Annotated in this window: 52 protein-coding genes, 3 tRNA genes and 1 pseudogene (1 of these 56 only partly in view); 26 read left to right on the top strand and 30 right to left on the bottom strand. The window is 56.7% G+C overall.

What is annotated here, in order from left to right; genetic code table 11:
• Positions 1-82 (bottom strand): annotated as a pseudogene (locus ACR0J8_RS05040) (IS5/IS1182 family transposase); the annotation flags it as partial.
• Between the two features lie 504 nt (positions 83-586).
• Between ACR0J8_RS05040 and ACR0J8_RS05035 the strand changes: the two are divergent.
• From ACR0J8_RS05035 to ACR0J8_RS05015, 5 genes are all read left to right on the top strand, one after another.
• A complete protein-coding gene (locus ACR0J8_RS05035) occupies positions 587-2,644 on the top strand; it encodes a hypothetical protein (RefSeq protein ID WP_480522312.1) in 2,058 nt (685 codons plus the stop codon).
• Positions 2,645-2,713: 69 nt separating this feature from the next.
• Positions 2,714-3,037: a hypothetical protein gene (locus tag ACR0J8_RS05030; protein ID WP_480522313.1), complete on the top strand. Its 324-nt coding sequence runs from the start codon at positions 2,714-2,716 to the stop codon at positions 3,035-3,037.
• Positions 3,000-4,124 carry a hypothetical protein gene (locus ACR0J8_RS05025; protein ID WP_480522314.1) on the top strand — a complete coding sequence of 375 codons (1,125 nt, stop codon included), beginning with the start codon at positions 3,000-3,002 and terminating at the stop codon, positions 4,122-4,124. Before ACR0J8_RS05030 ends, ACR0J8_RS05025 begins: the two co-directional genes overlap by 38 nt.
• Positions 4,121-6,172, top strand: coding sequence for a glycosyltransferase (locus ACR0J8_RS05020; protein ID WP_480522315.1), 2,052 nt, complete (start codon positions 4,121-4,123; stop codon positions 6,170-6,172). Before ACR0J8_RS05025 ends, ACR0J8_RS05020 begins: the two co-directional genes overlap by 4 nt.
• Positions 6,173-6,176: 4 nt before the next feature.
• Positions 6,177-6,611, top strand: coding sequence for a hypothetical protein (locus ACR0J8_RS05015; RefSeq protein ID WP_480522316.1), 435 nt, complete (start codon positions 6,177-6,179; stop codon positions 6,609-6,611).
• 345 nt (positions 6,612-6,956) lie between these two features.
• Here the strand turns inward: ACR0J8_RS05015 and ACR0J8_RS05010 are convergent.
• The 6 genes from ACR0J8_RS05010 to ACR0J8_RS04985 all read right to left on the bottom strand — a co-directional run bounded on the left by ACR0J8_RS05010 (position 6,957) and on the right by ACR0J8_RS04985 (position 12,491).
• Positions 6,957-7,030: transfer RNA gene (locus ACR0J8_RS05010), tRNA-Gly, on the bottom strand.
• Positions 7,031-7,079: 49 nt separating this feature from the next.
• Positions 7,080-7,907: a polyphosphate kinase 2 family protein gene (locus ACR0J8_RS05005; RefSeq protein ID WP_480522317.1), complete on the bottom strand. Its 828-nt coding sequence runs from the start codon at positions 7,905-7,907 to the stop codon at positions 7,080-7,082.
• A gap of 125 nt (positions 7,908-8,032) precedes the next feature.
• The gene (locus tag ACR0J8_RS05000; RefSeq protein ID WP_170614975.1) at positions 8,033-9,094 is read right to left on the bottom strand and encodes a methyltetrahydrofolate cobalamin methyltransferase; all 1,062 of its coding nucleotides are present in this window, start codon (positions 9,092-9,094) and stop codon (positions 8,033-8,035) included.
• 9 nt (positions 9,095-9,103) lie between these two features.
• Positions 9,104-10,030, bottom strand: a complete 927-nt coding sequence (locus tag ACR0J8_RS04995) for a methylenetetrahydrofolate reductase (RefSeq protein ID WP_480522318.1) — start codon at positions 10,028-10,030, stop codon at positions 9,104-9,106.
• 27 nt (positions 10,031-10,057) lie between these two features.
• Positions 10,058-10,354, bottom strand: a complete 297-nt coding sequence (locus ACR0J8_RS04990) for a virulence factor (RefSeq protein ID WP_321252861.1) — start codon at positions 10,352-10,354, stop codon at positions 10,058-10,060.
• Between the two features lie 250 nt (positions 10,355-10,604).
• Positions 10,605-12,491: a PhoX family protein gene (locus ACR0J8_RS04985; RefSeq protein WP_480522319.1), complete on the bottom strand. Its 1,887-nt coding sequence runs from the start codon at positions 12,489-12,491 to the stop codon at positions 10,605-10,607.
• A gap of 180 nt (positions 12,492-12,671) precedes the next feature.
• On the opposite strand from ACR0J8_RS04985, the gene ACR0J8_RS04980 reads away from it, so the two are divergent.
• Positions 12,672-13,784 carry a Ppx/GppA phosphatase family protein gene (locus tag ACR0J8_RS04980; RefSeq protein ID WP_170614971.1) on the top strand — a complete coding sequence of 371 codons (1,113 nt, stop codon included), beginning with the start codon at positions 12,672-12,674 and terminating at the stop codon, positions 13,782-13,784.
• The gene (locus ACR0J8_RS04975) at positions 13,784-14,500 is read left to right on the top strand and encodes an RlmE family RNA methyltransferase (RefSeq protein WP_480888982.1); all 717 of its coding nucleotides are present in this window, start codon (positions 13,784-13,786) and stop codon (positions 14,498-14,500) included. The genes ACR0J8_RS04980 and ACR0J8_RS04975 overlap by 1 nt, the downstream gene beginning before the upstream one ends.
• 2 nt (positions 14,501-14,502) lie before the next feature.
• On the opposite strand, the gene ACR0J8_RS04970 is transcribed toward ACR0J8_RS04975, so the two are convergent.
• Entirely contained in the window at positions 14,503-14,691 is a 189-nt protein-coding gene (locus tag ACR0J8_RS04970; RefSeq protein ID WP_170614969.1) for a hypothetical protein, read from the bottom strand.
• A gap of 171 nt (positions 14,692-14,862) precedes the next feature.
• Positions 14,863-15,726 (bottom strand): YihY/virulence factor BrkB family protein, encoded by an 864-nt coding sequence (locus tag ACR0J8_RS04965; RefSeq protein ID WP_480888980.1) that lies wholly within the window; start codon positions 15,724-15,726, stop codon positions 14,863-14,865.
• A 195-nt stretch (positions 15,727-15,921) separates the two neighbouring features.
• On the opposite strand from ACR0J8_RS04965, the gene ACR0J8_RS04960 reads away from it, so the two are divergent.
• From ACR0J8_RS04960 to cls, 4 genes are all read left to right on the top strand, one after another.
• The gene (locus ACR0J8_RS04960) at positions 15,922-16,965 is read left to right on the top strand and encodes an AI-2E family transporter (RefSeq protein WP_480888978.1); all 1,044 of its coding nucleotides are present in this window, start codon (positions 15,922-15,924) and stop codon (positions 16,963-16,965) included.
• Positions 16,966-17,201: 236 nt separating this feature from the next.
• On the top strand, positions 17,202-18,803 hold the full coding sequence (locus ACR0J8_RS04955) for an arylsulfatase (RefSeq protein ID WP_321252850.1): 1,602 nt from the start codon (positions 17,202-17,204) through the stop codon (positions 18,801-18,803).
• Between the two features lie 65 nt (positions 18,804-18,868).
• On the top strand, positions 18,869-19,843 hold the full coding sequence (locus ACR0J8_RS04950) for an HAD family hydrolase (protein ID WP_480888976.1): 975 nt from the start codon (positions 18,869-18,871) through the stop codon (positions 19,841-19,843).
• 23 nt (positions 19,844-19,866) lie between these two features.
• A complete protein-coding gene (gene cls / locus ACR0J8_RS04945; protein WP_480522324.1) occupies positions 19,867-21,279 on the top strand; it encodes a cardiolipin synthase in 1,413 nt (470 codons plus the stop codon).
• On the opposite strand, the gene ACR0J8_RS04940 is transcribed toward cls, so the two are convergent.
• Positions 21,259-21,708 carry an ion channel gene (locus ACR0J8_RS04940; protein WP_170614964.1) on the bottom strand — a complete coding sequence of 150 codons (450 nt, stop codon included), beginning with the start codon at positions 21,706-21,708 and terminating at the stop codon, positions 21,259-21,261. The genes cls and ACR0J8_RS04940 overlap by 21 nt on opposite strands.
• Before the next feature lie 181 nt (positions 21,709-21,889).
• On the opposite strand from ACR0J8_RS04940, the gene ACR0J8_RS04935 reads away from it, so the two are divergent.
• Genes ACR0J8_RS04935 through ACR0J8_RS04925 form a run of 3 tightly spaced genes read left to right on the top strand, consistent with a single transcriptional unit; the run spans position 21,890 to position 25,978 of the window.
• Complete coding sequence (locus tag ACR0J8_RS04935) at positions 21,890-22,537, top strand: ABC transporter ATP-binding protein (RefSeq protein ID WP_480522623.1); 648 nt, start codon at positions 21,890-21,892, stop codon at positions 22,535-22,537.
• Complete coding sequence (locus tag ACR0J8_RS04930) at positions 22,534-24,948, top strand: FtsX-like permease family protein (RefSeq protein ID WP_480522325.1); 2,415 nt, start codon at positions 22,534-22,536, stop codon at positions 24,946-24,948. Before ACR0J8_RS04935 ends, ACR0J8_RS04930 begins: the two co-directional genes overlap by 4 nt.
• A complete protein-coding gene (locus ACR0J8_RS04925) occupies positions 24,938-25,978 on the top strand; it encodes a lipocalin-like domain-containing protein (RefSeq protein WP_480522326.1) in 1,041 nt (346 codons plus the stop codon). The genes ACR0J8_RS04930 and ACR0J8_RS04925 overlap by 11 nt, the downstream gene beginning before the upstream one ends.
• 12 nt (positions 25,979-25,990) lie before the next feature.
• On the opposite strand, the gene ACR0J8_RS04920 is transcribed toward ACR0J8_RS04925, so the two are convergent.
• The 5 genes from ACR0J8_RS04920 to ACR0J8_RS04900 form a co-directional block, all read right to left on the bottom strand.
• A complete protein-coding gene (locus tag ACR0J8_RS04920) occupies positions 25,991-26,422 on the bottom strand; it encodes a universal stress protein (protein ID WP_170677240.1) in 432 nt (143 codons plus the stop codon).
• Entirely contained in the window at positions 26,419-29,028 is a 2,610-nt protein-coding gene (locus ACR0J8_RS04915; RefSeq protein WP_480888973.1) for a TRAP transporter permease, read from the bottom strand. Before ACR0J8_RS04915 ends, ACR0J8_RS04920 begins: the two co-directional genes overlap by 4 nt.
• A gap of 111 nt (positions 29,029-29,139) precedes the next feature.
• Positions 29,140-30,108 carry a TAXI family TRAP transporter solute-binding subunit gene (locus ACR0J8_RS04910; RefSeq protein ID WP_480522328.1) on the bottom strand — a complete coding sequence of 323 codons (969 nt, stop codon included), beginning with the start codon at positions 30,106-30,108 and terminating at the stop codon, positions 29,140-29,142.
• Between the two features lie 255 nt (positions 30,109-30,363).
• Positions 30,364-30,789 (bottom strand): VOC family protein, encoded by a 426-nt coding sequence (locus ACR0J8_RS04905; RefSeq protein WP_480522329.1) that lies wholly within the window; start codon positions 30,787-30,789, stop codon positions 30,364-30,366.
• Positions 30,790-30,820: 31 nt separating this feature from the next.
• Positions 30,821-31,426 carry a pseudouridine synthase gene (locus tag ACR0J8_RS04900; protein WP_480522330.1) on the bottom strand — a complete coding sequence of 202 codons (606 nt, stop codon included), beginning with the start codon at positions 31,424-31,426 and terminating at the stop codon, positions 30,821-30,823.
• 215 nt (positions 31,427-31,641) lie between these two features.
• Here ACR0J8_RS04900 and ACR0J8_RS04895 point away from each other — a divergent pair, with 215 nt between their 5' ends.
• On the top strand, positions 31,642-32,229 hold the full coding sequence (locus ACR0J8_RS04895) for an HNH endonuclease (protein WP_170614955.1): 588 nt from the start codon (positions 31,642-31,644) through the stop codon (positions 32,227-32,229).
• A gap of 3 nt (positions 32,230-32,232) precedes the next feature.
• Here ACR0J8_RS04895 and ACR0J8_RS04890 read toward each other — a convergent pair whose 3' ends face one another.
• Together ACR0J8_RS04890 and ACR0J8_RS04885 are read right to left on the bottom strand one after the other, a co-directional pair.
• Positions 32,233-32,697 carry a disulfide bond formation protein B gene (locus ACR0J8_RS04890; RefSeq protein WP_480522331.1) on the bottom strand — a complete coding sequence of 155 codons (465 nt, stop codon included), beginning with the start codon at positions 32,695-32,697 and terminating at the stop codon, positions 32,233-32,235.
• Positions 32,694-33,272 carry a YqaA family protein gene (locus ACR0J8_RS04885; RefSeq protein WP_170614953.1) on the bottom strand — a complete coding sequence of 193 codons (579 nt, stop codon included), beginning with the start codon at positions 33,270-33,272 and terminating at the stop codon, positions 32,694-32,696. The genes ACR0J8_RS04890 and ACR0J8_RS04885 overlap by 4 nt, the downstream gene beginning before the upstream one ends.
• Before the next feature lie 145 nt (positions 33,273-33,417).
• On the opposite strand from ACR0J8_RS04885, the gene ACR0J8_RS04880 reads away from it, so the two are divergent.
• Positions 33,418-33,503 (top strand) — tRNA-Leu (locus tag ACR0J8_RS04880).
• 361 nt (positions 33,504-33,864) lie between these two features.
• Here ACR0J8_RS04880 and ACR0J8_RS04875 read toward each other — a convergent pair.
• From ACR0J8_RS04875 to ACR0J8_RS04865, 3 genes are all read right to left on the bottom strand, one after another.
• The gene (locus tag ACR0J8_RS04875; protein WP_480522333.1) at positions 33,865-34,080 is read right to left on the bottom strand and encodes a hypothetical protein; all 216 of its coding nucleotides are present in this window, start codon (positions 34,078-34,080) and stop codon (positions 33,865-33,867) included.
• A 251-nt stretch (positions 34,081-34,331) separates the two neighbouring features.
• On the bottom strand, positions 34,332-34,997 hold the full coding sequence (locus tag ACR0J8_RS04870) for an alpha/beta hydrolase (protein WP_480522334.1): 666 nt from the start codon (positions 34,995-34,997) through the stop codon (positions 34,332-34,334).
• Positions 34,994-35,626 (bottom strand): DNA-3-methyladenine glycosylase family protein, encoded by a 633-nt coding sequence (locus ACR0J8_RS04865; RefSeq protein ID WP_480522335.1) that lies wholly within the window; start codon positions 35,624-35,626, stop codon positions 34,994-34,996. Before ACR0J8_RS04865 ends, ACR0J8_RS04870 begins: the two co-directional genes overlap by 4 nt.
• Positions 35,627-35,722: 96 nt before the next feature.
• Here ACR0J8_RS04865 and ACR0J8_RS04860 point away from each other — a divergent pair, with 96 nt between their 5' ends.
• Entirely contained in the window at positions 35,723-36,949 is a 1,227-nt protein-coding gene (locus ACR0J8_RS04860) for an MFS transporter (protein ID WP_480522336.1), read from the top strand.
• A gap of 8 nt (positions 36,950-36,957) precedes the next feature.
• On the opposite strand, the gene ACR0J8_RS04855 is transcribed toward ACR0J8_RS04860, so the two are convergent.
• The 3 genes from ACR0J8_RS04855 to cysS are packed head-to-tail and all read right to left on the bottom strand — an operon-like array spanning position 36,958 to position 40,768.
• Entirely contained in the window at positions 36,958-37,734 is a 777-nt protein-coding gene (locus tag ACR0J8_RS04855; protein WP_480522625.1) for a squalene/phytoene synthase family protein, read from the bottom strand.
• A gap of 2 nt (positions 37,735-37,736) precedes the next feature.
• On the bottom strand, positions 37,737-39,371 hold the full coding sequence (gene cimA, locus ACR0J8_RS04850) for a citramalate synthase (RefSeq protein WP_480522337.1): 1,635 nt from the start codon (positions 39,369-39,371) through the stop codon (positions 37,737-37,739).
• Entirely contained in the window at positions 39,371-40,768 is a 1,398-nt protein-coding gene (gene cysS / locus ACR0J8_RS04845) for a cysteine--tRNA ligase (RefSeq protein ID WP_480888968.1), read from the bottom strand. Before cysS ends, cimA begins: the two co-directional genes overlap by 1 nt.
• 66 nt (positions 40,769-40,834) lie before the next feature.
• Between cysS and ACR0J8_RS04840 the strand changes: the two genes are divergently transcribed.
• Positions 40,835-40,990, top strand: a complete 156-nt coding sequence (locus ACR0J8_RS04840; RefSeq protein ID WP_480888965.1) for a hypothetical protein — start codon at positions 40,835-40,837, stop codon at positions 40,988-40,990.
• Complete coding sequence (locus tag ACR0J8_RS04835; RefSeq protein ID WP_480522339.1) at positions 40,987-41,331, top strand: MmcQ/YjbR family DNA-binding protein; 345 nt, start codon at positions 40,987-40,989, stop codon at positions 41,329-41,331. The genes ACR0J8_RS04840 and ACR0J8_RS04835 overlap by 4 nt, the downstream gene beginning before the upstream one ends.
• 777 nt (positions 41,332-42,108) lie before the next feature.
• Here ACR0J8_RS04835 and ACR0J8_RS04830 read toward each other — a convergent pair.
• Positions 42,109-42,627, bottom strand: coding sequence for a porin family protein (locus ACR0J8_RS04830; RefSeq protein WP_170677256.1), 519 nt, complete (start codon positions 42,625-42,627; stop codon positions 42,109-42,111).
• Between the two features lie 426 nt (positions 42,628-43,053).
• Here ACR0J8_RS04830 and ACR0J8_RS04825 point away from each other — a divergent pair, with 426 nt between their 5' ends.
• Entirely contained in the window at positions 43,054-44,598 is a 1,545-nt protein-coding gene (locus ACR0J8_RS04825) for a trimethylamine methyltransferase family protein (RefSeq protein ID WP_480522341.1), read from the top strand.
• A gap of 50 nt (positions 44,599-44,648) precedes the next feature.
• On the opposite strand, the gene ACR0J8_RS04820 is transcribed toward ACR0J8_RS04825, so the two are convergent.
• Both ACR0J8_RS04820 and ACR0J8_RS04815 read right to left on the bottom strand, forming a co-directional pair.
• The gene (locus ACR0J8_RS04820) at positions 44,649-44,894 is read right to left on the bottom strand and encodes an EF-hand domain-containing protein (protein WP_480522342.1); all 246 of its coding nucleotides are present in this window, start codon (positions 44,892-44,894) and stop codon (positions 44,649-44,651) included.
• A gap of 527 nt (positions 44,895-45,421) precedes the next feature.
• Positions 45,422-49,042, bottom strand: coding sequence for a vitamin B12-dependent ribonucleotide reductase (locus ACR0J8_RS04815; protein ID WP_480888963.1), 3,621 nt, complete (start codon positions 49,040-49,042; stop codon positions 45,422-45,424).
• 544 nt (positions 49,043-49,586) lie between these two features.
• Here ACR0J8_RS04815 and ACR0J8_RS04810 point away from each other — a divergent pair.
• Positions 49,587-50,021, top strand: coding sequence for a hypothetical protein (locus ACR0J8_RS04810; protein ID WP_480522344.1), 435 nt, complete (start codon positions 49,587-49,589; stop codon positions 50,019-50,021).
• Between the two features lie 9 nt (positions 50,022-50,030).
• Here the strand turns inward: ACR0J8_RS04810 and ACR0J8_RS04805 are convergent.
• The 4 genes from ACR0J8_RS04805 to pdxH form a co-directional block, all read right to left on the bottom strand.
• Positions 50,031-50,107: transfer RNA gene (locus tag ACR0J8_RS04805), tRNA-Pro, on the bottom strand.
• Between the two features lie 43 nt (positions 50,108-50,150).
• The gene (locus tag ACR0J8_RS04800; RefSeq protein WP_170614938.1) at positions 50,151-50,618 is read right to left on the bottom strand and encodes a DUF192 domain-containing protein; all 468 of its coding nucleotides are present in this window, start codon (positions 50,616-50,618) and stop codon (positions 50,151-50,153) included.
• A 6-nt stretch (positions 50,619-50,624) separates the two neighbouring features.
• Positions 50,625-51,152 carry a cold-shock protein gene (locus ACR0J8_RS04795; RefSeq protein ID WP_480522345.1) on the bottom strand — a complete coding sequence of 176 codons (528 nt, stop codon included), beginning with the start codon at positions 51,150-51,152 and terminating at the stop codon, positions 50,625-50,627.
• Positions 51,153-51,273: 121 nt separating this feature from the next.
• Positions 51,274-51,879 carry a pyridoxamine 5'-phosphate oxidase gene (gene pdxH / locus ACR0J8_RS04790; protein ID WP_480522346.1) on the bottom strand — a complete coding sequence of 202 codons (606 nt, stop codon included), beginning with the start codon at positions 51,877-51,879 and terminating at the stop codon, positions 51,274-51,276.
• Between the two features lie 134 nt (positions 51,880-52,013).
• Between pdxH and fabI the strand changes: the two genes are divergently transcribed.
• From fabI to trpE, 5 genes are all read left to right on the top strand, one after another.
• A complete protein-coding gene (gene fabI, locus ACR0J8_RS04785) occupies positions 52,014-52,820 on the top strand; it encodes an enoyl-ACP reductase FabI (protein ID WP_170614935.1) in 807 nt (268 codons plus the stop codon).
• Positions 52,821-52,824: 4 nt separating this feature from the next.
• Positions 52,825-53,334: a xanthine phosphoribosyltransferase gene (gpt, locus tag ACR0J8_RS04780; protein ID WP_170614934.1), complete on the top strand. Its 510-nt coding sequence runs from the start codon at positions 52,825-52,827 to the stop codon at positions 53,332-53,334.
• A gap of 66 nt (positions 53,335-53,400) precedes the next feature.
• Positions 53,401-54,576 carry an aminotransferase gene (locus ACR0J8_RS04775; protein ID WP_480522347.1) on the top strand — a complete coding sequence of 392 codons (1,176 nt, stop codon included), beginning with the start codon at positions 53,401-53,403 and terminating at the stop codon, positions 54,574-54,576.
• An 86-nt stretch (positions 54,577-54,662) separates the two neighbouring features.
• A complete protein-coding gene (locus ACR0J8_RS04770) occupies positions 54,663-56,504 on the top strand; it encodes a peptidyl-prolyl cis-trans isomerase (RefSeq protein WP_480888959.1) in 1,842 nt (613 codons plus the stop codon).
• Positions 56,505-56,516: 12 nt separating this feature from the next.
• Positions 56,517-56,578: the beginning of an anthranilate synthase component I gene (gene trpE / locus ACR0J8_RS04765; RefSeq protein ID WP_480522349.1), read on the top strand. Its footprint extends 1,450 nt past the window's final position; 62 of the gene's 1,512 nt are visible here — the first part of the coding sequence; the start codon lies at positions 56,517-56,519; its stop codon lies off the right edge, out of view.

Below are 56,578 nucleotides of genomic sequence, written 5' to 3'. Positions count from 1 at the left end.
CGCGTTGTTTGCCGTGGGACTTGGGGAAGAAAGGCTCAAGACGCGCCATCTGCGCATCCGTCAGCCAAAAAAGATCAGACATGGTCACCGCCCGATTTTCGAACCGTGACTCACGCAGCCACGCGGAAATCAATGGGTCCTGACCCTAGCACGCTTAATGGTGTCCAACGATAAGGAACCACAAGATTGCGAATATCAGAAAGTGCGGGAATAGCATACTGCACCCTCGCCATGTTCACACCGCCTAAGGCCGATATGGCTCAGTGGGCATGAGACCGCCAACAAGGCGATCTACCGAAGGCGTATGGTGTTGCAGCGAACAAAACTGTTGGGCATGAGTTAATGGCTCCAAAAGAACGGACAAAAGCAAGCGGAAAACTGACAGTTTGCGGCTGTTCTTCAAGCTCCAGAACCGTTCATCAAAGAAGTTTGCGGCGATTCCCGGCTGCTTACTTGTCTTTGATCAGCATTTTTTATAATCTCTTCTCGTGTTTTGTTAGATAATTAGAGACTGTGCCAAACGTCTTTTTTTGCTCTTGTTTCAATAATGTAGAGCATAGCGCAATGACCGTTTTGGGGGTTGCTTATGTCAAAGGTTGGCGACACAAGTACGCTACCTGAAGTTGCGGGTGATGGCGGTGATGACGCGTCACAGATTCATGATTTTCTGCAGTCAGAAGAATGGCAGCAGAAGATTGAAAACGCGCGGAAACAGCGGAAGAAAAAACTTGCGGATCTTGGTCGGAACCGCAAGGAAAATCCGGACCGCGAACTTGATCAACCGGGAAAGGATCGCTCAACCAAAAGGGTGAATGAATCCAGACCACAGCACTTGTGGGACAGGCTGGAAGAAGCGCGCAGGCGAAGACAGGCGGTGCTTGCGCGTCACTCGGCTGAGGCCGAGAAGCATGCCCCTGGTGAGTCGGACGTCGGTGGTAGTGAGCAAGTTAGCAATGGTGCTGGAAGAGCAACTGCCGCTCCTTCTGAATCCCGACAACAGAAAACAGGCTCAACTGGATCCGTTCGAGAAAGACATCAACAGCTTGCGCCCAGTATTGCGTCTTTGTATGGTGCAAGATCAGAAAGAAACAGGGGCCTTGAACGTTTGTTTCCGGTTGGAGACGTTCCCGCCAAAGTCGACAGAACGAGTGTTGAACTTGAGAGTCGTGTTCGCTCGCCCTCAAGTGCAGACCAGCCGGTCGAAGATGCCGCTGAAAACATTCGCAGAAAGCTAAGTTTCCGCTGGCCCAAACAACAACAACCGCTCAGAGGCAGATTTGCGTCAGTAGCCATCGGGTGTGGAATTGGAGTCGTATTTTCATTTTCGACAATGTTTGCATTGGCCCGGTGGGAATCAAATAGTGGAGAAAAACCATTCTCTTCCAGCAGTTTGGATACAAATACTCCCCAGACCACCACACTGCCGGAAAAGAGTTCTACGCAATCAAATAGTTCGCAAATAGAGGGGCCAAAATCTCCGCCAAGTCAGGTGGTTCGGTCGTTGATGCAGCCGGATACTTCGCCGAATTCGACTTCCTTCGGGAAAATTTTGGCAACGGCAGAAAGCTCAAGCATAGTCGCGTCTGCTATACCCCTTATGAAAGAGATGCCGCTTGATCCCAAGTTGTTCGAACCAATGCTACCGCCGGTCGCTCCTTCGCTTCGTCCGGATCTGCTGACCCTTGAGACGCCAAAGCGGCCAACCGGGCCTCCCGCCACACAGAATCCACAAAGTGCCTTCCCGAATTCTGCTTGGTCTCACGATCAAATAGCGCAAGCGTTTTTGCATTTCAGAACGTCGATCGTTTTGCCTGATGTTCCTGCGATCTTCGACAGTTTGAAAGCTGTTGTCGCAAATGCGACTGATCCAGGCTCAAGCGCTCCCGAGATTTCATTCGAGCTGGTTTCATTGGTCTATGCCGAAGACCAGCCTTCTACGCTGAAACAAGCTGTGGCGTTTCGGTCTGCGCCAAGCGAAACGGAATTTGCCCTGAACAGCCTTGATAATCTACCGAAATTGAATCTCGTCATTCCAGGCAAGGTAAGTCCGCCGGACGCGCCTGATTCAAATGATCGAACAGGAATTGATCTAAGAGAGCTTTCAAAAGCCCCCTTACCAAGAACAGAAGAAGTGTCGCCAAAATCAGTGGTCAGATTGCAAGACAAATTGGAACCACCTTTAACGTCGTCTGAGACGACAGATGGCGCAGCAAAGCCGCGCGAGGACACTGAATCAGCGGAAGTGATTGCCAGCAGCGGCGGCGCAGAATTTAAGCTGTTTATACCAAACAGCCTTGGCGCACGGACAGTGAACTCAGTGGTCAATAACCTCGTAGCGGCAGGTCATGAGTTAAGTGGAACAGCGCGTGTTGGCTTTGGGGTTAAACAATCCAACGTCCGGTTCTATCACAAGGAAGATGCCGCTCAGGCAACAGCGCTTGCAGAAGATGCCGGTGCTTTGTTGCGCGATTTCACGGGCTCTAAGTCCAAAACGCAAAACGGCGTCGTGGAATTATGGTTGGCCGGCAATAATGCGACGAAACCCAAAGTAAAAAAGGTTCGTCGCAGCGCTTCTGCGACAGATCAAGTCGATCAGCTAAAAAGGCAGGTTTTAAGCAAACTAAAAACGGCAACAGACCAATGAATACCGGCCAGTTTCTGGCTGTAAGAGGCAAAAACGATGTAGGTTAACAATCGGAGATCGGGGTTTAAGATGCCTAACTCTAAACTTGTTGCGATAGTAACTGCCCTATTGTTCTTACTGCCGTCCCAGCATGTGCGTGCCGAAATTACATTGGAGCATTTGCTGACGATAGATCAGTTTTTGTCCGAGAATAACATCCAGGCTTTGTGGGATTATCTTCAAAAGAACCCAGACTTGCTATTGGGTGATGACGAATTATCACTTGAGTTGCGCAGTTTTTTTGACACCGTTTCACGGGGACAGGTGGATTACGGCTTTGCTGGCAATGCCGCAAACAGTGCAGAGGTTTCACAAGTTGGCAGCGCTGCGCTTGCCGCTTCTTCCCTGCACTGAAATTATGACGCAATTTCCAAACATTCGATATCCTAAGAAAGTGAAGATAGCATATGTTATTGAGCCCCGCTTTTTAGGTGGCACTTCCATGGCTGTCGCTGCCGAACTGCGTGTGGCCGCCGAGTTCGCTGATCTGGTGGTGCATGCCAGAACCTCAAAGATGTTTGGCAGCAGTCAGCATGTCGCGCCGGTGCTGCAGCGAGTGTTGGACGAGCTTCGTATCCCAGTGGTTTGGGACGCCCCCCGGATAAGCGCTGATTTTGTTATCTTGCACAATCCGTCTTTCCTGAAGTTTCAAAACTCTTTGAGCGCAGAGATTTATGCGCAGGAAATAATCGTTGTAACCCACGAAAACTTCTTGCGGCCGGGCGGCGAAGAAGGCTTCGACGTTTCAAACTGCCTGGATCAGATAGACTTGTCGACCCTCGCGCTTAGGAAAACGCTTGCGCCAATTTCGGCGTATAACCGTGAGACCGTTACAGGCTGGTTGTCCAAATTTCGTAAGGGCGGCCATTGGAATGTCCTGGAAGATGACTGGTTCAACATCTTTTTCAGTGACAAAGACGAACCATGCGAAAAGCCAGAGGACCGACGCGGTCGACATTCGCGGCCTGGCTTCGAAAAGTTTCCATCTGTCGCTGATCTTGATTTGTGTTTTCCCAAACACGCGAAGTCCAATGTCATTCTTGGTGCGAACGCGTTGATGGACACGGACATCGTTCGTCCGCATTGGACTTTGTTTCCATTTGACGCGATCAGTCTGGAAGATTTTTTTGAGATGATAGATTTTTTTGTCTACTTTACAGCGCCGACTTGGCGAGAGAGTTTCGGGCGCGTAATTGCGGAGGCTATCGCAGCCGGCAAGGTCGTCTTGACGGATCCGGAAACGGCAAAGACATTCGGAAATGCCGTAATCCCCTGTAGCCCCGGGGATGTGGACCGGATCATTTCTGACCTGATTTCGTCCCCCAACCGGTATCATGAAAAAGTTGCTGAGGCACAGCCGCTGCTTGAGCGCTACTCAGGCCACAAATTCAAAGAGCGATTGGGCGCCATTCTGACCGCGGACAGAGAGGCGCTGACATGATTTTTGTTGAAGCGGGTACACTTTCAGTTCGGTCTTTTGACGCACAATTGATTTTTGCTCTGAAACTCCGAAAGCGTGGTTTCGATGTTTGCATCGACGCAACCTATTTTCCTGAGGATGCAGGGCGCGGAAGACACTACGAGGCTGCGACACTTCTCGCCGATACCGAAGAACTCGAAGCTGAAGCCGTGTTTATCCTCGGCGCGGAAGAAGTAGATGACCGGCTGCTTGCCTCATTGCGACAAAAGCAACTTGGGACGGATGTTCCGGTAATCGCAACTGGCCGGTTCAGTACTCAGCAAAGCTACATTAGTGCAAAAGCCCGTCTCGCGTTTGCACTGGGGCGCGAAGCAACTGTCATTGATCTATCGGACCTTCAGCCGCGTTCCATTTCACCTTCAGCTATCAGCCCCCTGGTAACTGAAACCCGACCGATCACCCGGCCAATTGGTGAATTGGCGAACGTAACCGTCGTGTTGGGATCCTTGGAGTTGGACGACTCTGAAACGTTGTCCTGTCTGTCCCGGATGAGCAATCAGGGCAGCTATGGCTTTAAGCTGGTTGTGAGCGGTGCGCAGAATGAGTTCCTAAAGGCGTCAAAATTCAACGATCTCCCCAGAGTTCTTTATACTGATCTTTCGCCTCTAACCCTCGCAAATTCAACGGATATCCTCGCGATGTTTGGGAATGGCATCGCAGGCGACCGGATGGCCGAGCTTGCGCTTGAAGTGATTGCAGCCGGTGGCGTCGTGATCGACTGCACCGAAGACGAGGTTTTGATATCGTCCGGAGCGCCGGCGTTACTTGGACCCAAGACGCTTTTTGCTTTGGATGGATACCTGATCGGCAAAATTATCGGGAATACACCACACATCGCTGAACAAACACGAAAGTCTCCGTGGCCGCGGACAGTAGATATATCCCGGCTCGAGACCGCCGCGGGGCTTAGCGCCAAACCGCGACCACCCAAACGGACGTCGCCGAGAACCTTGTTTTTGCCAACTAACGGAGTTGGGTTGGGTCATGCGCAGCGGTGCACTGTGATCGCCAAGGCTTTGCCAAAACACATGTCCCCGGTGTTTGCGGCCTTCCCAAGTTGTGTTCCTATGGTTCGACGCGAAGGGATCGACTGTATACCGCTGGTCGCCCGGTCAGACGTAAACGACAGTTCCAACGCGAATGACATCCTGACTTACCGGCGTCTGAACGCCGCATTACAAGAAGGCGACCGGTTCGTTTTTGACGGTGGCTATGTGTTCGATTCCGTCAATCGCGTAATCCGGGAACACAGATTATCCGCAATCTGGATTCGCCGTGGCCTTTGGCCCAAAGGTCGGTCACGTCATACCATGCTTCGTCGCGAGGGTATTTTCGACCGGGTCATCGTGCCGTCAGAGGCTTTTGAGGAGCTTAACGACGCTTACAGTTACGGTGAACATGTTCACAACATAGGGCCAGTTTTTCGCCAGGTAGATCAATCGCCCGAGGACTCCGAAAACCTACGTGCGCGCCTGGCCGAGCGGTTTGATCGCGACTTTAAACTGCTGATTGTCAGCATGTTAGGCGGAGGAGTTGCCTCTGACAGGTCCGCTCAACTGCAAGCAATCTCAGGAATGCTTGAGTGCCGCGCAGACTGCCTTCACCTGGTCGTAACCTGGCCTGGTAGCGCGGTTCAGGCAGCCGCGTTTGGTTGGAAAAATTCAAAGGTGGTTAATACTTTAGAGGCTACAAAGCTATGTCTATCCGCCGACTTGGTAATATCTGCCGCCGGGTACAATTCGGTCCACGAGATCCTCTACCACAAGATTCCCGCAATACTTATCCCACAGTCTGCGCCTTATTTGGACGACCAGGAACGACGCGCAAGAGCACTATCTGACCGCAATCTTTGCGCAACCATTACGGAAGCGGAATTCATGAAGCTGGAACGAACGGTACAGGTTTGTCTGGATGACGGGGGCGCGGAAGACTTTCGTACAACACTGCAACAAATAGAGCTGCCTGAATCCGGTGTGTCCGCAGCTGCTGAAATCATAGCGACGAGCTGAAAAAATGGCTGAAAACAACTGGTACAAGATAGTCAACACCTTCACGCCGGAACAACCGGCTAATTTGGATGACGTTATCCTTCGAGATCGAGGAACGCGGCAATTTGGAAAAGTTCTGTTCCCCGATATGGACTTACTTCCGTCAACCGCACTTTGGGAACGCGAAGTTGAGGACCACACATATATTGGCGTCAGGATCGTTGAGCCTTCGAAGTCTCCATATACTGTTGCAAGATTACTCGCCGCCGCAGCAATCGAAAGAAATGTGGTTCCGATTATTCTGAGCCGAGTTGATTTTTGCGGGCTCGAACAGTTTGGTTTTCGAATTGAACGCATCCCTGACGAGGAAACAGCGGCACGGTCAGCTGAGGCAGAGGTCGGGAAATTCTGGAACTTTGCTATTGTTATCGACGGTCACGACGTTGCCAGATTGAGTTAGGCAGTGTTGAAAACATGCCGATGTTCCTGATCTGAACATCTGGTGCAGAAATTCAAAGGGCTTCCGAGACTACCTCCAAAACAGGATCGTCAGGCTGGTTCAAAGCGCCAAAGATTGGTGTCACTGTGCCTATTTGACGACCAGGTTTATTGCGGCACTCGATCAATCGGGCCAAAAGAGGTAGCTGGTTGAAGGCCACAGGTCAGCGGCGCAGACACGGTCAAATTGAAGAACCAGAGAATCTGATCGAAGATAACGCTGCATAATCCGCGTTTATCAAAACTCAAAATTTGCGCAGTGAAGGCGCACTTTATTAATATTTTATAGACGCTTAGAGTATTTTCTTGGAGCGGGTAACGGGAATTGAACCCGTAACAAGAGCTTGGGAAGCTCGTGTGATACCTTTTCACCATACCCGCCTCTTTGGCTGGCATAGCATCGTCGCCGGATCGGGATCAAGCAGGATCGTTACTCGGTCCGGGCACGCAGGCTTTCAATCAGCGATTGATCTACGTCTAATGCCTTGCCCGCCGCGTCCAGTGTTTGCCGGTCAAGGTGTTGCGGGTTCAGATCAACATCTTCTGCAAACGCCTTAAAAATGACGTTCATAGCATTGATTCTTGCGTATTTCTTGTTGTTCGCGGGGATCACATGCCACGGCGCTTTCAGCGTCGAGGTTTTGGCCAACATTTCATTCACGGCGACCTCGGTTATCTCCCACTTCTCACGATTACGGAAATCTTCATAGGTCAGTTTCCAGCGTTTCAACGGGTTTGTCAGCCGTTGGGTGAAACGTTGCATCTGCTCATCCTCTGAAATGTGAAAGAACAGCTTCACAATCCGGGTCCCGTCATCCACCAACATGCGTTCGAAATCGTTGATCTCCTGATATGCTTCGCGCCAGCGTTTTTCAGGTGTAAGCTCCTCGATCCGTTCAACCAGGACCCTGCCATACCAGCTTCGATCAAATGCGGAAATTGCGCCCGAAGGTGGCAGACGTTCCCAAAACCGAAGCAGGTAGTGCCGGTTGAGATAGTAGTTTCGGGGCGCTCCGATCGGCCAGACCTTGAAGCTGCGCGGGTCCAGCGCCTGACTGATCCGACGAATGGTTCCGCCCTTCCCTGCGGCGTCCCAGCCTTCGAACACAATCACGCCTTTCAGGTCGTGGAACAAAAAAGCCTGCTGTATCTTTGCAAGCTGCGCCTGAAGCCCCTCAAGCCGCTCGAAATACTCCTTTTTGGTCAGTCTCTTGCTGAGGTCCGCATCGGACAGTTTTGGTGGAATATGTTTGGTCATGAAATCACCTGATCGCAGCGTTCCGATTACGATATTCTGCGGCAGCATGGAAAAACAGCATTGATCAATATCAAAAAGAAAAGGCCGGGTGGAGAACCCGGCCTTTTGAAAAAAGTCGAAACGGTTCAGGCGCGGCGACGACGGCCACCACCGCGACGGCCACCTGCAGCACCGGCTGCACCGGCTTCTTCCGGGTCTTTGTTGAACCGGATCCACTCTCCGCCATGCGCGTCATTGTTGGTCAGCAGGTTGGCAGCACGAATGGCCTCCATTTCCTTACCAGCGCGTGGCTTGGTCGAGCCCAGACCGAACATCTGAACAAAGGCCTCATCATCCATGCCCTCAGGCAGGATGATTCCAGCCGCAGTGACCTGCTCTTTCTTCTCTGCGATCTTCTTCTGCGTCACCGGCAGCGCGACCGGGTTCATGATCGCCGAAGTCATGCCAGCGCCCATTGCCATCGGCAGGAACGCGTTGTTGATGCCGTGGCGGTTCGGCAGACCGAACGAGATATTGGACGCACCGCAAGTGGTGTTCACGCCCAGTTCCTCGCGCAGGCGACGGACCAGGGCGAACACCTGCTGACCAGCCGTAGCCATCGCACCGATGGGCATGACCAACGGGTCGACGACGATGTCATGCGCAGGGATGCCGAAATCGGCGGCGCGCTCAACAATCTTCTTGGCCACTTCGAAACGGACATCAGGGTCTTCCGAGATGCCGGTGTCATCATTCGAGATCGCAACAACCGGAACGTTATATTTCTTGACCAGCGGCAGAACCAGTTCCAGACGCTCTTCTTCGCCAGTGACCGAGTTCAGCAGCGGGCGGCCCTGAGCTGCCTCAAGACCGGCTTCCAAGGCTCCGGGAACCGACGAGTCGATGCACAGCGGCACTTCGACCAGACCCTGCACCAGTTCGACGATCTTGCGCATCAGCGGCGGCTCGGTCTCGTTCGGGTTGGGATTCGAGTTGTAGACAACGCCTGCGTTGATATCCAGAACGGTCGCGCCTGCAGCAACCTGAGCGATGGCGTCTTTCTCAACGGTCGAGAAGTCCCCCGCTTCCAATTCAGCGGCCAGTTTCTTGCGGCCGGTAGGGTTGATCCGCTCACCGATCACACAAAACGGTTCGTCAAAGCCCAGAACGGCGGTTTTTGTTTTTGATTCTACGACTGTACGGGTCATGTCCGTTCCTTAGGAGTTTACAGGCTGCGCCGAAGCACCGCCGTTGTCGATTGCCCAGTTGGCGTTGGTTTTGATACCACCAAGCGGGAAGAAATGTACGTTGGTGATGTTGAAGTCAGGGTTGGCGGCCTTGTGGTTGGCCAGCTCGGTTACAACATCGGTCGGCTCATAGGGCAGCAGAAGCTTGGAGACATCCATGGCACGCTTCTGCAGAACCTTCAGAGACGGGCCGACACCACAGGCAATCGCGAATTTGATCAGCGTCTGCAACTTGGCTGGTCCAGCGATACCAATGTGGATCGGCAGATCAATGCCCGCCGCTTTCAGACCGTCGGCCCATGCGATGATCGGCTTGGCGTCAAAGGCGAATTGGGTTGCCAGCGCCATCTCCGCGTCGGTGGTTTCACTGAACTTCTGTTTCCAGCGCAGCGCGTCGTCGACATTCTTGGTCGAACCGTCCGGGTCGATGTCCTTGTTACCCTCGGGGTGGCCGGCAACATGCAGACGTTTGAAGCCCGCCTTGTCGAACAGGCCAGTTTCCAGCAGCTGCATCGAGCTGTCGAATTCGCCATGCGGCTTGGCAACACCACCGGCCAGCATCAGCGCCTGATCGACCCCTGCTTCGCCCTGGTACATCGAAATCCAGTTCTCAAGCGTCGCGGCATCCTTGATGATGCGCGCCGGGAAGTGCGGCATCACCGGGTACCCCTCGGCCGCAATCCGCTTGGCGGTCTGGACCATGTCTTCGATCGGTGTGCCCTCGATATGGGCGATGTAGACGCGGGTGCCTTCGGGCAGCAACGCGCGGAAATCCTCGACCTTCTCGGCGGTGCGAGGCATCACCTCGATCGAATAACCTTGCAGAAAGGCTTCGACGGTCGGATTCACCGGGGCCTTCTCGGCCACATCACGTTTCTTGAAATTCAGCAAAGCCATTGAGGCCTCCCTTTGTAAAAACCGGGCCTATGCCCAACCGTCGTTGGCGATCAGGGCCTTGATGCGGTCCTGATCGTATTCCGTTTCAAGGCGTACGGCCTGGGCTTCGGCGATTTCTGCCGGATCACCCTCGACCTCGAACGGGTCGGCCTTGCGCCATTCGGCCAGGTAGGCATCACTGTCCTTGGCATTTACCTTCATCGCAGCCCGGTCAATGGCTTGCTCGAACCGCTCCTCCAACTGCCGCTTGGCACCACGCCGGCCTTTGCCAACGATGACCTGAGCGGGGATGTCGCGCCAAAAAACGATTGTGACGTCAGGCATCGCCTTTGATTCCTCCTTACCAGATGGACCGGTTCTAAACTTCAATATGGGCTCGGGTCGGTCGGTTTTCGACACACAACGCTTTTCAAGCGACCTTTTCGGCCCACAACGGGATACCGCGGGTTCTAACCCGTTTCGGTGCTCTGCGCGCACCTCAAAATTCTCAAGTTCTCGATGAAAACGGCACATAAACAGAAATTCCCCGGACCACACCTGCCGTCCGGGGAATGATTCAACTCAGAAGCGGGGCTTAACCGACCAGGCCACCGTCCTCGCGCGTGATGGCGATGATCGCCGAACGCGGCACCGAGTCACCGCCTTCGGGCCAGTGGCTGTTTCCATCCTCACCCGGGTGCTGAATGCCGACAAACATGGTTCGGCGATCCGGAGACCAGCTCAGACCGGTGACCTCGCATTCATTGGGGCCAACCAGAAAGCGGCGGATCTCACCTGTCACCGGGTCCCCTGCCAGCATCTGGTTGTTGCCATGGCCTGCAAAGTCACCGTTGTTGCCGTAATTGCCGTCAGTCTGGATCCAAAGCAGGCCATTGCTGTCAAACTTGAGGCCATCGGGCGAGTTGAACATGTTATCGGCGTTCACGTTGCCGGATCCGGCATAAGCGTCACTGTGCACCGTGGGGTTGCCCGCCAGAACATACAGATCCCAGCCAAATCCAGCGGCGGTGTGGTCCCCGCCATCCGGACGCCAGCGAACGATCTGACCATAGTTGTTTTTGTCCCGCGGGTTCGGGCCATTGGCGGATGTGTCGTCGCCCCCAGCATTCGGTTTGACGCCTCGGTTCTTGTTGTTGGTCAGGCAGCAGTAAACCTCCGGCGCATTCGGGTTCGAGGCGACCCATTCCGGGCGGTCCATCGTGGTTGCGCCCACCGCCGAGGCACCCAGGCGCGTGTGAATACTGACCTCGGCCTGTGAAGCCAGCCCGGTGGTCTCGGGCGTCAGCTCCAGCCACTCGCCAGTACCGTCGTCGTTGAACTTAGCAACCGAGAGCGTCCCGTTTTCAAGCAGCGCATTGGTATCTACTCCGGCTGCATAGACGCCGTCGGATACAAAGCGATACAGGAACTCGCCACGTTCGTCATCGCCCATGTAAACTACGATGCGACCATCGTTGTTGACCACGGTGTCAGCGTTTTCGTGTTTGAAACGGCCCAGGGCGGTCAGCTTACGTGGGGTCGAGTTGGGATCTCTCGGATCGATTTCAACGACATAACCTGCGCGGTTTGGTTCGTTGGGGTTCTTTGCGACATCGAACCGGTCGTCGATTTTTGCCCAACCGTAACCCCAATCTTTAGCGGACACGCCGTAACGCTTAAGCTCGGCACTGGTTTCGTGGTTTTCATCTTCGGCCGAGAAATAGCCGTTGAAGTTCTCTTCGCAGGCCAGATAGGTGCCCCACGGTGTCATCCCGTTGCCGCAGTTGTTCCATGTTCCTTTGCAAGCCGTGCCCGATGGATCGGCTTCGGTTTTCATCAGGTCATGACCAGCGGCGGGTCCGGTGATGGTCATGTCGGTCTGCGGAGTGACTCGGCGGTTATACGGGCTGTCCTTGACAATGCCCCACTTGCCGTCGGTGTTGGCAATCTCAACAACGGTGACACCATGTGCCATCATGCCTTTGGCCACGTCATCGTCAGATGCCGGCTTGGCGTCAGGGTTGTTGCCCCAAATGATATCGCGATTGGTGTATTCATTGTTCACCACCAACAGCACGTGTCCATCATGGAAGAATACATCCTGTCCGTCGGTATTGTCGCCGAAGGCGCGTTCCTGACTTGCACCAGTGCCGCGCGTGGCGTGATCAAACTCGGGCGCATCCGACCACAGCGGATCGCCCCAGCGCACCATGACCTCTGCCTTGTAACCGGCAGGCACCACGACATCGTCCGCTGTGGATACAGGGATCGCTTCGAATGAGAAACGGTTGGCAGCGGCCCGCGCGCCTGTCGGCAGAATCGAGCCCCCAACCGCAGCAAAGCTGCCCATCGCCAGAACACTTCCCATAAATCCACGGCGCGACACGGCGCGTTCGACGACGCGGTCAAAATCACATTCCTCAGGGCGTGGGTTTATGAGTTCATCATACTCGTCAAAAGAAAGGGTGCGCTCGTCTTTCATGGCAGACTCCGTATCTGGCTGTAAGCTTGTAAAGAACCCCGAACAGGGTTCTGACAAGACAGGTTGCACTTCAGTGTGAACGATGCGTGACATTCACCTTAAATTCAGTTTTGAAATCACTTGCACGACGGCGATGTGCCGCCTAGGGTCAGGTTAACTCGAAAATCGGAGGGCGTGAAGATGGCGCCCAAGCGTCCCAAAGGTGCGGGCGCGTTCCCGAAAGCGGTCGAAAGCCCCGCGCCGGCAAAACCCGATCCGGATGCACTATATGCGGCACTGGATCTGGGAACGAATAGCTGCCGCATGCTGATAGCCCAGCCCAAGGGCAGCGGGTTTCATGTGGTAGACAGTTTCTCCAAGTCCGTGCAACTGGGTGCGGGACTTGAACGCACCGGACGTCTGTCTCGGGCGTCTATGGCGCGTACCGTTCAGGCGCTCAGGATTTGTCAGCAGAAGCTCAAACGGAACCGCGTCAAGCGAATGCGCCTGATTGCGACCGAGGCCTGTCGGCGCGCCAAGAACTCGCGCGAGTTCATCCGCCAGGTCAAGCGCGAAACCGGCTTGACGCTGGAAATCATACAGCCCGAGGAAGAAGCCCGTCTGGCAGTCATCTCCTGCGCTCCGTTGGTGTCGACCAAGACCGAGCAACTGCTTGTTGTAGACATCGGTGGCGGTTCGACCGAGCTGGTGTGGATCGATATCTCATCCGTGCCGCGCCGGGATCGCCCTGCTGCAATCATGCGTCTTCATAATGGCTTTCACGCGGCTGAAAGCCCCTTTCCCGCTGCCAAGGTGGTGGATTGGATCAGCGTTCCGCTGGGCGTCGCCACTTTGCGAGATCAGTTTCACGACGTCGAAGACGACTCGGCCCGCTTTGCGCTGATGAGTTGGTTTTTCGAGGAAAACCTTGCCGACTTCGCGCCCTACAAGGACGAACAGGCGCGGGAAGGATTCCAGATCGTAGGCACAAGCGGCACGGTTACAACTGTTGCGGCCTCGCATCTTGGACTGAAACGGTATGACCGGACGAAGGTAGACGGTCTGCGCATGACCAGCGATCAGATTGACAAAGTCATACGTGGGTATCTAGAACTCGGCCCTCAGGGTCGGCGCCGGGATCCGCGCATCGGCGATGACCGGCAGGCCCTTATCATGTCCGGCTCGGCCATTTTGCAGGCTTTGTTACGATGCTGGCCCACCGACCGTCTTTCCGTGGCGGACCGGGGGCTGCGCGAAGGTCTGCTATATGCACAGATGAGCGCGGACGGCGTATTGGAAGACGGACCGTTCTGATGACGAAGACACCGACTGGCAAAAATACCTCAGGTCGCGGACAGCGCGACCTGAAGGTCAAGGTCAAGACTGCACGCGGGCGCAAGCTCAGCTCGACCCGCTGGCTTGAGCGGCAGTTGAACGACCCTTATGTAAAGCGCGCCCAAGCCGAAGGTTATCGTGGGCGTGCCGCATTCAAGATATTGGAGCTGGACGAGAAATTCCGCTTTCTGGTTCCGGGAGCCCGTGTCGTGGATCTGGGCTGCGCACCCGGCGGCTGGCTGCAGGTCGCGGTCAAACGGGTCAATGCGCTGGGCGAGAAAAGCGGCAAGCGGATCGGTACTGTTCTGGGTGTCGATTTGCAGGAGGTTGAACCGGTCGCCGGTGCGACAGCTCATGTGCTGGACTTCATGGAAGATGACGCTGACCAGAAGGTCAAAGACTGGCTGGGCGGCAAGGCCGACGTGGTAATGTCAGACATGGCCGCTGCATCCTCGGGGCACAAACAGACCGACCATTTGCGGATCATGGCGCTGTGCGAGACCGCAGCCTATTTCGCATTTGACGTTCTCGAGGAAGGCGGCACCTTTGTCGCCAAGGTTCTAGCCGGCGGCGCTGAGGGCGATCTACAAAAGCTGTTGAAACAGAAATTCGAGAAGGTGGCTAATGTCAAACCACCTGCATCGCGGTCAGATAGTTCGGAAAAATTCGTTGTCGCAACTGGATTTAGGGGCTGAACTCAATCGTCCAGGAGTATCCGGTTTCCGCTTAGGCGTTGTTCGCGGAAGGAGGCGGTGGCCATCCCCTGAATAAGCAGAGCTTCACCGTGATTGATGTAAACGGGCGGTCTGGCCTGTAGTTCCGCAATCCGCTGATCGATTGTGACGCGGCGTGTGCGCTTTGGTTCGGGCGCTGGTTGTTCTGGCATGGCTGACCTCATGAAGAATGCCGGGATTTGTACCCTGCCCTGAGATTGCCAGCGGAATTTGCCATCAACATGGCGCAATACAGGCGCTGACATGCCGAACAAAGCGGCATTTCACGCCAAATGCCTCCTATATGCGAGCAAACAGGTCGCCGGCAGCGCGCCCTTCTTTTGTTAGTCTTTCGCTTGGGACTCGTTTTCAAGATCCATCAATGCACCGTTGAATTCCGCCCCCAGGATCAACATGGCGGCGCACAGGTACAGGAAAATCAGGGCCGCCATAGCCCCAGCAAGACCGGCATAGGTCGCGCTGTAAGTCGCGAATTTGCCGATATAGATGGAGAAAGCCCATCCGCCTGCGGCCCATAACGAAAGGGTCAGAAATGCGCCCGGCAGAATCTGGGTCAACCGATGCCGACGTGTGGGCAACACCAGATGTGCGATGATCACCAAGCCCGCAGGCACGGCAACTGTAAAAATCCAGCCCAGCCTGTCCACGGACAACCACCCTGATACATCAACGGCCGTGTTTTCCGTCACCAGCCTTGTGTAAAAGGGAAGCACAACTTCTACCATTGCGATGATCAGAACGGAGGCACCGCCGAGGATGACGAGGCCGATACACAAAAGCCGGGTCTTCCAGAACGGCCAGCTGTCACTGTCATGATAGGCTTGGTTCATAGCGGCGCGCACAGCGGCCACCCCGTTTGACGCAAAATAGATGGCGAGCAAACCGCCCAGCGTTATGACGCCCGAGCCGGCGTTGTCCAGCACCGCGCGCAGTTCGGCAACGATCGGTTTGGCCACATCTTCAGGCCACGCTCCGAAAATCAGGTCGATCAGATCGTCAGTGACGTAGCCCTGCGACAACGAACCAGCCAACGCGACGGTGAAAAGGACAAAGGGAAACAAGGCCATCATCAAGGACATGGCGACATGGCTGCTCATCACAAAACCATTCTTGTCGACGAACCGCCGGATTGCCAACCACAGGGCACGAAGCGGACGACCAAACGAGGGAATCATGAACGCGTGCATGTCGCGAGTCTAACCCGCATAAGTCTTGCAAAGAACCCGCGTGCAGGCCTGTGTTGCCGAATAGACGCGTATAAATGCCTGAGCGCATTGCATAAACCCGCCGCGCTGTGCAGAATCGGACCGTGACCCTTAACAAATGTACCGGAAACTGTTCGTTCCATGGATCTGAAAGCCCAAGAATCGAGTGACCGCCCCATGCTCAGGCTGTCGGTTCTGCGAGACATTGTGATTGTCATCACTCTGATCGTGGTTGGCCTATATGCCGGTTCCGCATTCCTGATTCCGCTGACCATGGCGTTGCTGATAAACGTTCTGATCATTGCCCTCAGCGACCGGGTGATAGCCGTTACCCGCGCACCGGTCTGGCTGGCCAACATTGCCGGTGTGACCGTGGTTTTGGCAGGTCTGTTCATGATCATGTACATTGTGGGCAGCCAAGCCACGCAGTTCGCCCGTTCTGTCACCACATACGAAAGTCAGTTCGACGGCGCGGTAGAGCGCGTCACAGGGTTGGTCGGCAACGATGTCACGAAATTCATACGGGACAATCTGGTCAGCCTGGACATGACTTATGTGGCCCGGATTCTGCTGGGCAGCGCCACCTCTCTGCTCAATCACTTCTTTCTCATCAGCCTATACGTCGCCTTTCTGATGGCCGAACGACTTGCTTTTCGCAAAAAGATCCAACTGGCCGCAGGCAACCCGTTGGCCGGGGCCGAGTTCGCCGCAATTCTGGACGCAATTACCGACAGTCTTCAACGCTATGTCGGTGTCAAAACCTTTATCAGCCTGATTACCGCCGGCATCAGTTATGCGGTGTTCCGGCTTCTTGGCCTTGAATACGCTGAAACCTGGGCTGTTTTGACATTTGCGCTGAATTTCATTCCCTCGATCGGATCCATCATCGCCGTTGTCTTCCCGGCCATGATTGCACTGGTTCAGTATGAAACCATCAGCCCGTTTCTGATCATCGTTTTTGGCTGCGGCACCATCCAGTTTCTGATTGGCAACTTCCTGGACCCTGCCCTGCTGGGAAGATCGCTTAATATGTCCACGTTTCTGGTCATACTGGCCCTGACCTTCTGGACAACTGTTTGGGGCCTGATCGGAGCATTCCTGAGTGTACCGCTGACCGTCTGCATTTTGATCGTTTTCAGCCATATTCCCGCATTGCGACCGGTTGCAATTCTGATGTCACTGGACGGGCAATTGGGTGAAGATGGGTCCGACGAAAAGTAGTTAACTTGGTCCGGTCACCCCTCCGCTAAGTTTAACCTGAAATTAGTATATTTTAATCTTCCTATGTGATAGTTCTGCCTTCGCAGGTACAGTTATTCAATCATTTCCCGAGGCTCTCTCAGAAAAAGAATTCAATACGAGAATCAGCGCCTTACAAATGATGTTTCAGCAATTTTCCGGCTGAGACCTCAATTTCGATACGACCGGGTTCCGACCCGCCATTTCAGGAGCGTAAGATGTCATCAGAAGAACTCAGACCAACCCCACTATTACGTAGGCTAGCTGCGGCCACATTTGCCGCGTGCCTTGCAATTCCGGCATGGGCACAGAATGAAAAGCCCAATATCCTTGTGATATGGGGTGACGATATCGGTCAATCCAATATCTCGGCCTATACGATGGGTTTGATGGGTTACAGGACACCCAATATCGACCGCGTTGCCAATGAGGGTATGATTTTTACCGACTACTACGGTGAACAGTCCTGCACCGCAGGCCGGTCATCTTACATTATGGGTCAATCGGTTTTTCGCACCGGCCTGTCCAAGGTTGGCCTGCCTGGCGCAAAAGAAGGGATGCAGGTCGAAGACCCGACAATTGCGGGTTTGCTGAAGGACCACGGGTACGTCACCGGCCAGTTCGGCAAGAACCACCTTGGCGACCGGGATGAGCACCTTCCCACAAACCACGGTTTTGATAAGTTTTTTGGGAATCTCTATCACCTGAACGCCGAGGAAGAGCCCGAACATGAAGACTATCCCGGAGACGCGGTTTTGCCCGACGGGCGCACCTTCCGCGAGGCTTATGGCCCGCGCGGTGTTATCCGCTCGACCGCAGGAGGTCCGATTGAAGACACTGGTCCGCTGACGAAAAAGCGCATGGAAACGGTGGATGAGGAAACGCTCGAGGCTGCCATAGAGTTCATTCGCAAGGCCAATCAGGATGGAACACCCTTCTATGTCTGGTGGAACGGCACCCGCATGCATTTCCGCACCCATGTAAAAGAGGAAATGCGCAATCAGGCAAATGAGATCATGGGCGGCGTGGCCGATGAATATACAGCCGGCATGATCGAACATGACATCCAGGTCGGTCAGTTGCTGGACCTGCTGGACGAACTCGGCATCGCCGACAATACAATCGTCCACTATTCCACCGACAATGGCCCGCATTACAACACCTGGCCTGATGCGGCGTCGACCCCGTTCTGGGGCGAAAAGAACACCAACTGGGAAGGCGGATGGCGCGTACCATCAATGGTGCGCTGGCCCGGCAAGATCGAGCCGGGTTCTGTGACCAATGAGATCGTGCACCACATGGACTGGCTGCCGACATACCTTGCTGTCGCCGGTGATCCGGAGATCAAGGAAAAGCTGATGGCCGGCTATTCCTCGCCCGCGATGGGTCGCGATTACAAGGTGCATCTGGATGGCTACAATATTCTTCCGCTGTTGACAGGTGAAACCGCTGAAAGTCCGCGCCGGGAGGTGTTCTATTTCACCGATGACGGCGACCTTTCGGCTTTGCGGTTCGATGACTGGAAGCTGATCTTTCTCGAGCAGAAAGCATGGGCAACCCTGCGCGCCTGGATGGAACCCTTCACCCCGCTGCGCGTCCCGATCATCGTGAATCTGCGCCGCGATCCGTACGAGCGTGGCTATCGCACGTCCAACACATATTACGACTGGATGATCGACCGGGTCTATTTCCTAGTGCCTGCCCAGCAATATGTCGGGCAATTCCTGAGCACGTTCCAGGAATTCCCGCCGCGGCAGAAAGCTGCCAGCTTCAGCCTGGATCAGGTGATGGATAAACTGTCAACGCCAACCAGCAACTAAAACTGCAAACAACTCGGGGCCGCCTGCAAGGGTGGCCCCGGTCATTTTGAACGGAGTGTTGTGTAATGCTGCGATTGTCTGCCATCGTCTTTGCCTTGACCATTCCTGTCACCGGCAGTGCTGATCCCCTGCCAAGCTGGCAAGACACCGAGACCCGCGATCAGATTATTTCATTTGTAGAATCGGTAACGGATCCGTCCGGGCCAGCATATGTCACTCCTGCCGACCGGATTGCTGTTTTCGACAATGATGGCACCCTTTGGGCCGAGCAACCTGTGTATTTTCAGTTTATTTTCGCTATGGACCGTCTGGCCGAAAAGGCCGAACAGGATCCCTCAATCCTTACAACACCCATCCTGAAAGCAGCAGCGCAAGGAGATCTCGCGGCTGTCCTGGAAGGTGGACATGATGCATTGATCGAAGTCGTCAACGCCTCGCATTCGGGCATGACCGTCGCCGAGTTTCAGGACACGGTCGCACAATGGCTCGACCAGTCTCGCCATCCGCAAACTGATCTCCGCTATTATCAGATGACCTATCAACCCATGATCGAGCTGCTGCGCTACCTGCGTGATGAAGGGTTCAAGACATACATCGTTTCCGGCGGCGGCCTTCATTTCATGCGTGTTTTTGCCGAAAGCGCCTATGGCATTCCACCCTGGCAGGTCCTCGGCACATACGGCAATACAAGCTACGAAACGGTCGATGGCTCACCGGCTCTGGTCAAGGCACCGGGCATCGCCTTTATCGACGACAAGGAAGGCAAGCCAATCAACATTGAACGCACAATCGGCAAGCGCCCGATTTTGGCTGGCGGAAACTCGGACGGAGATTTCGCCATGATGGAGTGGACGACGTCGGGCGAAGGACCACGACTGGGCATCCTGATTCATCACACGGATGACAAACGCGAATGGGCTTATGACCGCGAAAGCCCGATTGGGAAACTGGCCGACGGTCTGGACAAAGGGCCCGGGATGGGATGGGTCATTGTTGATATGGCGCAAGACTGGTCGCGCATCTACACTGGGGCGAACTGAACAGGTTCGGAGCTTTCAACCTCATGTGGACACTGCTTGTTTCCGCGTTTCTGATATTTCTCTACGTCACTGCTGTGGTGTTCTCGATACGGGCTGCACAGACAGCTCGTACGCCACAAGGTGCGGTCGGCTGGGTGGTTTTTCTGATCGCAACCCCCATGCTGGCAGTGCCTATGTACTTGTTTCTGGGTCATCACCGATTTCGCGGATACCGCATTGCCCGAAAGGAAAGTGAACGGGTTGTCGAGGGCATCAAGACCTTTGCAGACTACTCAAAGCCGGACAGAGAAAGCATGCAGATCAATCCGCGTCCATTCGAAGCTTTGGCGCACCTGCCGGTGTCCCGTGGCAATGGCGCGTCGTTGCTGATTGACGGTCAGGCGACTTTCGACGCGATTTTTGAGGCAATCGATGCCGCCAAGAATTATGTCCTGATCCAATTCTACATCGTGCGTGATGACCCGTTGGGCCAGCAATTGAGGGATCGGCTGGTTGCGGCGGCGGAACGTGGGGTGCACGTACGCTTCCTGACCGATTCCGTGGGCAGCTATGGCCTGCCCACCTCATATCTTGAATCGCTGCAGCAAGCAGGAATTGATGTTGCAAACCCCAAGGAGCGTCGTGGTCCTAAGTTCCGGTTTCAGCTGAACTACCGCAACCACCGCAAAACTGTGATCATTGATGGCGAGACCGGGTTTATCGGCGGGCATAATGTCGGCGTGGAATATCTGGGTCAGAACGCGCATTTTGGCCATTGGCGCGATACGCATGTCCGGATTACCGGTCACATCGTCCGCCAGTTGCAACTGATCTTTACCGAAGACTGGCACTGGGCCCATGAAGAGGACCTGATCGACCATCTGGATTGGGCCGGCAGTGAATCCGATCAGGACATGAACGCCCTGCTGGTTGCCACCGGCCCGGGGGACGAGACCGAGACCGGCGCGATGATGTTCTTTGCCGCCATCGCCGAGGCGAAAGAGAGATTATGGATCGCCTCGCCGTATTTCGTCCCAGACATTGACATCATGACGGCCCTTCAACACGCCGCCCTGCGCGGCGTGGACGTGCGGATTCTGGTCCCTGACATGATCGACCATCGCCTGCCCTGGCTTGCAGCCTTTGCCTATTTCGACGAAATCCGTGACTGCGGTGTTCGTGTGTTTCGATATGCCGACGGGTTCATGCACCAGAAGGTTTTTGTGGTCGATGACACCCTGGCGGCCGTGGGAACGACCAATCTGGACAATCGGTCCTTCCGCCTGAACTTCGAAGCGATGGCCCTGTTCTTCGATGCCCGCGCCGCTGAAGCCGCCGCAAGTATGCTGCGCACCGACTTTGAGAAAAGCTACGAACTGACACGCACCCTGCAACAACAACCGGCACATATCCGCTTTGGGGCACCTCTGGCGCGTCTATTCGCCCCTATCCTTTAACAACAACTCCTCCTGAAACACCCGTGTCATCAACGCGACCATGAAAGCGGTGGACAAGCCAAACGCCAAAAGGCCGGTCACGGATGCGAATGCCCCGAAGATTCGCAGTTCTTCACCCAGAACGATGTCGCCGTATCCAAGCGTCGTGAACGTCACCAACGAGAAGTAGAGAGCCGAGTTCCAGTCGGGCAAGACATCACCAAAGACCCAGACAATGGCCCAAAGCCAGACTTGAAGGGTGTGAATCAGAACAATGAACACCAGCGCCACGCTGATCGGCGCGGCAGTGGTGAAAAAGCGGTGCGTGTCCTGCCACTTTTCAGTCAGTTTTTCAATCAACTGCGTGCACCATGTCAGCAAAGCAATCTCGATCAGAAAGCATATGCCCAGATAGATGCTGCCCCAGATGATCTGGTCGGATAAGGACATCCGCTCGCGCCTCGTGCCGAAGGGTGAAACCGTTGGCACAGCATGGACTTTTGCCCGGCCGGGAACAACCCCGGCCATCGACCAGTGCCACACCTGCGGCGAAAGGAACCGGGAAAGCATGCGCACTGGACACTGGCGCGTGCCGTTGCGCATTGTGACAGGAACCAGTCAGGATGCCCGGATGTTGCTTGTAGTTGATCAGGTCAGGAAATCGTACCCGGGTGGCCGCCCGGTTCTGAATGGCGTTTCTCTGTCACTTGATGCGGGCCAGACATTGGCGCTGACTGGGGAAAGCGGCAGCGGCAAAAGCACCTTACTGAACCTCGCTGCAGCGTTGGACAGTTTTGACAGCGGCGAAATAGCTCTGGACGGCACGGCGCTGTCGGCACTGGACGATCCGGGACGCGCCGCATTGCGGTGCGACAGTGTCGCGTTGGTTTTTCAGCAGTTCAACCTGATCCCTTCGCTGACCGTCGGGCAAAACCTGTCCTTTCACGCCCGGCTGGCCAATCGCCACGACCCAGACTGGATTGCGCATCTGGCCGACAGGCTGGGGCTGACCGATCTGATACACCGCTATCCGGAATACTTGTCTGGCGGACAGCAACAAAGGGTCGCCATAGGGCGCGCATTGGGCGTTCGGCCCAAGCTTTTGCTGGCGGATGAGCCAACGGGCAATCTGGACGAGACCGCCAGCGCGGCGGTGCTGGATCTGATGCTGTCACTGGTCGCAGATACTGGAACGGCACTGCTGCTGGTGACCCATTCCCATACCATTGCCGCGCGTCTGGACCAGCACGCCCACCTTGCGGGCGGACACATCGCATGACCTTTGTGGTTGTTCAGGCGCTGTGGTCTCACTGGCGCAGGCATCTGTTGCAACTGGCAACGCTGCTGATTGGAATTGCGCTGGCAACCGGTCTTTGGTCAGCAGTGCAAGCCATCAATGCCGAGGCGCGGGCCAGTTATGATCGCGCCAATTCACAACTGGCAATTGGCCAGTATGACATTCTGAGAAACCCGGCGGGCCCGATCCCCATCGATCGCTATGTCGCGCTGCGCAAGGCCGGTTGGCAGGTTGCAGCGGTTCTGGAAGGGCCGTTTCGCATCGCTGATCGAACGCTGCGCCTGATGGGCGTGGACATGATCTCCTACCCCGCCCTGCCCGCAATTACGCAGGCAGAACAAAGCGCCGAGCCGCCCGAACCGGTTGACGTGCTGACAGCCCCGGGTGTGCTTTTGATCTCGCCGGTGTTGGAACCTTTGATTGCTGAACACTCCGGACTGCCCAAAGCGATCACAAGCGCGTCTCTGCCGCCGGACGTTATCCTGACCGATATCGGCGTTGCCGAAACCCTTTTGAACAGACGGGGTGAAATAAGCCGGTTGGTCATATTGCCCTTTCAACCCCGCACGGTCCCGCCTTTGTCGGAACTCGCGCCCGAACTGGAACGGATCAGCCCGTCATCGCAGCTGGACACCGCGCAACTGACCGAGAGCTTTCACCTCAATCTGTCCGCATTTGGACTGCTGTCGTTCGCCGTGGGTCTGTTTATCGTTCACGGTACGGTTGGACTGGCTTTTGCCCAGCGACGCGGCATGATCCGGACTTTGCGGGCCTTGGGCGTCTCCATGCGTCGATTGGTTTGCCTGATCTTCGCAGAGTTGACCATGCTTGCTCTGGTCGGCGGCGGGCTGGGCCTTTTGCTCGGCTTCTTTCTGGCAGGTGCGTTACTTCCTGACGTGGCAGCCACCTTGCGCGGTTTGTATGGCGCCCCTGTCAGCGGACAGTTGTCATTGCAGCCTCAATGGGCCGCTGCAGGCATCGCCATGGCCGTTGCCGGTACGCTGATGGCCAGTGGACACGCGCTATGGCGACTGTCTCGAAGGCCGCTTCTTGCGGGTCCGGGCCTGCAGGCCTGGGGCAAGGCCACAAGCTCACGCCGGATTGCGGGCTTCACCGGCCTCGGGTTGATCGTTGCGGGCTGCCTCGCCTTGTTGGTTTTCCCCGGGCTGATCGGCGGGTTTGCCCTGTTGGCTGGTATCCTGACCGGATCGGCCCTGCTGCTGCCTGCGTTTCTTTCAGCGATCATTCATGTCCTTGAGCGCAAGGCCCGCAGTCCTGTTGCGCAATGGGTCTGGGCTGACATGAGGGCGCAGCTTCCCGGCCTTTCACTTGCCTTGATGGCTTTGCTGCTGGCGTTGGCCGCGAATATCGGTGTCGGGACGATGGTGTCCAGCTTTCGGCTGACATTCACCGGCTGGCTGGATCAGCGCCTGACGTCCGAATTGTACGTCACGGCCATAGACGATCAACAAAGCCAAGCGATTGTCGATTGGCTCGCCCCACAGGTGGATGCCATCCTTCCGATCCGCCGGGTCGAACTCCCTCATGAAACTGGTCCCTTGTTCCTATACGGTGTGATCGATCATGCGACGTACCGGAAGCACTGGCCGCTGATCGCTTCGTCGCAGGATGTCTGGGATCGCGTCATGGCCGGAGAGGTTGTTCTGATAAACGAGCAACTGGCCCGCCGTTCCGATCTGTGGCCCGGAGATCAGTTGGCCCTGACACCCGGTCGGATGCTGGAAGTTGCTGGTGTCTATTCCGACTACGGCAATCCGACGGGTCAGGCCATCGTGTCGATGGAACAGCTAAATGAAATCGCGCCCAATACTCCGGCTCGGCGTTTTGGTGTACGCGTTTCCCCGGAAGCCGCTGGCAAGCTGGCGCAGGCAATCCGAGACCATTTCGAATTACCACGCGAAAGCGTTGTCCAACAGGCAGCGATGAAGGCGCAATCCATAACTGTGTTCGAGAAGACATTTGTTGTGACTTCGGCGCTGAACATTCTGACACTCGGCGTTGCCGGATTCGCCATCCTGACCAGCCTTCTGACATTGTGGACACAACGGCTGCCGCAGATCGCGCCGGTCTGGGCACTTGGGCTGAGCCGCGCGCACCTGGCCCGGCTGGAGTTGCTGCGCAGCGGGCTGTTGGCCATCCTGACGGCCTGCCTGGCGCTGCCGCTGGGCCTTGTTCTGGCCTGGGTTCTGCTGACTGTCATCAATGTGCAGGCTTTTGGCTGGCAGTTGCCAATGTTCCTGTTCCCAAGGGAATGGCTGGGTTTGTTTGGACTGACCGTTGTCGCAGCGCTTGCCGCCGCAGCCCTGCCCGCCTTGCGACTGCTGCGCCTGCCCCCGGCGGACCTGCTGAAGGTGTTTGCCAATGAACGTTAGGACCTTGCTTTTCATGTTGCTATTGGCGCTTCCCTTTCCGGCTTTGGCACAGGGCTATGCCGGGTTGGGCGGCTCCGCCGAGGGCTTTGATGTTCCTGAACCCGGCTACCAATTCAATTTCCCGCAGGATCACGGCCCGCATCCGTCCTTTCGCATCGAATGGTGGTACCTGACGGCAAATCTGCGCGGTGAAGATGGACTGGATTACGGTGTACAGTGGACCCTGTTTCGCTCAGCGCTGAAACCGGTTGAAACTGGTGGTTGGCAGAGCCCTCAGATCTGGATGGGACACGCCGCTGTCACAACGCCCAATACCCACTATTTTGCCGAGCGCCTGTCGCGTGGCGGTATCGGGCAGGCCGGGGTTTCCTCGCACCCCTTCGAGGCATGGATTGACGAGTGGCGAATGGGTGGTCCGGACCTGAATACCCTGTCGTTGACAGCAAATGGCGAAACCTTTGGATATGACCTGTCGCTGACAGCCGATGGACCGCTGGTTTTTCACGGTGAGGATGGGTATTCAGTCAAATCCGCAGATGGTCAGGCCAGCTACTACTATTCTCAGCCCGCCTACACGGTCCGGGGCACACTGCACTTGCCGGACCGGGATGTGGAAGTCACCGGTCAGGGGTGGCTGGATCGCGAATGGTCATCGCAACCTTTGGCTGCGGACCAAACCGGCTGGGACTGGTTCTCGCTCAGCTTTGAGGGCGGCGACAAGCTCATGGCGTTCCGTCTTCGCGGCGCGCGCGGAGACTTCACCTCGGCCACTTGGATCGGCGCGGACGGAGAGGCTACCAGCCTGCCGAATGGGTCTGTTTCAATGACGCCGCTGGAAACCGCAATCGTCGCAGAACGCGATATTCCGGTTCGGTGGCGTGTCACGTTACCGGATCGTGACCTGGATGTCGAAGTATCGGCCCTGACACCAAAGGCGTGGATGGGCACCCGGTTCGAATACTGGGAAGGCCCGATCAAAATAAAAGGTACCCACGAAGGTCGCGGGTACCTTGAGATGACAGGCTACTGAAGCAGCGCTGACCTAGCGGACAACGTAAACCGAAACGTTCGCGTGCCGCACGACGCGGGCGGCATTGGGCCCCAGCAGATAATCCTTCAGATCGGGCTTATGCGCGCCGATCACGATCAGATCGCTGCCCGCGCTTTCCGCTGTCTTCAGAATTTCCTGATAGGCGGTTCCGGTTGCCACCACATGACGCACTTTTTCGTTGCGTTCTTTGCCCAATGTGGCCTCGCACATTTCCGACAGTCTGGCATGCGCGTCCTGGAGCGCCTTTTCGTGATGGTCGGGTTCGAAGAAGCCGGACACCCAGGTTTCACCAAAATCCGGAACGATCGACACGACATCCAGTTGCGCGCCCTCCATCTCGGCCAGTGCACCGGCTTTTTTCAGGACCGGGACATCCAGATCCCCGTTGCTGATATCAACAGCGCAAAGAACAGAACGTGTCATGCAGGCACCTCTTGTCTTGCGGCGCGGCCGCGTTGCAGGAAGGCGATCAGACCCAGCAGGATCATCGCCGGGATGTAGACCAGTTGTTTCGGCGGCTGGCTGGACGGCAGACTGACCGAGGACAGGCGCACGGCCTCGTCCCCGTAATAGTCGAAATTGCCCAGATCATCCGCCACTGGCGAGCCGAACAGGGGTTCTTCCAGTTTGACCAACCCGTCTTCTTCGATCAGCAGCAAGCCCATCGCCTCGACACGCGCGGCACCGCCTTCTTCACTGCCGACCGGGACGACGATGGTTGTGTCAACCATCTGCAAGGTGTCGAAATCCGGCCCGCTGATGACCATCCGAACCTCGGTGCCCGGTGCAGTTTCACCCATCGTCTCGACAAATGCCGACGGTTCGACCGTTTCGAACGGCGGTGAAAAGCGATCCATGAAGAAGTCTGGCCGGAACAGAGCGAAGGCCACAAAGATCAGCGCAACGCTTTCATAGATGCGGCTATGGGTCAGGAAGTATCCCATCGTTCCAGCCGTAAACACAAGAATCGCAATCGTCGCGGATATGGCCACGATGATGCCTTCGACCCAAGTCACATCGATCAACAGAAGATCTGTGTTGAAGATGAACACAAACGGCAGAGCCACGGTGCGCAAACTGTAGAAGAACGCGGTGAATCCAGTCTTGATTGCGTCGCCCCCCGACACGGCGGCAGCGGCAAAGCTGGCCAAACCAACCGGCGGCGTCACGTCGGCCATGATACCGAAGTAGAACACAAACAGGTGCACGGCGATCAACGGTACGATCAGGCCGCTTTGAGCGCCCAGTTCAACCACGACACCCGCCATCAGTGAGCTGACGACGATGTAGTTCGCCGTGGTCGGCAGACCCATGCCCAGGATCAGGCTGAGAAGCCCCACCATCACCAGCATCAGGATCAGGTTGCCACCCGAAAGGAACTCGACCAGATCAGCCATGACCTGCCCAACTCCCGTCAGCGTAACAGTCCCCACGATCACACCCGCAGTCGCCGTAGCAAGCGCGATGCCGATCATGTTACGCGCACCGTCGATCAGGCCCTGCCACAGGTCAGCAACACCGTCCGCAAATGTGGCGGACATGTTGGTTTGTCCCCGGAACAGCGCCTTCAGCGGTTTCTGCGTCAGAAGGATCACAAACAGCAGTGCCGTGGCCCAGAAAGCAGACAGACCGGGCGACTTCTGTTCGATCATCAGGAAATAGACCAGAACGATGATCGGCAGAAGGTAATGCAGACCAGCCTTGTAGATCTCGCCAATGACCGGCAGCGTGACTTCCTTGGCATTGGGATCATCAGGCTCCAGGTCCGGAACCTGCGCCGCCAGATACAAAAGCCCGACATAGATCGCGCAGACAATCAAACTGAGGATAAGCCCGGCTTGCGTCGGCACCCAGCTGGTCACGGCATCGACCGGAAATTGCGAGCCATAGCAGAGCCCCGCAAAGATCAGGAAGAAGGACAGCATTCCGACTACGGTTCGCGCCAGATGCACGTCGCGGTCGCCCAGCGTGGGCATGTTCCGCTTCACCGCCTCAAGATGAACGATGTATACCAGCGCGATGTAGGAAATCGCGGCAGGCAGGAACGCGTGGGTGATCACCTCGACGTAAGAGATGCCCACATATTCGACCATCAGGAAGGCTGCGGCCCCCATCACGGGCGGCATGATCTGGCCGTTGACCGAACTGGCGACCTCGACCGATCCGGCCTGTTCGCTGGAAAAGCCGACGCGCTTCATCAGTGGGATGGTGAATGTGCCGGTGGTCACGACGTTGGCGATGGACGAGCCCGAAATCAGGCCGGTCGCCGCCGAACCCACCACGGCCGCCTTAGCCGGGCCACCGCGCAGGTGACCAAGCGCGCCAAAGGCCATTTTGATAAAGTAGTTCCCTGCCCCGGCCTTATCCAGCAATGCACCGAACAGCACGAACAGGAACACGAATTTCGTCGAAACGCCAAGGGCGATGCCGAAGACACCTTCGGACGTGATCCACATGTGGCTCATCGCCTTTTTGAGGCTCGCGCCTTTCCAGCGGATTACTTCGGGCACCCATTCCGACGAGCCGAAGAACACATAGGCAAGAAAGATCGTGGCAATGATCGCCATCGCCGGGCCAAGCGCGCGGCGCGCGGCCTCGAACAGCAGCAACAGACCACCCAGAGCGACCCATTTGTCCATATCGTCTGCCAGACCGCCCGCATTGACGATCTTGTCGTAGAAGAAGAAACCGTAAAGCGCGACAAACGCGCCCAGAATTCCCATGATCCAGTCCTGGATCGGGATGTAGTTTCTGGGGCTGGATTTCAGCGCAGGATAGGCCGCGAAGGCCAGGAACATCGCAAAGGCAAGATGAAACTGCCGTGCGTTATTCACAATGCTGCCGGGAAGAACGTAGTTTGCGATCGGTGACGCCAGAAGCACCTGAAAAATCGACCAGGTCGCGGCGACAATTGCCAGAAACAGGCCCACGTTTCCGGCTGGATCACGGGCCCCTGCATCCGAAGATGCGACCAATTCCTGAAGTTCTTCTTCGGATAGCGGACGATTGCCCTGCTGATCAGCGCTCATCAAATCTCTCCCCGTTCAGCGGCCGGTTTCCGGCGCGGTTTTTTGTTCCGGTGTTTCACCGGTTGAAAAACGAGGCGCCGAAAAGCGCCTCGTCAAAATGTTTAGGACGGATTACTGAATCCAGCCTTTTTCTTTGTAGTATTTTTCGGCACCCGGATGCAGCGGAGCCGACAGGCCGTCCGCAATCATCTCTTCCGGCTTGAGGTTGGCAAATGCGGGGTGCAGCTTTTTGAAGTCATCGAAGTTCTCGAAGACCGAGCTTACAACTGCATACACAGCGTCTTCCGACACGTCAGCCGACGTTACAAATGTCGCGCCCACACCGAAGGTCTGGGTGTCGCCATCCGATCCACGATACATCCCGCCGGGGATGGTAGCGGTACGATAGAACGAGTTGTTTTCAACCAACTTGTTGACCGCATCGCCGCTGACATTCACCAGAACCGAGTCACAAGCGGTGGTTGCTTCCTGGATCGAACCCGACGGGTGACCAACAGTGTAGACCATCGCGTCAATCTGGTTGTCGCACAGGGCAGCAGACTGTTCAGCCGCCTTCAGCTCGGTTGCCAACTCGAAATCGCCGGTGGTCCAGCCCATTTCGCCCAGAAGAACTTCCATGGTGCCGCGCTGACCTGAACCGGGGTTACCGATGTTGACGCGCTTGCCCTTCAGGTCCTCGAAGTTGGTGATACCGGAATCGGCCCGCGCAACAACGGTGAACGGTTCGGGGTGAACCGAGAATACTGCACGCAGGCCTTCGAACGGACCAGCCTCTTCGAATTTCGAGGTACCATTATAAGCATGGTACTGCCAGTCGGACTGGGCCACACCAAACTCCAGTTCGCCTTCGCGGATGGTGTTGATGTTGTAAACCGAACCGCCGGTCGATTCGACCGAGCAGCGTACACCGTGTTCCTTGCGGCCCTTGTTCACCAGACGGCAGATCGCACCACCGGTCGGATAGTAAACGCCGGTCACGCCACCGGTGCCGATTGTGATGAATTCCTCCGCAAAAGCAGCAGGCGCCATCAGCGCTGCGGTAACAAGCGCGCCGAGGCCCAGTTTGCTGTTGTTTTTCATTTTCGTGATCTCCCAAATCTTTATTGTGGTCGGAAGATCCGTAAACAACCCCTCCTAAGAGCTTGTCAACACAGCAAGTTCCCCCGTCGAAAAAACGGGTTCACGCACCTGAATTTCAAAAAATCTCCCAACACTTACGACGTTTCATTCCAATACATCGCTTGTCAACCCCCGCGTCTCGCAAGCCCGTGTAAAGCCGCACATCTGACGGTGTTTCCCGAACTTTCCCCCCGGACGATCCGAGGACAGTCCCTTTCAGTCCCACAAATGCGGTTCGGCAAACTCAACGGAATTGCCGGCCGGGTCACGCACATACAGCGAACGGGCCCCGTTCGGCCAATCAAACTCGGCATCCAGCGGTACGTTCCAGTCAAGCAGATGCTTACGCATTGTGTCCATTTCGACCCGCGAAAGGGCAAGGCACACATGCCCGGGCCCGCGCGCGCCATGCGGCGGCACCGGCAAGTCAGGATTTCGCGGTGCTTGTTCCGTTTCCTCGGCGTTGAACAACAACAACACGGAACGGCCCACACGGAAGAACACGTGCCGGTTGTCCACGCGCTGGATTTTCTCCAACGCCAGAATGTCGCCGTAAAAACGCTCTGCCGCGTCCAGATCATTGACGTAAAGCGCCGCCTCCAGAACTGCCGACGAGCGCGGTATGTCCGGTGTGACTTTCATGAGCCCAGTGTACCTCAGGCCCTGCCTTCTGTCACCGTCGCGGTCTGCGGTCTCTCTTTCGTTGCGGTGCTGCGGAAACCTCAGGCATGGGCAGGCTTTCCCATTGCCCCGGCTGCAATCCCTCCAGCGTCCAATCCCCGATGCGGGCCCGAACAAGACGCAATGTGGGATGTCCGACCGCTGCCGTCATCCGGCGCACCTGCCGATTGCGCCCTTCGCGCAGGGTCAATTCGATCCAGCAATCAGGAACCGTCTGACGCACCCGGATCGGCGGCGTCCTGGGCCAAAGGCTATCAGGTTCGTCAATCACCCGTGCCTTTGCGGGTCGGGTTGGCCCATCATTCAGTTCGACCCCTTCGCGCAGCGCCTTCATCGCGGCAGCGTCGGGAATACCCTCGACCTGAACCCAGTAGGTCTTGGCCATCTTGTGTTTCGGGTCGGAAATCTGCGCCTGCAGCTTTCCGTGATCCGTCAGCAGCAACAAACCCTCACTGTCCCGATCCAGTCGTCCGGCCGGATAGACACCGGGCAGATCAATGTAGTCGGATAGCGTGCTGCGCGGCGAATCTCCATTCGCCCTGTCGGTAAACTGCGGCAGGACATCGAAAGGTTTATTGAAGCGAATGAACCAGGACATGAACAACGCCATAGCGCGCAGAAACCACCTAGCGCAAGCTGTGGATAACTGTCACGCGATTGTTACGGATTCGCATTAATCAATCCCCGAGATATTGTGGAAAATCAGGGCTTGTCAGAGTTTTAACACGATATATAGTTAAGTTAAGGCCGGGGCGGGTGTTCCCCGCTCTGATGTCAAAAAACGGGCAGTGCAGAGCGAGGAGCGATTCTGTTATGGACGGAGACTTCAGGACCGAATTTGTCAGGGAACCCGGTGCACTCAGGCGTCATCCGGCACTGGTCCTGAACGCTGATTATCGCCCCCTGTCCTATTATCCTCTGTCTCTTTGGCCATGGCAGGAGGCGATCAAGGCCGCCTGGCTGGATCGGGTCGACATCGTGGCCGAATATGACGAAGTTGTCCGCAGTCCCAGTACCGAGATACGAATACCTTCGGTCGTTGTCCTGAAAGACTATGTAAAACCCAGAAAGCGCGTGGCCTTCACGCGCTTTAATTTATTCCTGCGGGATGAATTCTGTTGCCAGTACTGCGGCAGCCGAGGCGACCTGACGTTTGACCACGTTGTTCCGCGCGCGGCGGGCGGTGTGACCAGCTGGCAGAACGTGGTGGCAGCATGCAGCCCATGTAACCTGCGAAAAGGGTCAAAATCGCTGCGGCAAGCTGGCATGTCTCTGCGCAAGCCACCCCGCCAACCCGATGCCGAGGCGCTGCGCAATATCGGGCGCAAGTTCCCGCCAAACCATCTGCACGACAGCTGGATCGACTTCCTGTACTGGGATGCGGAACTGGATCAGATCTGACGTTTACCGGACCCGCCACGCTGCAAGCCAGACCAGAACCAAACCGGCCGACAATACGGCATTCCAACCTGCCATGGAAAGACCAAGCATTTCCCACGGGATGTCGTCACAGCGCACCAGCGGCGCGTTCATGATCTGATCCATCAACTCGGTCGTCGACAACCCACCAATGTCGCTGGACGTGCAGCTGCTGGGACCTTCCCACCACTTCTGCTCGACGCCGGCGTGATAAACACCGATACCCGCCGTGGTCGCAGCGGCCAAAGCCCCCAGAAGCGGCAGAACCGAGACCCGTGGCACAGCAATCGCCACTGCACCGATCAACGCTGCGGCGGCGTGCGGATACCGCTGCCAAATGCACATCTTGCAGGGTGCCAACCCGCCAAGGTACTGGAATCCCCATGCCCCCAACAGCAAGGCGACAGACCCTGCCGCCGCAATCAGCACTAATCTGTTTCGGTTGGTCATAGATACTTCACAGCGAAAAATCCGCCAAACAACAGCAAGATAAACAGGGTAAACATCAGGCCCAGGCGCTTTTCGATGAAATCGCGGATCGGTTCGCCGAACCCCCACAAAAGCCCTGCAACGACAAAGAACCGCAAGGCCCGTGCCAGAATTGAGGTCGCAACAAACGTCCCAAAGGGCATCCCGGTCCAGCCGGACATGATCGTGATGACCTTGTAGGGGAATGGCGTAACACCTGCGGTCAGCACAGCCCAGAAGCCGAAATCATTGAAACGCTCGTTGAACTCTTCCATGGCATGGCCTTTGCCCATCGCCTCAAGGACCGGTTGGCCGATGCTTTCATAGAAGAAGGCTCCGATCGCGTATCCCAGCATCCCACCCAGCACCGAAGCCACGAGGGCAACGGTCGCGATCAGCCATGCCCGCGACGGCCGCGCCAGGATCATTGGAATCATCAGCACATCCGGCGGAATCGGAAAGAACGAGCTTTCCACAAATGCCACAATGGCCAGCGCCCAAAGAGCATGCGGATGTTCGGCCAGACGGATGGTCCAGTCATAAAGGGATCGCAACATAAAACACTAAGGTCCAAATCTCACTACCGGCAAGGCAAACCATGCACCCACCGGGGCGTCAACCGTTCAAAGGCAAACAATCCAGATACTGGTTGTTTTTTGCCTCTGGACCTTCCCCGCGTTGGGCGATAATCCAGTGTTCGTGGCCCAAGTGGCGGAATGGTAGACGCAGGGGATTCAAAATCCCCCGCCTTCACGGGCGTGAGAGTTCGAGTCTCTCCTTGGGCACCACCAGCCAAATAACGATAGTACCGACCAGGAATTATCCATTAGGATATTTGCGTATTATGTTGTTTCTTAAAGATAAATTCCGGAAGCCACTTCATCATACCAGTGTTCGCCTGAACGTAAATAAAAAAGACCGAAACACTTCCAACCCGACTCGCATCTACCGTCAGCAGTTAGGTTTCTGGTAACGAACTTCCCCACATAATCGGATTCAGCAACCAAAACACTAGGTGGCCGGTGTTGAGTGGAAGGAAACAAAAAAATGCGATGAACAAAGTGTATTGTGCGAGTTCACCTTTGGCCGGACGAACTGTTTCCAAACGACTGACAATGAACTTCCCAAAACTCCACAGAGGGTTTTGTTCTAGTTTTGCCGTTTTCGGCTCAGAAGACCGTATTTGACAGCCCAGGCCCGGAAGGATCGGCGTTTTCCACCCTCGCGTTTCACACCTTGCTTTGAGTGCGCGCCTCCCATTCTGTTGAACTCGAAGACATCAATAATGCGTTCGGCGCAGCCACAAGCTTCGCCCATACCGACTTTGGCGAAGTAGAACTTTTCAAAGGACTCCGGATTCTTCATGGCAAACCTCCCTGACCTCATTGAAGCCCGCCTGTAGGGGTTTGCCAAATCACTTCTTCGCGGCTCAAGGCGCGAATAATTGACTGTTAGTCTTTGATCCGCGAGTTGTGATCGCCCAGACAAAGCAGTCGCATACAAAACGCAGCTAATCTGCATAGCAGGATGGTTCCATGCAGCCGTGTTGCATTCTCTGAAAACTAGGGGCGGAGAAACCCGCGCCCATTACTTGGTTATTTGGCTCTCAGAAAGGCTCACAAGCTCAATTTGTCGCGCATGAACGCCAAGGCCACACCAAGGCCGTCAGGATCGATTCCGTGGCCCGTGCCCTTCATGACATGTGCGTAAATCTCTTTGAATCCAGCCCCTTGCAAAGCTTCCGCGGCCTCGGGAAGCGATTGCGGAGGCACGACATCATCAGAATCGCCATGGACCAGTAGAATCGGCATGCGGCTGACGGTCTCCTCGGCCAGCATGTCAGGCTCCAGCAACCGGCCCGAGAAGGCCACGATACCGGCAACCGGGTCTTCGCGTCGAGGTGCCACGTGCAAACTCATCATGGTGCCTTGTGAAAAGCCGAACAAAACCACTTGTTCCGGCAACAGATCCTCATCCACCATCAAAGCGTCAAGAAAGGCGTTGAAATCCTCAACCGCCATCGCCATTCCCCTGCGCGCCTCTTCTTCGGACGAGCCGTCAATCCAGGGGATCGGAAACCACTGATACCCGTTGGGCATGCCGGCGATCTGTTCGGGTGCATCGGGGGCCACAAACAGCGTGTCAGGCAGATGGTCACCAAGCACGTCCGCCAGCCCCAAAAGGTCAGCCCCGTTGGCACCATAGCCGTGTACGAACACCACAACCGAGCGTGTGTCGCCCGAGACCGGCTCTTTCCGGAGCGCATTCAAAACCCGTGTCATCTGATCCCTTCTCGTTCTTTCGCGACCCGGTAATAGGCCCACAATACCCGCGCCGCAACCGACCGCCACGGCGACCAGGCTTCGGCCATTTGACGCAACTCCTTGTCCGTCGGGCGTTTTGGCAGGTCGTACAGAATTCGCGCAGCCTCCTGCAATGCCAGGTCCCCAGGCGCGATCACGTCCGCGCGGCCCAGCGAGAACATCGCGTAGATCTCGGCGGTCCAGACGCCGATGCCTGGCACTTCGGTCAACGTGGCCACAACATCCGCGTTAGGAGCATCGCGCAATGCCCTGTAATCAATACGTGCTTCGGCCAGCGCGCGGGCGTATCGGATTTTCTGACGGCTCAGCCCCACGGCGCGCAGATCGTCATCGGTCGCCCACATGATCTTGCGCGGTCCAGTGAGCTTGGCATCCTGCAGCCGTTTCCAGATCGAATTGGCCGAGGCCACACTGACTTGCTGGCTGACAATCGCACTGAGCAGCTGCGCAAATCCGTCCGGGCGACGACGCAAGGGCAATGGCCCGGTTTGGTCCATCGCGTAGGCCATGCGCGGACAGGATTCTGCCAACCACCTTGCCCCTTCGGCAACGCATTCGGGCGTTTCGATGATGCGTCCGACGGACATGGCCTCTCCATAATGTGACACGGGCCGCACGTTAGGCACATATGCCGCATATGCAACCCGCTTGTGTGCCAGGGATTTCACCGATACCCATGCCCCATGACGATGATGACTGCCTCTCCCGACAACTCTCTGGCCAAACGCAACGTAGCGGTTCTGGTTGCCGCGCAGGCCATTCTGGGCGCGCAAATGCCGATGATGTTCATTGTCGGCGGGTTGGCGGGGCAGTCGCTGGCCAGCAACCCTTGCCTTGCAACATTGCCTATCTCACTGATCGTGCTGGGGTCGATGCTGGCCGCCACACCGATCTCGGCGATCATGCAGAAATGGGGTCGCCGGGTGGGTTTTCTGTTTGGTGCGACTGCCGGAGCTTGTGGTGGCGTTGTCGGGGCGTACGGCCTGTACCTGGGGTCTTTCCCGATCTTCCTGCTGGGCAGCCTGCTGACCGGCATCTATATGAGCGCACATGGCTTTTACCGTTTTGCCGCCGCCGATACTGCGTCAGACAGTTATCGCCCGAAGGCGATTTCCTACGTCATGGCCGGCGGGCTTGCAGCTGCAATCATAGGACCGCAGATCGTCAAGCTGACGGCGCAAGCGTATGTCATTCCATTTCTTGGCACCTATCTGGCCGTGATTGCCGTAAACGTTTTTGGTTCGGCCCTGTTCTTTTTCCTCGATATTCCCACACCGGAAAAACCCGCCGAAGACGCGCCGAAGGGCAGAACGCGGATCGAAATGCTCAGAACGCCGCGCATCGCGGTGGCGGTGATTTGCGCCATGGTGTCCTATGCGCTGATGAACCTTGTAATGACATCCACTCCACTGGCGGTTGTAGGTTGCGGTTTCAGCCCGAATGACGCGGCGGATATCGTGACCAGCCATGTTCTGGCGATGTATGTTCCCAGCTTCTTCACCGGCCAACTGATAGCCCGGTTCGGGGTTGAAAAGATCGTCGCGCTCGGGCTGGCCATTCTGGCAGCGGCCGGCGTCGTTGCCCTGCAAGGCGTTGAGCTTGGCAATTTCTTTGTTGCCCTGATCCTGCTTGGGATCGGCTGGAATTTCGGCTTTATCGGCGCGACCAGCATGCTCGCGGACTCGCACGACGTGAACGAGCGTGGACGGATGCAGGGACTGAACGATCTGCTGGTATTTGGCGGTGTTACTCTGGCGTCGCTGGCATCGGGGGGACTGATGAACTGCTCGGGCGGTTCACCGGTCGAGGGATGGACGGCCGTCAATCTGGCCATGATCCCATTGTTGACGCTGGCCGGTGGCGCATTGTTGTGGCTGGTTCTTAAACCGGCCGAGGCCGAAACAGCCTGACAAACGTATTACCAGCGACCGCTGCCGGACCGCCACATCAGTGACGCGCGGCGCCTGACTTCCCCTTGCCACAATGTGCCATTGGCGACGCGTTCAGGCTGCGTCAGCGCCTGCTTCAACACCCAGTCCGCCTGCCAGCCAGCGAATAGCGCGGGTCGGGCCTGCACCGAAACATCCGCCCGCCTCGCACGCGCGCTGTTCAGCCGATCCAGCCCAACCTGCGCCAATGCACGTATGGCATCGGGTGTTCCGTTCAACAAAGGAATGCGGCCGCGCGCCTCAAGCTCGGGGATGGCACGGAACCAGTTGGCGACCCCGACGCCATAGCCAAAATCGCGCAAAACGGCTTCATCTGCAGCGCCGAGCGCCTGCGCTGACGCGACCATCAATGTCCCCGCACTCTGGTCGATATAGGTATCGAAGTGCTCTTCATCTTCGAAAGGGTCTTTGTAGATATCCCAACGCCTTACCGCCACATATTCATCCATAACCGAGGCCAGATGAGGGTTAAGAACCCTAGATAGCGGCGTCACGACCTCATGCCGTCTTATCGTCGGGCCTTGGGCGATTTCCTGAAGCGCATCTCGCCACCATTGCAGGCGCATTTCCGCGATCATCGGCTCTTGCGTCACCCACGGTGCGCGCGCAACTTCGACATTCAGTGCGTAAATGGGAAACAGGACCGCGCGTGCAGGAACCGGGGCGGCCATTGCCGCCATGAATCGATCCGAATCCGCCCGGTGCACCAGTTGCGCACAGGCCTTGAGATCGTCGTCGAATTTCACGCTCACTCAGCCGCTTCCGAGCGCGGATTGCAGTCGCGCACCAGTTTCCACTGGATCGCATCCAGCAGCGCCTCAAACGAGGCATCAACTATGTTGGCACTGACACCAACAGTTGACCATCGGCGTCCCTGCCCGTCTTCGCTGTCGATGATGACCCGCGTGACCGCCTCGGTGCCGCCCTGAGTAATGCGCACCTTGAAGTCGACCAGATGCATGTCATTCAGTATCCGCGAATACTGACCCAGATCCTTGGCCAACGCCTTGGCGAGGGCGTTGACCGGGCCCCGGTCGCTGCCGTCGCCGTCCAGCGATTCACTGACCGACAGTTTCTTTTCCCCGTCGACCTTCACTACAACGACGGCCTCGGAGAGGCTGACCATCTTGTTGTATTTGTTCTTGCGCCGCTCAACCGTGACCTTGTAACGCTTGACCTCGAAGAACTGAGGCAGTTGCCCCAGTTCCGCACGGGCCAGCAATTCAAAGCTCGCCTGTGCGGTGTCATAGGAATATCCAACCGCCTCGCGCTGCTTGATCCGCTCCAGTATGCGCCCCAGCGCCGGATCGCCGGCTTCGACCGTCAGCCCGGCTTCGGTCAGGCGTTTGCGCAGGTTCGATTGCCCGGCCTGGTTTGACATCGGAATGATGCGCGAGTTGCCAACAGTCGCCGGGTCGACATGTTCATAAGTCGACGGGTCCTTAAGAATCGCGCTGGCATGCAGCCCTGCCTTATGCGCAAAGGCCGAGGCCCCGACATAAGCCGACTGCTTGCTGGGCACCCGGTTCAATATGTCGTCCAGCATCCGGCTGATCCGCGTCAGACCTGACAAGGCTTCGCGACTGACGCCAACCTCAAAAGTCGAGGCATAGGGTTCCTTCAGCAAAAGGGTCGGAATCAGGGCAGTCAGATTGGCGTTGCCGCAACGCTCGCCCAATCCGTTCAGCGTACCCTGTATCTGGCGCGCGCCTGCATCTACCGCGGCCAGCGAACAGGCCACAGCGTTTTCCGTGTCGTTATGGGTGTGAATACCCAGACGATCCCCAGGCAGCCCGGCGGCGATCACCTCGGAAACGATGCGCCCGACCTCCGCAGGCAAGGCACCACCATTTGTGTCACACAACACAACCCAGCGCGCACCAGCGTCCAGTGCAGCGCGACAAACCGAGATCGCATAGTCAGGATTGTCCTTGTATCCATCAAAGAAATGCTCGGCATCGAACAAAGCCTCGCGACCCTGCGCCACGACATGCGCGACCGAGGCGCGTACGTTCTCGGTGTTTTCCGCAAGGTCGATACCAAGCGCGTCGGTCACGTGGTAATCATGTGATTTCCCCACCAGACAAACCGCCTGCGTTCCCGCATTCATCACCGCCGCCAGAACGTCATCATTGTCTGCGGACCGACCCGAACGTTTGGTCATCCCGAACGCGGTCAGACAGGCCGAAGTCTTTGGTGCCACATCGAAAAACGCACTGTCCGTCGGGTTGGCACCCGGCCAGCCGCCTTCGATATAGTCAATCCCCAGCGCATCCAGCGCCTGCGTGATCTGCACCTTTTCAGCAGTCGAGAACTGAACGCCCTGTGTCTGCTGCCCATCGCGCAGGGTGGTGTCATAAAGATAGAGCCGTTCCTTGGTCATCACACACCTTCCAGCTTGGATGCGTCAAAGCCCGCGCCGGGGACCAATTCGACACTGTTCTTGCTCATCCGAACTTCAATGCCTGCGGAAACGTACAGGGCTTTCAGGCGATCCACTTCAGCGAAATCTTTGCTCTGCATGGCAGCAGCCCGTGCCTGAACAAGCTTTTCGGCATGGCCGGACAAATCGACGCTATCTGTATGCGCCCAGCCCCCCATCTCATCCGTCAAAAGCCCAAGAAGACGGGCGCCAGCCAACAGACCAGCAGCGTCCCCTTTCGCTGCGAGCCGGTGCAGTTCCGCTACGGCACCCGCGGTGTTCAGATCATCGGCCAGCGCCTCCACAAACGCGTGTGTCACGCTGGCGGCGGGCTTGATGCCCGCTGTCAGCGTCCGCCATTTGCGCAGCGTCCCCTCGGCCTCACGCGCCTTTTTCTCCGTCCAGTCCATGGGCTTGCGGTAGTGAGTTTGCAGGAACACAAAGCGGATCACCTCGCCCGGCACACCCTGCTCCAGCAGATCATGTACGGTAAAGAAATTGCCGAGCGATTTGGACATTTTCTTCCCTTCGACCTGCAGCATCTCATTGTGCAGCCAGACCCTTGCAAACTCACCATGCGGATGCGCGCATTTGCTCTGGGCGATTTCGTTTTCATGATGCGGGAACATCAGATCATTGCCGCCCCCATGAATGTCGAAGCTTTCGCCCAAGAGTTCATAGGCCATGGCAGAGCATTCGATATGCCATCCCGGGCGTCCACGGCCCCAGGGTGACTCCCAACCAGGCAACTCATCGGTCGAGGGCTTCCACAACACAAAATCCATCGGATTCTTCTTGTAGGGCGCAACCTCGACACGCGCGCCTGCGATCATGTCGTCGACCGACCGCCCAGACAGGCTTCCGTATTCTTCCTTCCAGCTGTCCACTGCGAACAGCACATGACCTTCGGCCGCATAAGCGTGCCCCTTTGCGATCAGGTCTTCGATCATCGTAATCATCTGAGCGACAAATTGCGTCGCTCGCGGCATCTCGTTCGGCTCCAGCGCCCCCAGGGCGCCCATGTCGTGCAGATACCAGCCAATGGTTTCGTCGGAACGCTCCTGCACCAACTGCTCAAGCGACCCGACCGCGCCTGCCTGCTTTCGGGCCAGCGCCGTCGCATTTATCTTGTCATCCACATCCGTGAAGTTGCGCACATAGGTCACGTGTTCCGGGCCGTAGACATGGCGCAGCAATCGATAAAGCACATCGAACACCACCACGGGCCGGGCATTGCCAAGATGCGCGCGGTCATAGACGGTCGGGCCGCAGACATACATCCGCACATTGTCGGCATCGATCGGCACGAAATCTTCCTTCGTCCGCGTCCGTGTGTTGTGCAGTCTGATGGTCGTCATCTCGTGGGCTCCTAAGAAACAGCAATAGCTTGCGCGTTGGCGCGGGCTTAGCAACTTGTCTCAGGGATGAAAACGAAAGAAACCGGCCCGCTTGAGAAATCAGCAGGTAATGCAGCAGAAAATGATGCAGGTCATCCGGTTCATGAGGACCGATTACCACGTAAAACACGTCAAGCCAAGGCTTGTGATCGCGCGGATGGCGGGGCACTCTGCCTTGTATGAGCCGAGACCTCGTGAACTCCATATGCCGTGACCTGCCCGGAGCGGAAGTGTCCGACCCCTGGGGTGGCGGTCATGACGCGTGGAAGATTGGCGGCAAGATGTTTGCCTGCATTGGCACGGCGGGCACCGGCGTTTCAGTAAAAACCCCTGATGTCGACACTGCGCAGATGCTGATCGAAGCGGGCGTCGGCACCAAAGCGCCCTATTTCCACCGCAGCTGGTTGCTGCTGCCATGGGAAACGGATGCCGACGAGATGCGCCATCGGCTGATCGCTTCCTATGACATTGTGCGCAAATCGCTTACCAAAAAAGTACAGGCTGAGTTGCCACCTCGTAGCTGATTGACAATACAACGCCATTCAGACCCGGCCGGAAGACGGGTTCCGGCCACGCGCAGAACGGAGCGATACCGCAGCCGACGGGGGCGTTGTCCTTGCTGATCAACTTTGCCCACCACCCCAACCGGAGCGGTCTATTCCGCCGACCCGTTACAAAGCATCTCTGATATTTGCCGAACACGCGACCTTTGGCTGATTTCGGACGAAGTCAGTGACACGCAGTTTGGGTCGGCGTCCATATTTCGCCTCAAAATTTGCTGGTCATGGCCGAACGCACCCCGGTTGTTCGGACCATGTTCAATTCACATGCAATGACAGGATCAAACTACAGCCGGATCATCAGGCCCTAGTACGTCATTTCCATTCCGATCAATCTGGCAATACATACAACGTATGGCGTTCCTAGATTTATTCAGGACGCCTCCAGTTTTACGTTGAACTCGGGCATTGATCTGAAACAGGATTTCTCGGAACTCGTCCGCAATCGGCGAACCTTGGCTATCGAACTGTTGAGCACTCGGAACGTTGTCGGGCTGGTGCCCGAACAGGGGACATGTATTTGATGCTGAATGTTCGTATCAACAGGCGAAGTGGTGAGGCATTTGCAAAGGCGCTGCTCGAAACGCATTCCATTGCGTTGAGGCAAGGTGAGAGCTTGGGCAGCGTTGCGGCTGGTCCCATCCGGGTTGCGATGACGATCGCAAACGACCTCTTCATTGCAGCGCTGCAAACACTGCGTGATTTGGCAATGAACGCTCCCGGGAGAAGCCAAACCATTGATCAGAACCGGAAGGTCGTCCGCAGATTGAAAGTGTTGGCGCCGAGACTGCCATTTGATCGGGTCACATTGTCAAAATTCTGACGCAGCGCCTCGCCACTGATGATAAATCTGTCATTGACCGGATAGGCAACGCCAATTCCGTAGACCGCCGCCGTGTCATTGTCGGCGGACGTATCGATCCGTGCGGCCCCGACCACCACATACCCCAACGCCGGTCCGAAGTCGTACCCGCCGCGCAGTTTCAGCCGTGTCAGACTGTCTAATGTACCTTCCCCCTGACCGAGGTTCAGCGACAGGTGATTGTATTCCAATTCGCTTCCCAGAACGAAGCTTCCGAAATCGTGGTCATAGCCGACATGGAGTCCAAAACTGGAATCGTCACCGCTGGATCCGTTGGGGCCGTCCGCTTCAGTATACCCAAAGCTGAATCCTGCATAACCCCCGGTCCAATCCTCGGCGACTGCCGGGACGGCGCTTAACATTGTCACTGCGACAATGAGGGCCGTGCTGAATTTCATTCACGTCTCCAACATGTTACAACCCCGATGAGCGGGAATTTCGGGGCGCTTACAAACCATTTACCCGAACATTGGGTCCGAGAACCGATATTTCAATTCTGATAACAGACAGGTTAATAAATAGTGATCCAACTATATCAGATTTCCACCCGAACGGGAAGAAATCTCACGCTGAAACCCTTTCGACAAAGAAAGGGAGCAATGGCGACCTATTTCTAAGTTTGGGTCGCAAACAGGACAGATCATGTCGCCAGGTGAAGGATAACTACGGCCAACGTAAGAGGTCCGCATGAAAAGCGACTACTGGAAAATCCGCTTGATCAGCCGCACCATTGGTGCGGATCGCGGACGTGCGGCGCGGGGAAGGCCATTCTGAGGGTGAATTAAGCCACTCTTCAGGAACAGCTCTTAACCCGGACCAAACACATGAACGACCAAACCCGTACTTCCTCTCGCAGCGGCGGACGCTCCGCGCGCCGTGCCGCCCGTGCCTCTGCCCTGCCCGATCACCTGCGCCCCGTGCGGCCCGGAATGGAGGGCGGCACCCTGAACGTGCTGACTCAGTCACAGTTGGAACGCATTCACGAAGCTGCGCTGACAGCGCTGGAAACGATTGGCCTTGCGGATGCGCCGCAAAGCGGGATCGACTATCTTGTTGCCGTAGGCTGTACCCTGGGTGATGACGGTCGCATCCGGTTCCCGCGTGCGCTGGTGGAAGATACCATCGCCAAAGCCAATCGTTCCGTGACGCTTTACAGCCGGGATGGAAAGACCGATCTGGAACTGTCAGGCACGCGTGTTCATTACGGCACGGCTGGCGCGGCTGTCAGCATGGTCGACGTACACGGCCAGGAATACCGCGATTCGACCGTGCAGGATCTGCATGACGCCTCACGCATCTGCCAGCAGCTTGACAACATTCACTTTGTGCAGCGTCCGATGGTTTGCCGCGATATTGCGGATAACCTTGAGATGGATCTGAACACGGTCTACGCCACGACCTCGGGCACGTTCAAGCATATCGGCACATCCTTTACCGAACCCAGCCATGTCGCCCCGGCGATAGAAATGCTGCACATGATCGCGGGCGGCGAGGACAAATGGCGCGAGCGGCCGTTCATGTCCAACTCGAACTGCTTTGTCGTTCCGCCAATGAAATTCGCAACGGAAAGCTGCGAAGTGATGGAAGAATGCATCAAGGCCGGGATGCCGGTGCTGCTGCTGTCGGCGGGAATGGCCGGAGCGACTGCGCCTTCGACGATTGCGGGCGCAATCACTCAGGCAACGGCGGAATGCCTGGCCGGTCTGGTTTACGTCAATGCCGTCAAACCCGGTGCGCCAGCCGTTTTTGGAACCTGGCCCTTTGGTCTGGACCTGCGCACCGGCGCGATGTCCATCGGTTCGGGTGAACAGGCCCTTCTGACCGCGGGCTGCGCCCAGATGCACAGGTTCTACGACCTTCCGGGCGGTGCCGCCGCCGGAGCATCGGATGCGAAACTGCCGGACATGCAGGCCGGATGGGAGCAGATGTGCTCGAACGTTATGGCCGGATTGTCGGGCCTGAACATGGTCTACGAAGCGGCTGGAATGCACGCCTCATTGTTGGGTTTCTGCTTTGAGAGCCTGATCCTCAGCGATGACCTGATCGGCCAGGCGCAGCGCTGCGTGCGCGGGATCGAAGTGACGGACGAAACTTTGGCGCTGGACCAGATGGCGGCCGTCTGCATGGGCGGACCGGGTCACTATCTTGGCACGGATGCAACGCTCAGCCGCATGCAGGCAGATTATGTCTATCCGACCTTCGGAGATCGCTCCTCACCCAAGGAATGGGTGGAACTCGGCAAACCTGATCTGATTGAGAAAGCGATCAAGCGAAAAGATGAAATCCTGTCAGCACCGTCGCCGGCACAATTCGACCCGATGCTGGATGCTGAACTTCGAAGCAGATTCAACATTCACTTGCCGAGATAAGACACTGAAAAGCGGCCTGAAATGCTCAGGCCGCTTTCCCGCACCCGGATTTAGCCGTCACTGGATGGAAGCAAACCCGCTTCCTGTGCGACGGCAATCTCGGCCTGATCCAGCGCGCCGTCGCCATTTGCATCCATGGCCGAGAACCCGTCTGCGTCGACATCGGGCAGAATTGCCTGCACTTCTTCGATTGTCAGTACGCCATCCCCGTTTGCGTCCACTGAGGTTTGAGCGACGGCCAGTGTTGGCAATCCAAGTACGATTGCTGAGAATACAGCCAGATTTTGGCGTTTCATTTCGGTGCCTCCTGAGAGTGTTGTTGTCTGTTTTCTGTCCGGACAGGCCCCAGAAACACCCGATTGACGCCTTCTGTCACTCGCAATGGTTGAGGACGTACATTTCAGTACAATCATTGAGTGTTTTGCAGAGTCGCATCTGCGGTCCGCCGCCAAGAAAAACACCCGAAGTTCTGTTCGGCGGTTCTTGCCCGATAACAGGAACGCATTCCGGCAAGGCTTTGCTCAGGTCAAAAAAGAAAGGGGGCCGAAGCCCCCTGTCAGTTTCGCCTTCCAGGCTCGTATCGTTGACCGCCCGGTGTTTTTTTGCCTGCGGCCTGGACTGCGCATGGGACGAGCGCACCCGCCCCGTGAAAGAGTGGGAAGGACCGATATTCCGCCCCACCCTGTTCCCGGCCAACACGGGCATGTCGGCCGAGTGGAGAAAGGTCAGTTGGTAAGTCTCAGAGCCTTTCTCCGTATTCGTCGGGGCCGGTCACTGTGGCAGCATCCGACCCCTGCACCCCGGGGTGCCAGGGCGCTAAACTTCAGCTACACCCGCTTGTCGCGCCACAGGTGTTGCATTTCATGCAGGTGCCGTTGCGCACCAGCGTGTAGTTTCCGCATTCTCCGCACGGGTCGCCCTCGTATCCCTGCATCTTCGCCTTCGTACGGGCGTCCATGCTGGTCGCGACGGCTGTCTCCGCAACCGGTGCCGCAAATTGCGCTGCGGATTCGGCCATGCCGTTCGCGCCGGACTGCCCACCATTGAACACCATCAGGTCCTGCGGCAATCGCTTGCGGAGGTAGCCAGTCGAACTGATTTGTTTCAGTACTTCCAAGGACTTGGACGCCGCTGTTTCGCTGATTTCCGAAACGTTCGACAACCCGTCTTCCTCTCCCCGGCCCAGATCATCAAAGGTTGCGCCTTCGGGCTTCACATGGGCTAGGTCTGTGCGGTCGAGATAAGACACGGCCAGTTCGCGGAAGATGTAATCCAGGATCGACGTCGCGTTCTTGATCGAGTCGTTGCCCTGCACCATCCCCGCCGGTTCGAACTTGGTGAAGGTGAAGGCATCGACGAACTCTTCCAGCGGTACGCCGTATTGCAGGCCAACAGACACGGCGATGGCAAAGTTGTTCATCATCGCACGGAAGCCAGCGCCTTCCTTGTGCATATCGATGAAGATCTCGCCCAGCTTGCCGTCTTCGAACTCGCCGGTGCGCAGATAAACCTTGTGGCCGCCGACGATCGCTTTCTGGGTATACCCCTTACGGCGATGCGGCAGTTTCTCGCGATGGCTGCGGATCATTTCCTTGACCACAACCTTCTCGATCACCTTTTCGGCCAGAACGACGGCTTTCTCCTGCGCCGATCCGCTCTCTAGCACTTCAGCGGCTTCATCGTCATCCTCGACCAGCGCCGCAGCCAGAGGCTGCGACAGTTTCGAGCCATCACGATACAGCGCGTTCGCCTTCACACCCAGCGACCAGCTGAGTTCATAAGCCTTCTGGCAATCCTCGATGGTTGCGTCATTCGGCATGTTGATCGTTTTCGAGATCGCACCTGAGATGAAGCTTTGCGCCGCGGCCATCATAGTGATGTGGCTATCAACCCCAAGGAAACGCTTGCCTTTCTTGCCGCACGGGTTGGCGCAGTCGAAGATCGAGTAGTGCTCTTCCTTCAGGTGCGGCGCGCCTTCCAGCGTCATTGTTCCGCATACATGGTCGTTGGCCGCGTCGATATCCGCTTTGGTAAAGCCCAGATGGCGCAGCAGATCGAAGGTCGGGTCGTTCAACTTGGTCGCCGGGATGCCCAGAACGCCGGTGCAGAAATCCTCGCCCAGTGTCCACTGGTTGAAGACGAACCGGATATCAAAGGCGCTTTCCAGCGCGGCATCCACCTTGGCCAGCTCATTCGCGCCAAAACCATGACCGGTCAGCGAGGTGTGGTTGATCCCCGGCGCGTTGCCGATGGTGCCGTGACCAACCGCGTAACCCACGATCTCTTCAATCTGAGACGAGGAATAGCCCTGCTTTTCCAGCGCCGACGGCACTGAGCGGTTGATGATCTTAAAGTAACCGCCACCAGCCAGCTTTTTAAACTTCACCAGAGCAAAGTCAGGTTCGATTCCGGTCGTGTCGCAATCCATCACCAGACCGATGGTACCGGTCGGTGCGATCACGGTAGCCTGCGCGTTGCGGTAGCCGTTCTTTTCGCCGAGGCTCAGCGCCTCATCCCAGGCCGACATTGCAAGATCAATCAGACGCTTGTCTGGGCAGTTGCCATGGTCCAGCGGCACCGGCTTGACGGCCAGTTTCTCATAACCCTCGGTCACACCCTGCGACGCACGGCGGTGGTTGCGGATAACGCGCAGCATGTGGTCGGCGTTACGCTCATACCCTTTGAACGGGCCAAGCTCGCCTGCAATCTCCGCCGAGGTCGCATACGCCACACCGGTCATGATCGCGGTCAGCGCGCCACAGATCGAACGCCCCTCATCTGAGTCATAGCTGTAGCCCATGTTCATCAGCAGGCCGCCGATGTTGGCGTATCCAAGACCCAAGGTACGGAAATCATAAGACAGTTGCGCGATTTCCTTGGACGGGAACTGCGCCATTGTCACCGAGATTTCCAGCGTCAGGGTCCACAGACGCGAAGCGTGCATGTAGTCCGCCGCCTGAAACTCACCATCCTTGAGGAAGGTCAGCAGGTTCATCGACGCCAGATTACAAGCCGTGTCATCGAGGAACATGTATTCCGAGCAAGGGTTCGAGCCGCGGATGGCTCCGTCTTCGGGGCATGTGTGCCATTCGTTGACTGTGTCATGAAACTGGATACCCGGATCAGCACAGGCCCATGCCGCATGGCCGACTTTTTCCCACAGATCGCGCGCCTTGACGGTCTTGGAAACCTTGCCGTCGGTGCGATTGATCAGTTCCCAATCCGCGTCTTTCTCAACTGCGGTCAGGAAAGCGTTGGTCACGCGGATTGAGTTGTTCGAGTTCTGGCCCGAAACCGAGCTGTAGGCTTCCGAATCCCAGTCCGTATCGTAAGTCGGGAACTCGATGCTGTCGTGACCCTGACGCGCATAATCCAGCACGCGCTTAATGTAAGTCTCTGGGATCGCGACTTTTTTGGCTTCGCGAACCGCGTTCTTCAGGCTGTCATTCTTATTGGGATCATACGCATCATCCTGCGCGCCGTCCCAGCTGCGGATGGCCTCGAAAATGCCGTTCAGCATCTTCTCGTGCATCTTCGATCCGGCAACGATCGAGGCCACCTTCTGCTCTTCGATCACCTTCCATTCGATGAATTGCTCGATATCGGGGTGATCTGCATCGACGATTACCATCTTTGCTGCTCGACGGGTTGTCCCGCCTGATTTGATCGCGCCAGCGGCGCGGTCGCCGATCTTGAGAAAGCCCATAAGGCCCGAGGACTTGCCACCACCCGACAGCGCCTCACCTTCTGCACGCAGATGGCTGAAGTTGGTCCCGGTACCCGAACCATATTTGAACAGGCGCGCCTCGCGCACCCACAAGTCCATGATGCCGCCTTCGTTCACCAGATCATCATCGACGGACTGGATGAAGCAAGCATGCGGCTGCGGGTGCTCGTATGCGGATTTCGATTTGGTCAGCTTGCCGGTTTTGTAGTCGACATAATGGTGACCCTGCGCCGGGCCGTCGATCCCGTAGGCCCAATGCAGACCGGTGTTAAACCATTGCGGCGAGTTCGGCGCCGCGCGCTGGGTCGCCAGCATATAGCGCATCTCATCAAAGTAAGCGCGCGCGTCATCCTCGGTTGAGAAATACCCGCCTTTCCAGCCCCAATACGCCCAAGCGCCGGCCAGACGGTCGAACACCTGCTTGGACGAGATTTCTCCGTCAAACTCAGCGTCTTCAGCGGGAACCGAACGCCACAGGAATTCGGGAACGTCCTTTTCTTTGACTTTCTTCAGCTTGGACGGAACACCAGCCTTGCGGAAATATTTTTGGGCGATGACATCGCTGGCAACCTGGCTCCAGCTTGAAGGGATTTCGATATTCTCGAGACGGAAAACAATTGTCCCATCCGGGTTGCGGATTTCGGATGTTGCCGAAACAAACTCCAGATCTGCATATGCATCCTGCCCGGATTTGGTGAATTTTCTGTCAATCTTCATGTCCGCCGCCCTAGCTACAACCAGCTTAATTTTCGGTTTTCGACACCAAATCTTGTTTGCGGGGTGTCGACCGCCTGCCACCGATTTCCGGACAAAAGGGTATCGGTCGCTGCCTTTGACAGCGCATAGCCGAACAATTCGGCTGCACGTGGCATTGGTATGCTTTCCGTCCCTCGCCCGTTGCCTTATTCTGGTAAGTGCCTACCAGATATTGTGGCACGTCTTTCGGCCCATACAATCTGACGTATATACCCATATGTGGTCAACGGGCTTTTTCGATCTTTTTTCAAATCTTTTTTGTTGACCTCATCCCATGACGAGTCCGCAATTCACTTGTCCACGATTCCTCCACAGGTAAGACGCTTCCGCGCAGGACCTGACCGCCGGACGGCTCAAATTGATTTCTCTTTTTTCTCGCCATGGTTATCGGCCAATGATCAAGCAACCAGCTGTTAATGCTCGGGCCAGAGAATCATCGTCCCGTGCCCCGGTCCCATGCCATAGTGAAACCATCTCTAAAGTCTGAACCCTGTTGGTTTTACATATGAATCTGCTTCATCTGCTGCCTGTTGCCGCGCTGATCGTGTCCTGCACACCACAAGACACGTCCCCGTCATCGCGCAGCGCTGAATTCCCGGAGTATCCCCAAAAGCTGTTCAGTGCGTTTGAAACCGACTGCGTGGGCCCTGGCAACAAATATGTAAAAACCGACCGAAACACCGTCGAATGTCGCGAGTTGCTGCCCCCCGACATGACGGCCTATCTGATTCTCAACTTTGACGGTTATCCCCAAAACCTGCCGCAGATCGTGACGTATCTGCATTCCAGTAAGATCCAGGCTGGCTATCGGGTCGATGCCGAGTTGTTTTTTTTGGTTCCGCAGAAAAGTGGGAAGACCGTGAAGATTCCAGTGCAAAGCGAGATGGTTAATCGCGATTTTTCGCGGCTGTACACCGAATTTGGCGGGAATCCGATTTGATCGAAAAAGTGGTCGGGGCGGCAGGATTCGAACCTACGACCCCCTGTACCCAAAACAGGTGCGCTACCAGACTGCGCCACGCCCCGGACCGTGCGCCTTCCTAAACGTGCCGATTTGATTTGAAAAGGCCTAACAGGGCCAAATCGCAGGTCCGCGCGAAAAAACTTTGTGCCGCATCTGGGAACCGGGCGTTATCAGGTACCGCGCCGCGAGACCGGCGTTAATTTCCAATACCGCAAATACCTTACCCCCACCGTCGACAGGGGTCAGATCACCCGGAACCGCATTGTGGTGCACTTTCATTACGGACCCGGACTGATCCAGAAAAATCATGTCCAAAGGAATCAGCGTGTTCTTCATCCAGAACGCCACGGGTTGCGGCGGATCGAAGACAAACAGCATCCCCGACTGTGTCGGCAGTGATTCCCGAAACATCAAGCCGCGCGCACGGTCCTGAGGCGAGATCGCAAGTTCGATATCAAACCGAATGTGAGTTTTGTCGTTCCGGACATAGATCCTGTCTTCCCGACAGGCCGCCAACGCGGTTTCAGCCCACATTACTGAAAGAATAATGAGAACCGAGAGAAACCTGATCATTGGCACTTATGCGTCCAGAGCAGCTTCCCAGGCCAGAACCTGCGCCGCCATACGTCCCCGCTTGCCGTCGATGACACGCATCGCAAGGGCCTCGCCCGGCTGAAGATCGGCCAGCCCGGACCGGCGCAGAACCTCGATGTGAAGAAAAACGTCTTCATCACGGCCAAAGACATTTGCAAAGCCAAAGCCCTTGCCTTTGTCGAACCATTTGACGCGCGCCGCCTCAAGCGGTGCGTTGGCAATCACGACCGGGTCAAGATCGGCGAAATCGGCCAGCAGCATGGCATCTGCGCGTGCGGGGGGATCGACGGTCACGACTTCGACCGCCTGAACACCGCGATCGGTGCGATGCGTCATAATCTCGATACCAGCGCCATCGGCGACCGAACTTTGCCCGAAATTGCGCAACACGTTCACATGCAACAGAATATCCGGGCCGCCTTCGTCGGACACAACAAATCCGTACCCCTTTGCGGGATCGAACCATTTAACGTGTCCACGTACGCGGTACATGTTGTTCAGATCTTCTGGCACTGTTTTCCCATCGCGAAAATTAGCACTTCGTTAAGGGTTTGATGTGTATGGGAATGGCGCGCAAATTCAAGTTGAAAAAAATCATTGTTTTCTGCGTGTTGCATTTCACGATACGCGAACGTCATGGATTCAACCTCTGCACTTGCCACGCGGAACCCGATTGATCCCGCCGCCATCTGAACCGATCATGCAAACGAAATGCACCATCGGCCCAAAACTCGATTTCCGTCGGCTCTAACCGATACCCGCCCCAGAACGGCGGGCGTGGCGGATTGGGTCCAAGTTTCGCCGTTACTTTCGCCACTTCCGCCATCAGAACCGATCGGCTGCTCAGCGGCTGCGATTGTTTGGAAGCCCAGGCCCCCAAACGGCTTTTCAGTGATCTCGAGGCATAGTATTCATCCGCCTTCGGACCATCCTCGCGCGATATTGTACCACGAACTCGGATCTGCCGCCGCAAGGATTTCCAGTGCATGACAAAAGCCGCTTTGCCGGCACTTTCCAGTTCGGCTGCCTTGGCGCTTTCATAGTTCGTGTAGAATACAAAGGCGTCCGGCTCGATTTCCTTAAGCAGAACCATGCGCACATTGGGCATACCGTCCGAATCTACGGTCGCCAAAGCAATCGCATTCGGATCGTTAGGTTCAGACTCTCTGGCCTCGCCCAGCCACCGCTCCGCCAATTCAAACGGATCAGTTCCGGCAAAAATGCCGCTACGCTCGTTCATTTCCATCCCCTGGAAAGTAATGTTGACGACCCTAAGGCGAGAACCCGCTGCGGGCAAGACCCGCTCAGCCTTGAAGCAGCGCATCCAATGGCCTAAACCACTCTGATAAAACCGGGACAGGCGGAGATCCAAATATGTCTAATCAGTTGATGGCCGGAAAACGCGGCCTCATCATGGGACTGGCCAATGACAAATCAATCGCATGGGGAATCGCCCGCGCCCTGTCCGAAGCAGGCGCTGAGCTGGCGTTCTCGTATCAGGGCGATGCGTTGAAAAAACGGGTTGACCCACTGGCGGCCCAGTTGGGTAGCGATATCGTGTTGCCCTGTGACGTCAGTGATGAGGCATCCATTGACGGGTTGTTCGCGCAGCTTTCTGAAAAATGGGGCAAGCTGGACTTTATCGTCCATGCCATCGGATTCTCGGACAAGAACGAACTGCGCGGGCGCTATGTCGATACGTCACGGGCTAATTTCAACCTGACGATGGACGTGTCGGTCTATTCCTTTACCGCAGTGATGCAGCGCGCAGAAAAACTGATGTCCGAAGGCGGCAGCGCAATCACGCTGACCTATTACGGGGCCGAGCAGGTGATGCCGCACTACAACGTGATGGGCGTCGCCAAGGCCGCGCTGGAGGCATCGGTCAAATATCTGGCTGAAGACCTGGGCAAGGACGGGATTCGCGTAAACGCTATTTCCGCGGGTCCGATCAAAACACTGGCGGCAAGCGGTATCGGCGATTTCCGCTATATCATGAAGTGGAACGAATATAATTCGCCCCTGCGCCGGAACGTGACCATAGACGATGTCGGCAAATCCGCCCTATACCTGTTGTCCGACCTCAGCAGCGGTGTAACCGGTGAAAATCTGCACGTGGATTCGGGGTATCACATCGTCGGCATGAAAGCCGTCGATGCGCCGGATATTGAAAAGGGTTGATCAGATGAGCGCCAAAGACCGCTTGCCGCACGAAAAAGGGTTTCATATCAGCTGGGACCAGATTCACCGCGATTCCCGCGCCCTGGCGTGGCGTCTCGATGGCCAGGGGCCCGACGACGGCGCCTGGCGCGCGGTCGTGGCCATCACTCGGGGCGGTATGGCTCCTGCGATGATCGTCAGCCGAGAACTGGATATTCGCACGGTCGATACGATCAGCGTCCGCTCGTACCATCATCAGGAACAAGGCGAGGCCGAAGTGCTCAAGGCACCGGATGCCAAGCTGATGAGCGACGGAACTGGTGTGCTGATCATCGACGATCTGGTCGACAGCGGCAAAACGCTGGAACTTGTACGCGACATGTATCCCAACGCGCATTTCGCCACAGTCTACGCCAAGCCCAAAGGTCGTCCGATGGTGGACACCTTCATCACCGAGGTCAGCCAGGACACCTGGATATTCTTCCCCTGGGACATGGCCCTGCAATATGTCGAGCCTTATCGCGGCACCGATTGATCCCACGCCGCGGTTTCTTCTGTTCAAAATACCTCGGAGCGCGGGGCAGTGCCTCGCAAAAACCGCATGACACATACACGCACCACCGCCACTTTCGCCCCTCCGGTGATGGAGGCGCGACGCTGGCTGGAAGGCGTCGAGTTTCCCGAAGACCGGCCTCTGATCAATGTCAGTCAGGCCGCGCCCGTGGACCCTCCGCCACTCGAACTGCGAAAGGCAATGGCAGAGTTCGCGATTTCCGAAAACAGCGCCCATCTTTACGGGCCTGTGTTGGGCAATACCGACCTTCGCACAGAGCTGGCCCGCCAGATCGGGGCACATTATCAGTCCCATGTCGAACCGGAACAGGTCGCAATCACATCAGGATGCAATCAGGCATTTTCTGCTGTGATCGCCGCGATCACGGATCAGGGGGACGAGGTTATCCTGCCAACCCCCTGGTATTTCAATCATAAAATGTGGCTCGACATGGTTGGTGTGCGGGCTGTTGATCTTCCCACGGGTGATAATCTGCTGCCGGACGTGGCCCGGGCCCGAGACCTGATCACCGAAAAGACACGCGCGATTGCGCTGGTCACTCCGAACAATCCAGGCGGCGTCGAATACCCCTCGGAACTGGTTGGGGCGTTCTATGATCTTGCGCGTGAGGCCGGCATCAAACTGTTGGTGGACGAGACCTATCGGGATTTCGACAGCCGGTCCGGTGCTCCGCATGAACTGTTCCGTCAGCCCGACTGGCAGGATACATTTGTTCATCTCTACTCGTTTTCCAAGGCCTTCCGTCTGACCGGCCACCGGGTCGGAGCCATCGCGGCAAGTCCGCAACTTTTGGCCGAGATCGAAAAGTTTCTGGACACGGTTGCTATTTGCCCGGGTCAGATCGGCCAGTTCGCCGCGCTGTGGGGGATGCAGAACCTGTCACAATGGCTTGCGTCTGAACGTGATGAAATCCTGGATCGCCGTGCAGCCATCGCAAAAGAGATGCCCAGACTGACGGCCAGGGGCTGGCGATTGCTTGGTCTGGGGGCGTATTTCGCATATCTTGAACATCCATTCGACATTCCGTCAGATGAGCTTGCCCAAAAGCTGGTGGCCAAAGCTGGTGTTCTGCTGCTGCCAGGTACCATGTTCACACCCACTCAGGATGCGGCGGGCCAACGGCAGGTGCGCATCGCTTTTGCCAACATCGACCGCGTGGGTATCGAACGATTGTTCGACCGTCTTCAGGCGCTTTCCATCTGATCTTGCCCCCCGGCGGAACGCGTCGTATTCAGGGCCGCAACCAACAGGGCAGTCATCTGCCGACAAAAGCATGAAAGAGGGCATCCATGGCCGCAGGCATGAAAAACCTATCAAAGACCTTCGTCTGGATTCTCATGGGCTTGCTGATGCTTGGACTTGCAGGGTTTGGCGCCGTAAACCTCAGCGGTACGGTGCGGACGGTGGCGCAGGTCGGCGACGAAGTGGTTCCGATCAACGCTTATGTGCGCGAACTGCAGCGTGAAATCCGCGCGGTCGAGGCCCAGACAGGTCAGGCCCTGCAAATGTCGCAGGCACAGGAGTTGGGGCTGGGCCAACTGGCGTTGTCCCGTCTGACGGCTCTGGCTGCGTTGAACAACGAGGTGGCTCAGCTGGGCGTATCGATTGGCGATGAAAACCTGCAGAAGGAAATCGTCGCGATCCCGGCATTTCAGGGCGTGGACGGCAATTTCGACCGCGAGACCTACCAGTTCCAACTGGAACAGGCGGGGATGACCGATGCCGAGTTCGAAGCTGATCTTCGCAAGGAATCCGCGCGGACCATTGTCCAAGGGGCGGTTGTCGGCGGCGTCGTAATGCCTGCAACGGTGTCGGACGTATTGACGGACTATGTCGGCGCACGGCGCAGCTTTACCGTCGCGACACTTGGGGCCGATGCCCTGACCGCACCGATTGCTGAACCCACGGACGAGCAGTTGCAAACGTATTACGACGAAAACACGGATCGTTTCACCCTGCCCCGCACCAAACGCCTGACGTACGCGATCCTGTCGCCCGAAATGTTGCTCGACAGCGTTGAAATCCAGGACGACGCCTTGCGCAGCCTTTATGATCAGCGCATCGCCGAATTCCAGCAACCGGAACGACGCCTCGTCGAACGGCTGGCCTTTTCGGACGAAGCGGCCGCTATGGATGCCATGGCGCAGATCGAGGTTGGCGGCACGACATTTGAACAGCTCGTGCGCGATCGCGACCTCGAACTGAGCGACATTGATCTGGGCGATGTGACCCGCGAAGACCTCGGCGAAGCGGCCGATGCTGTTTTTGGGGCTGATCTTGATGCGGTGGTTGGACCTCTGCCGTCCGTGTTTGGCCCTGCTCTGTTCCGGATCAACGGATCACTGGCAGCAAACAACATCCCGTTTGAAGACGCTGCCCCTGACCTGCGCGAAGAACTGGCAGCCGAGCGTGCACGGCGTCTGATCGAGGCGCAGGCCGAGGACATCAACGACATGCTTGCCGGTGGGGCCACCCTGGAAGAACTGGCAGGCGAAACCGAGATGGAACTGGGCCAGATCGACTGGACCCGTGAAAACGAAGAAGGTGTCGCCGCGTATGAGGGCTTTCGCGCCGCCGCCGAAGCCGTTCGCGAAGGCGACTTCCCCGAAATCGGCTTTCTCGAAGACGGCTCGATTTTCGCGTTGCGCCTGAATGAGGTTCTGCCGCAGCGGCCTGAACCGCTTGAGACCGCCCGTGACCGTGTGGCCGAGGCATGGGTTCAGGCTGAAACAGGCAAGGCCCTGCAGGATCAAGCCAACACTGTCTTGACCCAACTGGCGACCGACGGCGACTTTGCCGCGACAGGTTTGCCGTTCCGGGTAGAGAACGCATTGACCCGCACCGCCTTCCTTGATGACGCTCCGGTCGGATTTATGACCCAGGTCTTTGAAATGGAGCCGGGTGAGTTGCGGGTTGTCCCCGGCAATAATGCCGCCCTGATCGTCAGGCTGGACGAACTGCTGCCGCCGGCTGAGACCGACGAACTGCGCCAGATGAAAGCCGCGCTGGAAGTCCAGATGAACCAGGCGCTGGCTCAGAACATTTTTGACGCCTATGTGCGCGATGCCCAGACTCGTGCCCGCCCGGTCATTGATCAGCGTGCGCTGAACGCCGTGCAGGCGAGCTACTAAAAGAGAGCGGACATGGCCCTGACCCCAGAATTTGACGCATTCGCGCGTGCCTACGAGGCAGGCGAGAATCAGGT

The sequence above is a fragment of the Ruegeria sp. N11 genome (genome assembly GCF_056531525.1).
Note: the sequence above shows the minus strand (reverse complement) of the source record. Positions and strands in the feature narration are given on the sequence as shown.

Excerpts from the sequence above, each read along its gene's own strand:
- ACR0J8_RS05035 (WP_480522312.1), top strand. The coding sequence starts at position 587 with ATGTCAAAGGTTGGCGACACAAGTACGCTACCTGAAGTTGCGGGTGAT.
- ACR0J8_RS05030 (WP_480522313.1), top strand. The coding sequence starts at position 2,714 with ATGCCTAACTCTAAACTTGTTGCGATAGTAACTGCCCTATTGTTCTTA.
- ACR0J8_RS05020 (WP_480522315.1), top strand. The coding sequence starts at position 4,121 with ATGATTTTTGTTGAAGCGGGTACACTTTCAGTTCGGTCTTTTGACGCA.
- ACR0J8_RS05015 (WP_480522316.1), top strand. The coding sequence starts at position 6,177 with ATGGCTGAAAACAACTGGTACAAGATAGTCAACACCTTCACGCCGGAA.
- ACR0J8_RS05005 (WP_480522317.1), bottom strand. The coding sequence starts at position 7,907 with ATGACCAAACATATTCCACCAAAACTGTCCGATGCGGACCTCAGCAAG.
- ACR0J8_RS05000 (WP_170614975.1), bottom strand. The coding sequence starts at position 9,094 with ATGACCCGTACAGTCGTAGAATCAAAAACAAAAACCGCCGTTCTGGGC.
- ACR0J8_RS04995 (WP_480522318.1), bottom strand. The coding sequence starts at position 10,030 with ATGGCTTTGCTGAATTTCAAGAAACGTGATGTGGCCGAGAAGGCCCCG.
- ACR0J8_RS04990 (WP_321252861.1), bottom strand. The coding sequence starts at position 10,354 with ATGCCTGACGTCACAATCGTTTTTTGGCGCGACATCCCCGCTCAGGTC.
- ACR0J8_RS04985 (WP_480522319.1), bottom strand. The coding sequence starts at position 12,491 with ATGAAAGACGAGCGCACCCTTTCTTTTGACGAGTATGATGAACTCATA.
- ACR0J8_RS04980 (WP_170614971.1), top strand. The coding sequence starts at position 12,672 with ATGGCGCCCAAGCGTCCCAAAGGTGCGGGCGCGTTCCCGAAAGCGGTC.
- ACR0J8_RS04975 (WP_480888982.1), top strand. The coding sequence starts at position 13,784 with ATGACGAAGACACCGACTGGCAAAAATACCTCAGGTCGCGGACAGCGC.
- ACR0J8_RS04970 (WP_170614969.1), bottom strand. The coding sequence starts at position 14,691 with ATGCCAGAACAACCAGCGCCCGAACCAAAGCGCACACGCCGCGTCACA.
- ACR0J8_RS04965 (WP_480888980.1), bottom strand. The coding sequence starts at position 15,726 with ATGCACGCGTTCATGATTCCCTCGTTTGGTCGTCCGCTTCGTGCCCTG.
- ACR0J8_RS04960 (WP_480888978.1), top strand. The coding sequence starts at position 15,922 with ATGCTCAGGCTGTCGGTTCTGCGAGACATTGTGATTGTCATCACTCTG.
- ACR0J8_RS04955 (WP_321252850.1), top strand. The coding sequence starts at position 17,202 with ATGTCATCAGAAGAACTCAGACCAACCCCACTATTACGTAGGCTAGCT.
- ACR0J8_RS04950 (WP_480888976.1), top strand. The coding sequence starts at position 18,869 with ATGCTGCGATTGTCTGCCATCGTCTTTGCCTTGACCATTCCTGTCACC.
- cls (WP_480522324.1), top strand. The coding sequence starts at position 19,867 with ATGTGGACACTGCTTGTTTCCGCGTTTCTGATATTTCTCTACGTCACT.
- ACR0J8_RS04940 (WP_170614964.1), bottom strand. The coding sequence starts at position 21,708 with ATGTCCTTATCCGACCAGATCATCTGGGGCAGCATCTATCTGGGCATA.
- ACR0J8_RS04935 (WP_480522623.1), top strand. The coding sequence starts at position 21,890 with ATGTTGCTTGTAGTTGATCAGGTCAGGAAATCGTACCCGGGTGGCCGC.
- ACR0J8_RS04930 (WP_480522325.1), top strand. The coding sequence starts at position 22,534 with ATGACCTTTGTGGTTGTTCAGGCGCTGTGGTCTCACTGGCGCAGGCAT.
- ACR0J8_RS04925 (WP_480522326.1), top strand. The coding sequence starts at position 24,938 with ATGAACGTTAGGACCTTGCTTTTCATGTTGCTATTGGCGCTTCCCTTT.
- ACR0J8_RS04920 (WP_170677240.1), bottom strand. The coding sequence starts at position 26,422 with ATGACACGTTCTGTTCTTTGCGCTGTTGATATCAGCAACGGGGATCTG.
- ACR0J8_RS04915 (WP_480888973.1), bottom strand. The coding sequence starts at position 29,028 with ATGAGCGCTGATCAGCAGGGCAATCGTCCGCTATCCGAAGAAGAACTT.
- ACR0J8_RS04910 (WP_480522328.1), bottom strand. The coding sequence starts at position 30,108 with ATGAAAAACAACAGCAAACTGGGCCTCGGCGCGCTTGTTACCGCAGCG.
- ACR0J8_RS04905 (WP_480522329.1), bottom strand. The coding sequence starts at position 30,789 with ATGAAAGTCACACCGGACATACCGCGCTCGTCGGCAGTTCTGGAGGCG.
- ACR0J8_RS04900 (WP_480522330.1), bottom strand. The coding sequence starts at position 31,426 with ATGTCCTGGTTCATTCGCTTCAATAAACCTTTCGATGTCCTGCCGCAG.
- ACR0J8_RS04895 (WP_170614955.1), top strand. The coding sequence starts at position 31,642 with ATGGACGGAGACTTCAGGACCGAATTTGTCAGGGAACCCGGTGCACTC.
- ACR0J8_RS04890 (WP_480522331.1), bottom strand. The coding sequence starts at position 32,697 with ATGACCAACCGAAACAGATTAGTGCTGATTGCGGCGGCAGGGTCTGTC.
- ACR0J8_RS04885 (WP_170614953.1), bottom strand. The coding sequence starts at position 33,272 with ATGTTGCGATCCCTTTATGACTGGACCATCCGTCTGGCCGAACATCCG.
- ACR0J8_RS04875 (WP_480522333.1), bottom strand. The coding sequence starts at position 34,080 with ATGAAGAATCCGGAGTCCTTTGAAAAGTTCTACTTCGCCAAAGTCGGT.
- ACR0J8_RS04870 (WP_480522334.1), bottom strand. The coding sequence starts at position 34,997 with ATGACACGGGTTTTGAATGCGCTCCGGAAAGAGCCGGTCTCGGGCGAC.
- ACR0J8_RS04865 (WP_480522335.1), bottom strand. The coding sequence starts at position 35,626 with ATGTCCGTCGGACGCATCATCGAAACGCCCGAATGCGTTGCCGAAGGG.
- ACR0J8_RS04860 (WP_480522336.1), top strand. The coding sequence starts at position 35,723 with ATGACGATGATGACTGCCTCTCCCGACAACTCTCTGGCCAAACGCAAC.
- cimA (WP_480522337.1), bottom strand. The coding sequence starts at position 39,371 with ATGACCAAGGAACGGCTCTATCTTTATGACACCACCCTGCGCGATGGG.
- cysS (WP_480888968.1), bottom strand. The coding sequence starts at position 40,768 with ATGACGACCATCAGACTGCACAACACACGGACGCGGACGAAGGAAGAT.
- ACR0J8_RS04840 (WP_480888965.1), top strand. The coding sequence starts at position 40,835 with ATGAAAACGAAAGAAACCGGCCCGCTTGAGAAATCAGCAGGTAATGCA.
- ACR0J8_RS04835 (WP_480522339.1), top strand. The coding sequence starts at position 40,987 with ATGAGCCGAGACCTCGTGAACTCCATATGCCGTGACCTGCCCGGAGCG.
- ACR0J8_RS04830 (WP_170677256.1), bottom strand. The coding sequence starts at position 42,627 with ATGAAATTCAGCACGGCCCTCATTGTCGCAGTGACAATGTTAAGCGCC.
- ACR0J8_RS04825 (WP_480522341.1), top strand. The coding sequence starts at position 43,054 with ATGAACGACCAAACCCGTACTTCCTCTCGCAGCGGCGGACGCTCCGCG.
- ACR0J8_RS04820 (WP_480522342.1), bottom strand. The coding sequence starts at position 44,894 with ATGAAACGCCAAAATCTGGCTGTATTCTCAGCAATCGTACTTGGATTG.
- ACR0J8_RS04815 (WP_480888963.1), bottom strand. The coding sequence starts at position 49,042 with ATGAAGATTGACAGAAAATTCACCAAATCCGGGCAGGATGCATATGCA.
- ACR0J8_RS04810 (WP_480522344.1), top strand. The coding sequence starts at position 49,587 with ATGAATCTGCTTCATCTGCTGCCTGTTGCCGCGCTGATCGTGTCCTGC.
- ACR0J8_RS04800 (WP_170614938.1), bottom strand. The coding sequence starts at position 50,618 with ATGATCAGGTTTCTCTCGGTTCTCATTATTCTTTCAGTAATGTGGGCT.
- pdxH (WP_480522346.1), bottom strand. The coding sequence starts at position 51,879 with ATGAACGAGCGTAGCGGCATTTTTGCCGGAACTGATCCGTTTGAATTG.
- fabI (WP_170614935.1), top strand. The coding sequence starts at position 52,014 with ATGTCTAATCAGTTGATGGCCGGAAAACGCGGCCTCATCATGGGACTG.
- gpt (WP_170614934.1), top strand. The coding sequence starts at position 52,825 with ATGAGCGCCAAAGACCGCTTGCCGCACGAAAAAGGGTTTCATATCAGC.
- ACR0J8_RS04775 (WP_480522347.1), top strand. The coding sequence starts at position 53,401 with ATGACACATACACGCACCACCGCCACTTTCGCCCCTCCGGTGATGGAG.
- ACR0J8_RS04770 (WP_480888959.1), top strand. The coding sequence starts at position 54,663 with ATGGCCGCAGGCATGAAAAACCTATCAAAGACCTTCGTCTGGATTCTC.